The sequence below is a fragment of the Stenotrophomonas sp. 278 genome (genome assembly GCF_003935715.1).
Classification (GTDB): Bacteria; Pseudomonadota; Gammaproteobacteria; order Xanthomonadales; family Xanthomonadaceae; genus Stenotrophomonas; species Stenotrophomonas maltophilia_AH.
The window spans coordinates 1-57,671 of record NZ_RHPP01000002.1; the positions used below are offsets into that span (position 1 = coordinate 1).

General features: G+C 64.8%; 47 protein-coding genes and 1 pseudogene (1 of these 48 running past the window's edge). 28 read left to right on the forward strand and 20 right to left on the reverse strand.

Translation table 11 applies throughout. The features are described 5' to 3' along the window. The 3 genes and pseudogenes from EGJ34_RS00520 to EGJ34_RS00530 all read right to left on the reverse strand — a co-directional run. A pseudogene (locus EGJ34_RS00520) lies at nucleotides 1–184 on the reverse strand (cytochrome c); the annotation flags it as partial. A gap of 10 nt (nucleotides 185–194) precedes the next feature. After that, nucleotides 195–1,970 carry a GMC family oxidoreductase gene (locus tag EGJ34_RS00525; RefSeq protein WP_125358020.1) on the reverse strand — a complete coding sequence of 592 codons (1,776 nt, stop codon included), beginning with the start codon at nucleotides 1,968–1,970 and terminating at the stop codon, nucleotides 195–197. A 5-nt stretch (nucleotides 1,971–1,975) separates the two neighbouring features. Then, nucleotides 1,976–2,701, reverse strand: a complete 726-nt coding sequence (locus tag EGJ34_RS00530; RefSeq protein ID WP_125358022.1) for a gluconate 2-dehydrogenase subunit 3 family protein — start codon at nucleotides 2,699–2,701, stop codon at nucleotides 1,976–1,978. A gap of 189 nt (nucleotides 2,702–2,890) precedes the next feature. On the opposite strand from EGJ34_RS00530, the gene EGJ34_RS00535 reads away from it, so the two are divergent. The 3 genes from EGJ34_RS00535 to EGJ34_RS00545 all read left to right on the forward strand — a co-directional run bounded on the left by EGJ34_RS00535 (nucleotide 2,891) and on the right by EGJ34_RS00545 (nucleotide 5,636). Continuing rightward, entirely contained in the window at nucleotides 2,891–3,811 is a 921-nt protein-coding gene (locus tag EGJ34_RS00535; protein WP_125358024.1) for a LysR family transcriptional regulator, read from the forward strand. 9 nt (nucleotides 3,812–3,820) lie between these two features. Next, nucleotides 3,821–5,284 carry a S41 family peptidase gene (locus EGJ34_RS00540; RefSeq protein ID WP_125358026.1) on the forward strand — a complete coding sequence of 488 codons (1,464 nt, stop codon included), beginning with the start codon at nucleotides 3,821–3,823 and terminating at the stop codon, nucleotides 5,282–5,284. 70 nt (nucleotides 5,285–5,354) lie between these two features. Further along, complete coding sequence (locus EGJ34_RS00545) at nucleotides 5,355–5,636, forward strand: putative quinol monooxygenase (protein WP_343202941.1); 282 nt, start codon at nucleotides 5,355–5,357, stop codon at nucleotides 5,634–5,636. Nucleotides 5,637–5,664: 28 nt separating this feature from the next. Here the strand turns inward: EGJ34_RS00545 and EGJ34_RS00550 are convergent, their stop codons facing one another. Together EGJ34_RS00550 and EGJ34_RS00555 are read right to left on the reverse strand one after the other, a co-directional pair. Next, nucleotides 5,665–5,856, reverse strand: coding sequence for a hypothetical protein (locus EGJ34_RS00550; protein ID WP_125358030.1), 192 nt, complete (start codon nucleotides 5,854–5,856; stop codon nucleotides 5,665–5,667). Between the two features lie 82 nt (nucleotides 5,857–5,938). After that, entirely contained in the window at nucleotides 5,939–7,615 is a 1,677-nt protein-coding gene (locus EGJ34_RS00555) for a PAS domain-containing sensor histidine kinase (protein WP_125358032.1), read from the reverse strand. Between the two features lie 120 nt (nucleotides 7,616–7,735). Between EGJ34_RS00555 and EGJ34_RS00560 the strand changes: the two genes are divergently transcribed. Then, complete coding sequence (locus EGJ34_RS00560; RefSeq protein WP_125358034.1) at nucleotides 7,736–9,661, forward strand: CocE/NonD family hydrolase; 1,926 nt, start codon at nucleotides 7,736–7,738, stop codon at nucleotides 9,659–9,661. On the opposite strand, the gene EGJ34_RS00565 is transcribed toward EGJ34_RS00560, so the two are convergent. Continuing rightward, nucleotides 9,651–10,157, reverse strand: coding sequence for a MerC domain-containing protein (locus tag EGJ34_RS00565; protein ID WP_125358036.1), 507 nt, complete (start codon nucleotides 10,155–10,157; stop codon nucleotides 9,651–9,653). The genes EGJ34_RS00560 and EGJ34_RS00565 overlap by 11 nt on opposite strands. Before the next feature lie 34 nt (nucleotides 10,158–10,191). Here EGJ34_RS00565 and EGJ34_RS00570 point away from each other — a divergent pair, with 34 nt between their 5' ends. From EGJ34_RS00570 to EGJ34_RS00600, 7 genes are all read left to right on the forward strand, one after another. Further along, the gene (locus EGJ34_RS00570; RefSeq protein WP_125358038.1) at nucleotides 10,192–10,725 is read left to right on the forward strand and encodes a DUF2796 domain-containing protein; all 534 of its coding nucleotides are present in this window, start codon (nucleotides 10,192–10,194) and stop codon (nucleotides 10,723–10,725) included. Continuing rightward, nucleotides 10,722–11,417 carry an ATP-binding cassette domain-containing protein gene (locus EGJ34_RS00575; RefSeq protein WP_125358040.1) on the forward strand — a complete coding sequence of 232 codons (696 nt, stop codon included), beginning with the start codon at nucleotides 10,722–10,724 and terminating at the stop codon, nucleotides 11,415–11,417. Before EGJ34_RS00570 ends, EGJ34_RS00575 begins: the two co-directional genes overlap by 4 nt. Continuing rightward, nucleotides 11,410–12,663: an ABC transporter permease gene (locus tag EGJ34_RS00580; RefSeq protein WP_125358042.1), complete on the forward strand. Its 1,254-nt coding sequence runs from the start codon at nucleotides 11,410–11,412 to the stop codon at nucleotides 12,661–12,663. The genes EGJ34_RS00575 and EGJ34_RS00580 overlap by 8 nt, the downstream gene beginning before the upstream one ends. A gap of 2 nt (nucleotides 12,664–12,665) precedes the next feature. Continuing rightward, nucleotides 12,666–13,214 (forward strand): DUF3299 domain-containing protein, encoded by a 549-nt coding sequence (locus EGJ34_RS00585; protein WP_125358044.1) that lies wholly within the window; start codon nucleotides 12,666–12,668, stop codon nucleotides 13,212–13,214. Continuing rightward, nucleotides 13,204–13,848, forward strand: coding sequence for a DUF3299 domain-containing protein (locus tag EGJ34_RS00590; protein WP_125358046.1), 645 nt, complete (start codon nucleotides 13,204–13,206; stop codon nucleotides 13,846–13,848). Before EGJ34_RS00585 ends, EGJ34_RS00590 begins: the two co-directional genes overlap by 11 nt. 228 nt (nucleotides 13,849–14,076) lie before the next feature. Beyond that, on the forward strand, nucleotides 14,077–16,164 hold the full coding sequence (locus tag EGJ34_RS00595) for a S9 family peptidase (RefSeq protein WP_125358048.1): 2,088 nt from the start codon (nucleotides 14,077–14,079) through the stop codon (nucleotides 16,162–16,164). 70 nt (nucleotides 16,165–16,234) lie between these two features. Continuing rightward, entirely contained in the window at nucleotides 16,235–16,954 is a 720-nt protein-coding gene (locus EGJ34_RS00600) for a CPBP family intramembrane glutamic endopeptidase (protein ID WP_125358050.1), read from the forward strand. On the opposite strand, the gene EGJ34_RS00605 is transcribed toward EGJ34_RS00600, so the two are convergent. Then, on the reverse strand, nucleotides 16,955–17,722 hold the full coding sequence (locus tag EGJ34_RS00605) for a hypothetical protein (protein ID WP_125358052.1): 768 nt from the start codon (nucleotides 17,720–17,722) through the stop codon (nucleotides 16,955–16,957). It abuts the gene before it with no gap. Nucleotides 17,723–17,801: 79 nt separating this feature from the next. On the opposite strand from EGJ34_RS00605, the gene EGJ34_RS00610 reads away from it, so the two are divergent. The 6 genes from EGJ34_RS00610 to EGJ34_RS00635 all read left to right on the forward strand — a co-directional run bounded on the left by EGJ34_RS00610 (nucleotide 17,802) and on the right by EGJ34_RS00635 (nucleotide 23,750). Next, the gene (locus EGJ34_RS00610; protein WP_125358054.1) at nucleotides 17,802–18,209 is read left to right on the forward strand and encodes a DUF4124 domain-containing protein; all 408 of its coding nucleotides are present in this window, start codon (nucleotides 17,802–17,804) and stop codon (nucleotides 18,207–18,209) included. Between the two features lie 82 nt (nucleotides 18,210–18,291). Further along, complete coding sequence (locus EGJ34_RS00615; RefSeq protein ID WP_125358056.1) at nucleotides 18,292–18,582, forward strand: hypothetical protein; 291 nt, start codon at nucleotides 18,292–18,294, stop codon at nucleotides 18,580–18,582. Between the two features lie 7 nt (nucleotides 18,583–18,589). Next, entirely contained in the window at nucleotides 18,590–18,982 is a 393-nt protein-coding gene (locus EGJ34_RS00620) for a hypothetical protein (RefSeq protein ID WP_221740362.1), read from the forward strand. Nucleotides 18,983–19,210: 228 nt separating this feature from the next. Continuing rightward, entirely contained in the window at nucleotides 19,211–19,801 is a 591-nt protein-coding gene (locus EGJ34_RS00625) for a hypothetical protein (RefSeq protein ID WP_260476857.1), read from the forward strand. Between the two features lie 141 nt (nucleotides 19,802–19,942). Next, nucleotides 19,943–23,002 carry an autotransporter outer membrane beta-barrel domain-containing protein gene (locus EGJ34_RS00630; protein WP_125358060.1) on the forward strand — a complete coding sequence of 1,020 codons (3,060 nt, stop codon included), beginning with the start codon at nucleotides 19,943–19,945 and terminating at the stop codon, nucleotides 23,000–23,002. A 238-nt stretch (nucleotides 23,003–23,240) separates the two neighbouring features. Further along, nucleotides 23,241–23,750, forward strand: coding sequence for a hypothetical protein (locus EGJ34_RS00635; RefSeq protein ID WP_125358062.1), 510 nt, complete (start codon nucleotides 23,241–23,243; stop codon nucleotides 23,748–23,750). A gap of 64 nt (nucleotides 23,751–23,814) precedes the next feature. Here EGJ34_RS00635 and EGJ34_RS00640 read toward each other — a convergent pair whose 3' ends face one another. The 11 genes from EGJ34_RS00640 to EGJ34_RS00690 form a co-directional block, all read right to left on the reverse strand. Continuing rightward, the gene (locus EGJ34_RS00640) at nucleotides 23,815–24,867 is read right to left on the reverse strand and encodes a sialidase family protein (protein WP_185750019.1); all 1,053 of its coding nucleotides are present in this window, start codon (nucleotides 24,865–24,867) and stop codon (nucleotides 23,815–23,817) included. Between the two features lie 11 nt (nucleotides 24,868–24,878). Further along, the gene (locus tag EGJ34_RS00645) at nucleotides 24,879–26,438 is read right to left on the reverse strand and encodes a sodium/sugar symporter (protein WP_125358066.1); all 1,560 of its coding nucleotides are present in this window, start codon (nucleotides 26,436–26,438) and stop codon (nucleotides 24,879–24,881) included. Then, nucleotides 26,435–27,442, reverse strand: a complete 1,008-nt coding sequence (locus tag EGJ34_RS00650; protein WP_260476858.1) for an SMP-30/gluconolactonase/LRE family protein — start codon at nucleotides 27,440–27,442, stop codon at nucleotides 26,435–26,437. The genes EGJ34_RS00645 and EGJ34_RS00650 overlap by 4 nt, the downstream gene beginning before the upstream one ends. A gap of 14 nt (nucleotides 27,443–27,456) precedes the next feature. Further along, nucleotides 27,457–28,212, reverse strand: a complete 756-nt coding sequence (locus EGJ34_RS00655; protein ID WP_260476859.1) for an SDR family oxidoreductase — start codon at nucleotides 28,210–28,212, stop codon at nucleotides 27,457–27,459. A 14-nt stretch (nucleotides 28,213–28,226) separates the two neighbouring features. Then, entirely contained in the window at nucleotides 28,227–29,375 is a 1,149-nt protein-coding gene (gene dgoD / locus EGJ34_RS00660; protein WP_125358072.1) for a galactonate dehydratase, read from the reverse strand. Then, nucleotides 29,372–30,007 (reverse strand): 2-dehydro-3-deoxy-6-phosphogalactonate aldolase, encoded by a 636-nt coding sequence (locus EGJ34_RS00665; RefSeq protein ID WP_125358074.1) that lies wholly within the window; start codon nucleotides 30,005–30,007, stop codon nucleotides 29,372–29,374. Before EGJ34_RS00665 ends, dgoD begins: the two co-directional genes overlap by 4 nt. Nucleotides 30,008–30,017: 10 nt before the next feature. Next, nucleotides 30,018–30,734 carry a FadR/GntR family transcriptional regulator gene (locus EGJ34_RS00670; protein ID WP_125358076.1) on the reverse strand — a complete coding sequence of 239 codons (717 nt, stop codon included), beginning with the start codon at nucleotides 30,732–30,734 and terminating at the stop codon, nucleotides 30,018–30,020. A gap of 99 nt (nucleotides 30,735–30,833) precedes the next feature. Then, complete coding sequence (locus tag EGJ34_RS00675; protein WP_125358078.1) at nucleotides 30,834–33,575, reverse strand: TonB-dependent receptor; 2,742 nt, start codon at nucleotides 33,573–33,575, stop codon at nucleotides 30,834–30,836. 75 nt (nucleotides 33,576–33,650) lie between these two features. Beyond that, nucleotides 33,651–34,799, reverse strand: coding sequence for a cellulase family glycosylhydrolase (locus EGJ34_RS00680; RefSeq protein WP_125358080.1), 1,149 nt, complete (start codon nucleotides 34,797–34,799; stop codon nucleotides 33,651–33,653). A 114-nt stretch (nucleotides 34,800–34,913) separates the two neighbouring features. After that, on the reverse strand, nucleotides 34,914–35,972 hold the full coding sequence (locus EGJ34_RS00685) for an aldose epimerase family protein (RefSeq protein ID WP_260476860.1): 1,059 nt from the start codon (nucleotides 35,970–35,972) through the stop codon (nucleotides 34,914–34,916). Between the two features lie 181 nt (nucleotides 35,973–36,153). Then, on the reverse strand, nucleotides 36,154–37,107 hold the full coding sequence (locus EGJ34_RS00690) for a 2-dehydro-3-deoxygalactonokinase (RefSeq protein WP_125358084.1): 954 nt from the start codon (nucleotides 37,105–37,107) through the stop codon (nucleotides 36,154–36,156). A 105-nt stretch (nucleotides 37,108–37,212) separates the two neighbouring features. On the opposite strand from EGJ34_RS00690, the gene EGJ34_RS00695 reads away from it, so the two are divergent. Next, nucleotides 37,213–38,211 (forward strand): glycoside hydrolase family 43 protein, encoded by a 999-nt coding sequence (locus EGJ34_RS00695; RefSeq protein ID WP_125358086.1) that lies wholly within the window; start codon nucleotides 37,213–37,215, stop codon nucleotides 38,209–38,211. Nucleotides 38,212–38,302: 91 nt separating this feature from the next. On the opposite strand, the gene EGJ34_RS00700 is transcribed toward EGJ34_RS00695, so the two are convergent. After that, nucleotides 38,303–39,385 carry a LacI family DNA-binding transcriptional regulator gene (locus EGJ34_RS00700; protein ID WP_125358087.1) on the reverse strand — a complete coding sequence of 361 codons (1,083 nt, stop codon included), beginning with the start codon at nucleotides 39,383–39,385 and terminating at the stop codon, nucleotides 38,303–38,305. 296 nt (nucleotides 39,386–39,681) lie between these two features. Between EGJ34_RS00700 and EGJ34_RS00705 the strand changes: the two genes are divergently transcribed. The 7 genes from EGJ34_RS00705 to EGJ34_RS00735 all read left to right on the forward strand — a co-directional run bounded on the left by EGJ34_RS00705 (nucleotide 39,682) and on the right by EGJ34_RS00735 (nucleotide 51,731). Continuing rightward, entirely contained in the window at nucleotides 39,682–42,807 is a 3,126-nt protein-coding gene (locus EGJ34_RS00705; RefSeq protein WP_125358089.1) for a TonB-dependent receptor, read from the forward strand. An 81-nt stretch (nucleotides 42,808–42,888) separates the two neighbouring features. Then, nucleotides 42,889–43,644 (forward strand): SapC family protein, encoded by a 756-nt coding sequence (locus EGJ34_RS00710; RefSeq protein WP_125358151.1) that lies wholly within the window; start codon nucleotides 42,889–42,891, stop codon nucleotides 43,642–43,644. Nucleotides 43,645–43,647: 3 nt separating this feature from the next. Beyond that, on the forward strand, nucleotides 43,648–44,667 hold the full coding sequence (locus tag EGJ34_RS00715; RefSeq protein ID WP_125358091.1) for a cupin-like domain-containing protein: 1,020 nt from the start codon (nucleotides 43,648–43,650) through the stop codon (nucleotides 44,665–44,667). A 52-nt stretch (nucleotides 44,668–44,719) separates the two neighbouring features. After that, nucleotides 44,720–46,210, forward strand: coding sequence for a tryptophan halogenase family protein (locus EGJ34_RS00720; RefSeq protein WP_185750020.1), 1,491 nt, complete (start codon nucleotides 44,720–44,722; stop codon nucleotides 46,208–46,210). Between the two features lie 66 nt (nucleotides 46,211–46,276). Next, nucleotides 46,277–47,770: a xylulokinase gene (xylB, locus tag EGJ34_RS00725; RefSeq protein WP_125358094.1), complete on the forward strand. Its 1,494-nt coding sequence runs from the start codon at nucleotides 46,277–46,279 to the stop codon at nucleotides 47,768–47,770. Between the two features lie 44 nt (nucleotides 47,771–47,814). After that, on the forward strand, nucleotides 47,815–49,149 hold the full coding sequence (gene xylA, locus EGJ34_RS00730) for a xylose isomerase (RefSeq protein ID WP_125358096.1): 1,335 nt from the start codon (nucleotides 47,815–47,817) through the stop codon (nucleotides 49,147–49,149). Between the two features lie 23 nt (nucleotides 49,150–49,172). Continuing rightward, complete coding sequence (locus tag EGJ34_RS00735) at nucleotides 49,173–51,731, forward strand: exo 1,3/1,4-beta-D-glucan glucohydrolase (RefSeq protein WP_125358098.1); 2,559 nt, start codon at nucleotides 49,173–49,175, stop codon at nucleotides 51,729–51,731. Nucleotides 51,732–51,745: 14 nt separating this feature from the next. Here EGJ34_RS00735 and EGJ34_RS00740 read toward each other — a convergent pair whose 3' ends face one another. Continuing rightward, nucleotides 51,746–52,804, reverse strand: a complete 1,059-nt coding sequence (locus EGJ34_RS00740; protein ID WP_125358100.1) for a LacI family DNA-binding transcriptional regulator — start codon at nucleotides 52,802–52,804, stop codon at nucleotides 51,746–51,748. Between the two features lie 146 nt (nucleotides 52,805–52,950). Here EGJ34_RS00740 and EGJ34_RS00745 point away from each other — a divergent pair, with 146 nt between their 5' ends. The 3 genes in view from EGJ34_RS00745 to EGJ34_RS00755 are tightly spaced (each overlapping or abutting the next) and all read left to right on the forward strand, a layout consistent with a single transcriptional unit that may run on beyond the window. Next, nucleotides 52,951–55,113 carry an alpha-glucuronidase family glycosyl hydrolase gene (locus tag EGJ34_RS00745; protein ID WP_125358102.1) on the forward strand — a complete coding sequence of 721 codons (2,163 nt, stop codon included), beginning with the start codon at nucleotides 52,951–52,953 and terminating at the stop codon, nucleotides 55,111–55,113. After that, entirely contained in the window at nucleotides 55,110–57,095 is a 1,986-nt protein-coding gene (locus EGJ34_RS00750) for a sialate O-acetylesterase (protein WP_125358104.1), read from the forward strand. The genes EGJ34_RS00745 and EGJ34_RS00750 overlap by 4 nt, the downstream gene beginning before the upstream one ends. After that, nucleotides 57,095–57,671, forward strand: the 5' end (the start) of a protein-coding gene (locus EGJ34_RS00755) for a glycoside hydrolase family 43 protein (RefSeq protein WP_125358106.1). Its footprint extends 1,115 nt past the window's final position; only the first 577 of its 1,692 coding nucleotides appear in the window; the start codon lies at nucleotides 57,095–57,097; its stop codon lies beyond the right edge, outside the window. The genes EGJ34_RS00750 and EGJ34_RS00755 overlap by 1 nt, the downstream gene beginning before the upstream one ends.

Here is a 57,671-nt window from a genome sequence, read left to right on the forward strand (position 1 = left end):
GGCGGGTATGGCAGGCCGTGCAGTCGCCGGCGGCAGCCAGGTAACGGCCCCGCTCGATCAAGGCGGCATCGGGCGCAGGGCCGTCGGCCAGCACCCGGGTCTTGGTGGGAATGAAGGCATACGCCAGTGCCACCAGCAGCACCAGCACCGCAATCGCGACAATCCAGAGGAGCAGCTTTTTCATCGGCGTCTCCTCAGGCCTGGACCAGCGGGCCCGGATCGGGCAGGTACTTTTCACGGATGGCGGTCGCCGCCCAGTACGCAAGCCCGCCAACCAGCCCGGTCGGGTTGTAGCCGTTGTTCTGCGGGAACGCATTGGCCCCGATCACGAACACGTTGGAGACATCCCAGCTCTGCAGGTAGCGGTTGAGAGCGGACGTCTTCGGATCGGCACCCATGATCGCGCCTCCACAGGTGTGCGTGCTCTGGTACTTGGTGATGTTGTAGCGTTCACCATCCTTCTTGGCATCGCCGCTCATCGACAGCGGATTGAGCACCTTGCTCATCTCCAGGGCTTTGCCGACGAAGAACTGCGAGGCCTTGATCTCGTTGGGATGCCAGTCGAAGGTCATGCGCAGCAGCGGCCGCCCGAAGCTGTCCTTGTAGGTCGGGTCCAGGCTGAGGTAGTGCTGGCGGTAGGCCATGCACGCGCCCTGGACCTCGTAGTAAAAGTTATGGCGGAAGTTGTCAGCTGCTGCCTTCTTCCACTGCGCACCCCAGCTCGGCGTGCCGGAAGGCACGTTGATGCCGCGCACCGGGCCGGCACCGGGCTGTCGGGCCCAGACCAGGCCGCCACCGACGAAGCCGGCCTTGGCGTTGTCCAGCTGGTTGCCGTTGAGGTCGTCCATGGTAGTACCGGCACCGCCGATGCCGATGAAGCCGTTGGCCTGCACGTCCTTGTCGAAGAACAGCACCACGCGGTTGAGGTTCTGGTACGAGTAGTTGCGGCCGACGGTGCCGGTGTTGGATTCCGGGTCGTAGGGCTGGCCGATGTCGGACAGCAGCATCAGGTGCACGTTGTACAGCTGGAACGCGCATAGCAGCACCAGGTCGGCGGGTTGTTCCACCTCACGACCCTGGGCATCCAGGTAGGTCACGCCGGTGGCCTTCTTGCCGGTGCTGTCGAGATTGACCTTGAGCACCTGCGAATGGGTGCGCAGCTCGAACTTCGGGCGTTGGCGCAGTACCGGCAGGATGCACGCGTTCGGGCTGGCCTTGGAGTAGTTCAGGCAGCCGTAGTCGCTGCAGAAGCCACAGGCGTTGCACGGCCCCAGCTGGCAGCCGTAAGGATTGACGTACGGACCGGACGCATTGGAGGCTGGAATCGGGTAGGGGTGCCAGCCCATTTCCTTGGCCGCCTTGTAGAACTGCTCACCGCCCAGATAGTTCGGGTTGGGGCCGAGCGGGTATTCGGCCGAGCGCGAGCCCTCGAACGGATTGCCACCTTCCTGCACCACGCCGTTGATCACACCGGCCTTGCCGGAAGTGCCACACACCAGCTCGAACATGTGCAGATGCGGTTCCAGCTCGGCATAGGTGACCGGGAAATCCTGGATGGTCATGTCGGCCGGAATGAAGTTCTTGCCATAGCGCTGCTCGACATTGCTGCGCAGGATCATGTCCTCCGGCAACGGGCGGAAGTGTGCGCCGGACCAGTGACTGCCGGCTCCGCCAACGCCGGTACCGGGCTTGAACGAGCCCATCTGACGGTAAGGCACGGCAGTGTCGGACGGCTTGTGACGGATGGTCACGGTTTCCTGCGAAAGGCTCTGCAGGTATCGGCGGTGCACCGAGCCTTCCAGTTCGTCCACCACCTTGGGGTAGGCGAAGTCGGGTTGCGTGTCGCGGTCGCCGCCGCGTTCCAGCGCGACCACGTTCAAGCCAGCATCGGTGAGTTCCTTGGCCAGGATCGCCCCGGTCCAGCCCATGCCGACGATGACCGCGTCGACTTTCGGTTTCGTGATTGCCATTCGTTTCAGCCCCTGCGCCCTGCCAGATCCACCGGTCCCAACGGGTACGCCTTGTCGCGCACCCCGATCCAGTCCAGATAGTCGGCGCGCATGCCCGGGTAGCCGATCATCTTCCAGGCCCCCATGTTGCGATTGGCCCCGTACTTGGGATCAGCGAAGTAGCCGTTCTTCACCTCGCCGAGCAGGTTGGAGAAGAACAGCTTGCTGGAAATGCCTTCCAGTTCCAGCTTGCCGCCCTCGGCGGCCTTCAACAGGGTTTCCTGCTGGGCGTGGTCCAGCTCCGCAAAGGTCTTTCCATCGAAGGCCTTTCGACAGTGGGCGTCAAACGCGCCCAAGCCGATCTTGATGATCTCGCGCAGGGCCAGCTTGCCCTGGTAGCCGAACTCGCTCGGCGCTTCCAGGAACGGCCCCTGCATGTACCAGATCGCGCCGGCGGCGTACGGGGTCTGCATGTGGCGATCAAGGAACTCGGGTACGCCCGATTCCACGGCACCGGGGCCGGTTTCATCGGATGGAATCAGGCGGTCGCAGATCGCGGTGACGCAGGTCCATTCGGCGGCGCTGAAGTACTGCGGGGTGTAATCCGGGGCCGGGCCCGCCTGTGTGGGTTCTGCGGTGGTCGGGGTGGGGCCGCATCCGGGCAGGGCCGCGGCGACGGGAATCAGGGTCAGGCCCTGGAAAAAACGGCGGCGGCTGAGCGTGGGTCCGCTCTTGCCGGATGCATCGGTCATGGTCTGGCTACCTGTGGGGGGTGGCTGGGGCACAGCATGGCGCGAGTCCTGTCGCGACCGCGTGCGCATTCACGTCGGTACGGCCAACCGCTCCCCGGCAGGCATGAATGGACACATTGTGTGTATGCGAGGCAGTTTCCGGAATGGCAATATCGGAAAGGTACTCTTGCCTGAAAGGAAACATCGCGCGTGATCGACGACCTGGGGGAGCTGCGCACCTTCGACCGCATCGTGCGCGGCGGCAGTCTTTCCGCTGCCGCCCGCGAGCTGCGGGTGTCGCTGGCGGTGGTGAGCAAACGGCTTACGGCGCTGGAGCGGCGGCTGCAGGTGCGCCTGCTCAACCGCAGCACGCGGCGCGCCTCATTGACCGACGAAGGCGTGCTGTTCCACGAACATTGCTGCCGGGTGCTTGAGGCGGTCGACGCCGCTGAAGCGGCGCTGGAGCAACGCCAGGACGTCGTGGCCGGCGTGCTCAAGCTCACCGCACCGAATGGATTCGGCCGCCGCCATGTGGTGCCGGCGGTGCGCAGCTTCCAGAAGGCGCACCCCGGGGTGCGGGTGCACCTGTCGTTACGTGATGAGCTGATCGACCTGATCGGAGATGGCGTGGAGCTGGCCCTGCGCTACGGTGCCCTGGATGACTCGCGGCTGGTGGCCCGGGAGCTGGCTCCGAATCGCCGCATTCTGTGTGCGGCACCGGAGTACCTGCGCCGGCGAGGCGTTCCGCAGCGCATCGAGGACCTGCGTGATCACGATCTGATCGCCTCCGGCAGCCCGCCGGTTACCCAGTGGCTGTTCGCCGCGCCCGGCGGAACCGTGGCGTTTCCGCTGGAGGCCAGCACCCTGTGCGACGACGGCGACGCGGCCCAGGTACTGGCGGTGCAGGGCGCGGGTATTGCCCGAAAGTCGATCTGGGATGTTGCCGAGGACCTGCACAGCGGTCGGCTGGTGGAAGTGCTGCCGCACTTCGCGCTGGCTACGTCACCGCTCAGCGCCGTGCATGGGTCAGGCAAACAGCTGGCTCCTCGCGTGCGGGTGTTTCTGGAACACATGGTGCAGCAGCTGCGGGAATCCGTGGCGTGGCGCTACGCAAACGTACCGCTGCGGTAGCGCCGGCCGTTGGCCGACCTTTCCAGATTTGTGGCCCATATAATCAAATCGGCCATCACCAGTTTCTCTCCAAGGACGGATATGCCCCAGGTGCAAACTACATCAGTGCATCGCATCAAGCGTATGTTGGCGTGGCTCGTTGGCATCATCGCCGTGATCGCCATCCCGCTGCTCAGCCTGTTTGTCTATTTCGTTGACAAGCCGTGGCGTGAAGGTGTCCTGGATATTCCAGGCGAGTGTCCGCGCTCGTTCGCCGCCTCACCGGTTACCGCGCATGGCGCAAAGATTACCGTGGACGCCAACCCGGAGGCCTGCGGCTATGGCTTCGCGGTGCAGCGCGAGCCCGGTAACGTCGCCTATTACACGCTTGAGGTAGAGAAGGGCGTGCTTGAAGCCGGTGAGATGCGGGTTTCCGTGGTCGCTTTTGACGGCCTTCGCAAACTTGATCGAAACCAGCGAATCCTCCAGGCACCTGCCGACCTTTCGGGGCTGAGCCTGCCGCTGGATGTGCCGGCGTCGGCGCACTTGATCGAAATCCGTTTTGCGGGCCGCCGGGGTGCGCGGTTCTCCGTTGAGGGCGTGCGTCTCGTGCCGCATGCCCGTTCGGCGCGTGCGGGTGTCAGTGGCATCGCACTCTACGACGAAGCCATGCAGGTCATCGCCGACAATGCGTACTACGCGCGCCAACTGCCGGCGGACTTCCGTGAGCGCTGGCGACCGGCGGCGAATGCCACACCCGGCGAAGCGCGCAGCGCGATCAGGCAGGTACTCCGGGCGTTGGGCGATGGGCACAGTTTTCTGATGGATCCTGCACGCGTGGCGGACCAGCCGCGCATTGCGCAGGCAAGCTTCGTGGCCCCACATTGGATGGTGCTGGAGCCCGGCATCGGATACCTGGAAATACCGGGCACACGTGCGGGAGATCGTGTGCTGCGGGACCGTTACCGTGACGCTGTCTTGGAAGCGTTGCGCGCTGGTAGCGAGCAGGGCGTGCAGGGCTGGGTGGTGGATCTGCGCGACAACCGCGGTGGCATCATGTGGCCCATGCTGGCCGGGCTGGAGCCGCTGCTGCGCGGGCAGACGCCGGGCTACTTCCTGCGTGTCGACGGGAGCCGCGATGCGTGGCGGAATGATACGACGACAGCGTCGACGACTGTTCCTGATCTCGGGCAGGTACCGGTGGCAGTGCTGATCTCGGGTCGTACCAGCAGCTCGGGGGAAGCCATGGTGGTTGCCTTCCGGGGCCGGGCCAACACCCGCAGCTTTGGTGCGCCGACTTTCGGCGTGCCGACTGCCAACGCTGGTCATCGGCTCGCCGATGGCACGATGCTGCAGTTGACGGGGGCCTTGTTCGTGGACCGGAACGGGAAGGGCGATGGCAGGTCACTGGTGCCGGATGAGTCGGTGCGCGAGCTGGGTGTGGGTGACCGTACGCGGCAGGCGGCGGTGGACTGGTTGCGTCAACAACGCTAGTGGATTGATCGTCATCGGCCGGCGGCGCATCATCAGGGCTCGCACTTGAGGCAGGCATTCCAGGTACGGACTGATTGGCAAGATGAAAACCGCACCCGGACAACGTGACGCGGTGATTGCGATACTGCTGGAGGGGACCACTGGCATGCCCGGGTGTCGCAGCTATGTCGTGGCGCGTGATCCTGTTGACGCGGATGCGATATGGATTACCGAGGTGTGGGACAGTGCGGAGCTGCACCGGGCGTCGTTGGCGCTGCCCGGAGAGCAGGACGCGATTGCCCGGGCCAGGCCGCACATCACCGGGTTTGGTGAGCGGTTTGAGACGGAGCCGGTTGGGGGTTTCGGGTTGTAGCGTCAAAAGCAGCCGGGCAAGCCCGGCTCTAGGCTACTTTGTCGAGGATCATGGCGACTGAGCAGCAGCCGGCCATGAACAGCACCAGCGCCGCGCCCCAGCCGGCGGGCAGGCCGCCGCGTCGGCGCAGGCAGAGCTTCAGCAGGCCTACCACGCCGACAGGCAGGGCCAGCACGAAGCCCAAGGCAAGCCAGATCTGTGCGTCCAATCCCAGCAGCATGGCCGTTCCCCTTTCATTGCGACGCCTTGATGGTGGCGGGGCAGGGGGGAACGCACCTTGATCCGGATCAAACCGCCCGGCGTTATCGCGTGGCCTGCGCCAGTGCGCTGGCCAATTGCTTCAGCGAATAGGGTTTGCGCAGCAGGGTGAAGCCGTGGTTCGGGTCGCTGGCCAGGAGTTCGCTGTAGCCGCTGGTCAGAATGACCGGCAGACCCGGATGGGTGGCGCGGATGCGCCGGGCCAGCTCCAGGCCATTCACACCTGGCATCACCACATCCGAGAACACCACCTGGAATCTGCCGGCATCACGCGTCAGCTCGGCCAGTGCTTCGGTGGCATTGCGGGCGAGCACCACGTCGAAATCGAGCTCTGCCAGCGCGCTGGTGGCAAAAGCGGCGACATCCACGTTGTCCTCCACCACCAGCACGGTGAGTCCGGTGCCACTGGCCAGGCGGTGCGATGAAGGTGCGGCAGCGCTGGCGGCGGTGGCCAGGGTCATCGGCAGGTACAAGGTGAAGGTCGTGCCTTCGCCCAGCATGCTGCGCACGTCGACTTCGCCTTCCGATTGCTTGACGAAGCCGAACACCTGGCTCAATCCCAGTCCTGTACCGGCTCCCACGCCCTTCGTGGTGAAGAACGGTTCGAAGATACGGCTGAGCACGTCTGGTGCAATGCCCTGTCCGCTGTCGCTCACGCTGATGGCGGCATAGTCACCCAGCAGCGGGGCGGACTGTCGCACGGAAGGAATGGTGCTGACCTTGGAAACGGAAATCGTGACCGTTCCCTGGCCCACGATGGCATCGCGCGCGTTGACGGCGATGTTGATCAGCGACGTATCAAGCTGATTGCGATCAAGCAGTACATGCAGGGGGGCCTCCGGCAGAATCACGTCCACGCGGATGCGCGCTCCCAGTACCGTGCTTACGATGTCAGACAGGGCGCGAACGCTTTCACGGATGTCGAATACTTCGGGGGAGAGGCTCTGGCGCCGCGAAAAGGCCAGCAGGTGCGAGGTGAGCTTGCCGGCGCGGTCGGCGGCCGAGCCGATGGCGGTCACATAACGCTGCTGGGGGGCCTCGGCGGCCAGCGTGTGCTGCAGCATGTCAACCGAGCCACCAATCACCTGCAGCAGGTTGTTGAAGTCATGCGCCACGCCGCCGGTAAGCTGGCCCATGGTTTCCAGCTTCTGTGCCTGGCGCAGCTGCTCACGTGCGCGCACCAGTTCAAGATGAGCCTCACGCGCCTGTTCGGTGATGGCTTCCACCTGCCGGGTATGCAGATTCTTCTGCTGCACCTGTTCGGTCTGTTCGCTGACCACGCAGAAGATGCCCGCAACCTCGCCGGTCAACAGGCGCAGCGGCGAATAGGAAAACGTCCAATAGGTTTCCTTCATCAATCCGTCGCGATCCATCTGCAGCGGCAGATTGCGGAAACTCCGGTGAGTGCCCGCAAAGGCATGATCGATGGCATCGCTTACGTCTGCCCATACATCGCTCCAGACCTGCGGGAGCGCTGCTCCCATCGCTCCGTGCAGCTTGTTCCCCAGCAAGGGCAGGTAGGCGTCATTGAAGAAGAACGCCATCTGCTGTTTTCCCCAGGCGAGCCACATCGGCTCCGGCGAGTCGAACAGGGTGGTGAGCAGCACCCGCAGTTCGGAGGGTGCCTGTGCCAGTCCTCCGGCTTCGGCCCAGTCGCTGTCCAGCAGCAGACGGTAGGCCAGTTGATCGGGATTGGAGACGGGCAGGAGGGCGCGGGGCATGGGCGGGGCAGGTGCGTGAATGGCAGAAGGGTAGCGCGCCGGGTGACCAACGGCATATGGGAACCGCCTGACGCGCGGCGCATAGTTGTTAGAAAATAACACCCTGCAACGAGGTTCTGCATGACGTTGTCGCTGAGTTCGTCGCGCGCCGGTCGGTTGCGCGCTCCATTGGCCGCCGGTCTTGCGCTGGCGCTGCTGAGCCCGCTGGCTTGGGCACAGACCGCACCGGTCACGCCGATGACCCCGGACATGAACCCTGGCTACCAGACGGTGCGCCCGCAGGCAGACTACGTACGCCGGGTGGAAATGGTGCCGATGCGCGATGGGGTGAAGCTGTACACGGTGATCGTGTTCAAGAAGGGCACCCGTAACGGGCCGATCCTGCTCAGCCGCACGCCGTACAACGCGGCCAAGACCACCTCGCGCCTGCCCAGCCAGCATATCGACGACATCCTGCCGGTGATGGACACCGAGTTCGTCAACGACGGCTACATCCGCGTCTACCAGGACGTGCGTGGCCGCAACGGCAGTGAAGGCGTCTACATTGCCAACCGGCCGATCAGTGGCCCGCTCAACGACACCGGCATCGACCATGCCACCGACGCTTACGACACCATCGACTGGCTGGTGAAGAACGTGCCGGAAAGCAATGGCAAGGTCGGCATCACCGGCTCCAGCTACGTGGGTTTCACCGCACTGGTGGCCACCATCGACCCGCATCCGGCGCTGAAGGCCTCGGTTCCGCAGAGCCCGATGGTGGACGGCTGGCGCGGGGACGACTGGTTCCACAACGGCGCATTCCGGCAGATCGGCCTGGGCTATTTCACCGGGCAGATGACCAACGCCAATGACAACGGCCCGGTGCCCTCGGGCCCCGGCGATGATTACCTGAAGTTCCTGCGCGCCGGCTCCACCGGCGATTACGCGCGGGCCTACGGGGTGGATGGCTTCCCGTTCTACCAGAAGCTGTCGCAGAACCCGGCCTACACCACCTTCTGGTCCGAGCAGGCAGTGGACAAGTGGATGGCGGCACGTCCCTTGAAGGTGCCCACCATGCTGGTGGTGGGGCAGTGGGACCAGGAAGACAGCTACGGTGCGCCGGCCGTGTACGAAGCACTGAAAGACAAGCCCGGTGCCAAGGACAAGCTGCACCTGGTGATCGGCCCGTGGCGACACTCGCAGGTGAACTACCAGGGCGACAGCCTGGGCGCGCTGAAGTACCCGGGCGACACCGCGCTGGAGTTCCGCACCCGCTACATGAAGCCGTTCCTGGACCACTACCTGAAGGGTGCACCGGATCCACACATTCCGCAGGCACTGACCTACCGCACCGGTACCAATCAGTGGGATGCTTCGCCGCGCTGGCCGATGGGTGCACCCACGCCGTTGTACCTGGGCCAGAAGTTCTCGCTGGGCTTTACTGCGCCGGCCGCGGAAGGCAACGACAGCTACATCTCCGATCCGGCCAAGCCCGTACCGTTCGTGCCACGCCCCATCCACGCCAACGACGCTGACGTGTGGAAGCCGTGGCTGGTGCACGACCAGCGTTTCGTGAGCGACCGCACTGACGTACTGGTGTACCAGACGCCGCCGCTGGAGAAGGACGTGCACATCATGGGCGCGCCGCAGGTGGACCTGTTTGCGGCCACCAGCGGCACCGACAGCGATTGGGTGGTGAAGCTGGTGGATGTCTACCCGGACGGCGATACGTATACGCCGGACATGGCTGGCTATGAACTGCCGGTGGGCATCGAGATCTTCCGTGGCCGGTATGTGCACAGCCTGTCCCAGCCGCAGCCACTGCAGCCGGACAAGGTCGAGCGTTACCGGTTCGGGTTGCCGAACGTGAACCACACCTTCAAGGCCGGCCACCGGATCATGGTGCAGGTGCAGTCAACGCTGTTCCCGCTGTACGACCGCAACCCGCAGCACTATGTGCCGAACATCTTCGATGCCAAGGCCGGCGACTATGTAAAGGCGACCCAGCGCGTTTACTTCGGTGCGGATACGCCCAGCGCGATTGTGCTGCCGGTGGTCAAGGACTGACCCCGGCGACGAAATCCACGCCACGCGCTTTACCCAGTGCGTGGCGATTGACCAGGTGGGCGGCGGCCAGCAGGCTGCCGCCGAGAATGGTGCACACGCTGTGCCAGACGATGGATTCCTTCAGAGGCAGGTACAGCGCCGAGGCGGTCAACAACACCGCTCCGAGGATGGCCAGCAGCACCGGTAACCCGTGGCGGTGACGGTGCCAGCCGGCCGCGGTGCTGGAAAGCGCCAGCGTCGACGCCAGCACGGCGAACGCCCATTCCCAGCGCGACAAGGTCAAGAGGGCCGTCATCAGGCCATGCGCCGGGTGCTGGAAGGAGCGCAGCGCCATCATCGCCGCGGGCACAAAGGCCAACAGCAGCGGCAGGGCGATGCAGTGAACGGTGCAGGCGAGTGAGACCGTAGCCCCGAGCAGGTCGAAACGTGAATGCCAGCTGCGTGGGGAGGGGGACAGCGGCAAGGTCCTTGCCGTGGGGGGAGTGATCTGTTCCATAATGTTATAGTGTATCAGTATTGAGTGGTTCCCCATGAAAAACGCACTGTTGCTTTCCTTGATGCTTGTCGCGCCTGCCGCCATGGCCCACGACCATCGCCACCACGACGCCCATGTGCATGGCCAGGCCAATGTGGATCTGGCCGTGGACGGGCCGGTGCTGGAGCTGGCGCTCACTGCGCCGGGCATGGGTGTCCTGGATTTCGAACGTCCGCCCGCGAGCGAGGTTGAGGGCGCGGCGCTGGCCAAGGCCCTGCGCATCCTCAAGGCCGGCACCTGGGTTGCAACGCCGGCCGCTGCCGGCTGCCGGCGTGAGGAGGCGCAGGGTTCCGCGGAAGGCTTCAGCGCTGCTGCGCCGGCCTCGGCGGGCGGTGAACACCGCCATGCCGGGTTTACCGCTTCGGTGCGGCTGCGCTGCAGCCAACCCAGCGCGCTGCGCTGGGTGGACATCACCCTGCCGACGCAGTTTTCGGGACTGCATCAGGTAGTGGTGAACGCGCTTGGCCCGAACGGGCAGACACGCAGCGAGCTGACCGCCGCTCAGCAGCGGGTGGAGCTTTCCCGGTGACAGCCACAGCGGTGATCAATCTGCAGGATGTGGCCTTCAGCTATGGCGGAAAAATGGTGCTGCAGTTGCCGGAACTCACGGTAGCAGCGGGAAGCACCGTGCTGCTGCGCGGGGCCAGTGGTTCCGGCAAAAGCACGCTGCTGGGCCTGTTGTCCGGCGTCCTCCGCGCAGACAGCGGGGTTGTCGAGGTGGCCGGGCAGCGGTTGGATAGCCTGGGGGGTGCCGCGCGGGACCGTTTTCGCGCCGAGCATCTCGGCGTCATCTTCCAGCAGTTCAACCTGCTGCCGTTTCTGGATGTGGCCGACAACATCGTACTGGGACTGCGCTTCTCGCGTGCTCGTAGTGCACGGGTCGGACACGCGGTACTGGGGGAGGTGCGCCGTCTGATGGCGGCGCTGCAGCTGGATCCGAGCCTCATCCATCGACGTGCCGGCAGCTTGAGCGTGGGCCAGCAGCAGCGCGTGGCTGCCGCCCGCGCCCTGATCGGCCACCCCGAACTGCTGCTGGCCGACGAGCCCACTTCGGCGCTGGATCGCAGCGCTGCAACCGCATTTCTGCAGTTGATGTTCGAGCAATGTCGTGCGGCCGGCACCACCGCCGTGGTAGTCAGCCACGACGACACGCTGGACGCCCTGTTTGACCGCGTGGTCGTGCTGGAGCAGGTGAACCGCGCGGAGGCTGGCCATGTTTAAGTTGGCCTGGGCCAGCCTGCGCAGCCGCGCACTGAGCGTGAGCCTGACCGTGCTGGTGATCATGCTCAGCGTGGTGCTGCTGCTGGGTGTGGAGCGGGTGCGCACGCAGGCGCACGAAGGCTTCGCCAGCACCGTGTCGGGAACCGATCTGATCGTGGGGGCACGCTCGGGACCGGTGAATCTGCTGCTGTACTCGGTGTTCCACATTGGCGACCCGACCAACAATGTGTCGTGGCAGACCTATGAAGAGCTGACCGGATTGCCGCATGTGAAGTGGGCGGTGCCGCTGTCGCTGGGCGACTCCTACCGGGGTTACCGGGTGGTGGGGACCACGCCGGACTACTTCGCACATTATCGTTACGGCGCCGGGCATGCGCTGGCGTTCGCCGAAGGCCAGCCATTCGATGATCTCTACGATGCGGTGGTGGGTGCCGAGGTGGCGCAGGCGTTGAAGCTGAAGCCAGGCGACCCGATCGTTCTGGCCCATGGCACGGGTGCCATCACGCTGGCCAAGCATAGTGACAAACCCTTCCGTATCCGCGGCATCCTGCAGCGCACCGGCACCCCGGTGGATTCTTCGGTGCTGGTGTCGCTGGCGGCCATCGAAGCCATCCACGTGGATTGGCGCACGGGTGTGCAGTTGCCGGGCCAGCACGTCAGTGCCGAAGACGCGCGCCATCTGGACCTCACCCCGACCAGCATCACCGCGTTCATGCTGGGCCTCGACTCTCGCATTGCCACCTTCTCGGTGCAGCGACGCATCAATGAGTACCCGGACGAAGCGATGATGGCCATCCTGCCCGGCGTCACCCTGCAGCAGTTGTGGCAGTCGCTGGGCACGGCGGAAAAGGCGCTGCAGCTGATCAGTGGCATGGTGGTACTGCTTGGCATGGTGTCGCTGGTGGCGCTGCTGGTGTCCACCCTGCAGGAGCGCCGTCGTGAAATGGCCGTGCTGCGGGCCACCGGCGCGCAGCCGCGCTACATCGCCGGGCTGCTGGTGGTCGAGGCGGTGGCAACCAGTGCCATGGCCTGCGCGATGGGTCTGGGCGCGCTGGTGCTGGCCAGCCTGCTCGGTCGCAGCGGGGCGCTGGCGAACTTCGGACTTTCGATCACACATATCTGGCCGGATGCCCGCGAGCTGCTGTGGGTCGGTGCGATCCTGGTCATCAGTGCAGTGGCCGGTCTGGTGCCCGCAGCACTTGCGTACCGGCGCACATTGTCCGATGGCCTGGCACCGGGAGCATGAACATGCGATCACTTTTTGCGTTCGTGGCCGTATTGGCGTTATGCGCCTGCCAAGGCAAGGATGTGCCGGATGCCAGTGCGGTCGCCCAACCGGGCGCGGTGGCGCAAGCGGACGCGGCGGAGGTCGAGCGTGAGCTGGACTGGTTGGAGATGATGCCGAAGGCCGAACTGGACGCGATGGAGAAGGGCGAATCGCCTGAAGTGACGCATGACGGCGATCAGGCCATGGCGCAGTTCGGTACGTACAACACGGTGTCCAAGGTGTTGGGACATCCCATCCGCCTGCCGGGCTATGTGGTGCCGCTGACCACCGCGCAGGACGGGCGCCTGAGCGAGTTCCTGTTCGTACCGTATTACGGTGCCTGCATCCACGTCCCGCCACCCCCGCCGAACCAGATCGTGCATGTAACCTTGAGCGAACCCGTTGCGATGCCGGATATCTACGCGCCGTTCTTCCTGGCTGGCACACTGACCGCGCAGCGGCAGCAGAGTGACCTGGCCGGATCGGCGTACACCATGGGCGATGCAGTATTGAGGCCGTATGAACCGTAGTTCTGTTGTTCTTGCGGTCTGCAGCGTGTGGGCGCTGGCGGCCTGCACGCCAACGTCAACGCCGGAGGCGGCAGCGGTGGTGCATGCAGCACCGGATTCTGTACCGGCTGCGTCTTCCGCACCTGTCGATGCCGGGCCCATTACCCGCTGGTCGGTGCTGATGCCGGAGGACCGGAGCTTCCAGCGGCCACCGCCTCAGATCGGGTTTCCGCGGGGGAATGGCATGCAGGGGGTCGGTGGCTTGATCGATGACAGCGGTGCAGGCACCTTGCCGATCCAGCCCATCGATCACTCCAGCCCGCAACGGGCCAAGCAATTCGGCTCGTCAGAAGTGGTGGACGGCATGGACGGACGTACCGTTGATCTGGATGGCTTCATCGTGCCGCTGGGCACCGATGACGCCGGACAAGTCAACGAGGCGTTGTTCGTGCCGTTCTATGGCGCGTGCATCCACGTGCCGCCGCCGCCCCCGAACCGGATCATCCATGTATCGCTGCGTGCGCCACTGGCAATGGGGGATCTGTCGGACCCGTACCGGCTGCACGGCACCCTGCGGGTGAAGCGTTTTGACGCGGATATCGCCAGTGCATCCTATGACGCCGCCGATGCGACATTGACGCCGGTAAGCGGATGACCCGGTTCGCATGGATCGTGGCAGTGGCCGCCGCGCGGCGGAGCCGGAGGTGATCAAGGCCGTTGCGGCACTGCCGGAGGCCTGTCGCTGATTGATACGTGACTTCGTGCCTATTGTTGGTTGCGGTCATGGCGGTCACACTCGATAAAGCGCGTGCTTCGCTGCTGTGCATGTCGGGCCGCGCCCGTATCGGTTGAATCCCCAGCGTCGCATCCAAAGGAGCAGGTCATGCGCACTACGTTGTTGGTTTCTGCTGTTCATCTTGCCCTTGCCGGCTGCAAGCCGGCTCCTGAATCCACCCCCAGCGACGGCTCTGCCGCGACTCCCGCCGCCACCGCAGCACCCGCCGAACCGGAACTTATTCCGCGTGACGCGCTGTTCGGAAACCCGGAGCGCGTTTCGGTGCAGCTCAGCCCGGACGGCCAGTTCATCAGCTGGATCGCGCCGGTGAACGGTGTGCTGAATGTCTGGGTTGCCCCGGCCAACGACATCAACGCGGCCAAAGCGGTGACCAAGGACGCCTCGCGCGGCATCCGCAATCACTTCTGGAGCTATCGTCCCGGCACCCTGGTGTATCTGCGCGACACTGGCGGCGATGAGGACTTCCACGCATTCGCCGTGGACGTGAACAGCGGTGCGGAAAAGGATCTTTCGCCGTTTCCGAAGACCCGCGCCGAAGTGGTGGGGTTGAGCCATCTGAAGCCGGACGCCGTGCTGGTGTCGATGAACGACCGCGACCCGAAGTGGCACGACCTCTACAGCGTCGACCTGGGCACCGGCAAGCGCACGGAGGTGGTGAAGAACACCCATGACCTGTCCAGCTACGTGGCCGATGCCAATTACCAGGTGCGCTATGCGACGCGTTCGCGCGATGACGGTGGTAGCGACATCCTGAAGCCGGATGGCAAGGGCGGCTGGAGCAAGATTGACGAGATCCCGTTTGAAGACGGCCTGACCACCGGGCCGGCGGGGATGACCACCGACGGCAGCACGTTGTATCTGTTCGACTCACGCAATCGTGATACCTCGGCCCTGTTTGCCATGGATACCACCAGCGGCCAACGCACGCTGGTGGCCGAAGATGCCCGCGCCGACGTCAGCGAAAGCCTCTCAGACCCCAGCACCGGCAAGGTGCAGGCGGTGGCGGTGGATTACCTGCGTGAGGAGTGGAAGCCGCTGGATGATGGGATCGCGGCCGATCTGAAGAAGCTGAAGGAGATCGGGCCGGGCGACATCTCGGTCAACTCCCGGACGCTGGACGACAAGACCTGGATCGTGGCGTACTCGGCCGCCGAGCAGCCGGTGCTGTACTACCGCTATGACCGTGCGGACGGCGGCAAGCTGACCAAGCTGTTCGGCGCGCGCCCCGCGCTGGAGGGCAAGCCGCTGGTGAAACAGTGGCCGCAGGAGATCAAGGCGCGTGACGGCCTGAATCTGGTGAGCTATCTGACGCTGCCGAAGGTGGCCGACGCCAATGCCGACGGCAAGGCCGACAAGCCGGTGCCGCTGGTGTTGTTCGTGCACGGCGGCCCCTGGGCCCGCGACAGCTATGGATACAGCGGGTACAGCCAGTGGCTCGCCAACCGCGGCTACGCTGTGCTGCAGGTGAACTACCGTGGCTCGACCGGGTTCGGCAAGTCGTTTACCAACGCCGGCAATGGCGAATGGGCCGGCAAAATGCACGATGACCTGCTGGATGCCGTGCAGTGGGCGGTGGACAACAAGGTCACCACCAAGGACCAGGTGGCGATCTTCGGCGGCAGCTACGGCGGTTATGCCACGCTCGTGGGCCTGACCTTCACCCCGGACACCTTCAAGTGCGGTGTCGATCTTGTGGGGCCGTCCAACCTCAATACGCTGCTGTCGACGATTCCGCCTTACTGGGCGTCGTTCTACGAACAGTTCGCCAAACGCGTAGGTGACCCACGCACGCCGGAGGGCAAAAAGCTGCTGGATGAGCGCTCCCCGCTCAGCCATGTGGACAAGATCAACAAGCCGCTGCTGATCGGGCAGGGGGCCAACGACCCACGTGTGAAGCAGCCGGAGAGCGACCAGATCGTCAAGGCGATGCAGGAGAAGGGCATTCCGGTGACTTACGCGTTGTTCCCGGACGAAGGCCATGGCTTCGCCCGTCCAGAAAACAACAAGGCCTTCAATGCGGTCACCGAAGGGTTCCTGGCGCAGTGCCTGGGCGGCCGGGCCGAACCAATCGGCGGTGACTTCACCGGCTCCAGCATTTCCGTGCCGACCGGCGCGGAGGGCGTCCCTGGCCTGGCCGAGGCGCTGAAGGGCCATACCGCGAATGTGAAGAAGTAGGCAGTGCGTTCTGACGGGGCGCGACCGCAACGTCGCGCCCGGTTTCTTTTCACTTCTGGAGTGCACCCACATGGATGCCGTGATCTTCGCCGTCAGCTTCACACTCATCTGCACAGCGCTGTTCCTGCTGGTTCGCGTCTTCGATAAACGCATCAGGGTCAGCATGGCGCTGCTCGGCGCGCTGCTGCTGGGCCTGGACGACCTGGTCACCGGGCTGGCGTCCACGGTTCCTGCGCTGGCTGTGCTCGGTGGCGGCTGGAACTGGTTGGGCAAGGTCTACAGTCTCGTCCTCTCTGTGCTGGTCATTCTGGCGCTGAAGCTGGACCGCCACGCGGTCGGACTCACCTTCAAGCAGCGCACGCCGTGGCTGTCCGTGGCGGCGGTGCTGGGATTCATCGTGTGGGGCTCCGTGCTGGGGTGGGTGTTCCAGCCCGGCCCGGCGGATGCGGAAACGCTCGTGTTCCAGGTCACCATGCCCGGCCTGGCGGAAGAGCTGGTGTATCGCGGCGTCGTGCCGGCTGTGGTGTTGCGTGCGCTCTGGGGCAGGCCACTGCCTGGGCGTGGCTATTGGCCGGTGATCATCGGAACCGCCATCGCCTTTGGACTGTGGCACAGCCTCGGATACAGCAAGGGAACCTGGAACATCGATCCCATGAGCGGGCTATTTCCCTTCATCGGCAGCCTCGCCGGTGGCTGGCTGCGGTTCCGCACCGGCAGCCTGCTGGTGCCGGTACTGGGACATGGACTGGCCAATCTGGCCTTCCACCTTGTCGGTGGTTTCGCAGCCTGATCAGCGGACAAATACGGTGGTGCGGGCCACGCCCGCATTGCCGTTGGGTGCATCCCATGCCCGGACTTCGATTTCATGAATGCCCGGCTTGTCCGGTACGAACGCGTCGCTGTATCGCCCGGTCTTCGGATCGAACGACATGCGCTGAAGGCGCTGCACCTTCCCGTTCACGGTGATCTGGTAGTCGACGTCGGTGGTTCCGGCCTTCCAGGGCCCGGCCTCCGACAGCGCGCAGCCGCACATCATGGTGACTGAGACCTGCAGTGGCACCTTCGTGCCCCGGTTGACCGGCTGGAACGCAGCGGGCTCCACCAGGTCCACCACCAGGCCTGGCAGCTCCAGCACCCAGCCATCGCCTTGGGTAACGTGGCGACCGGGTAGCAGCCACTGGGTGCTGGTCACCGTGGTGGCCGCCTGCGGCTGGCTGAGCGGACCGGTTACCGTCGCGGTGACCCGGCGTGGCTGCGCAAGATCCAGTGTGGCGCGGAACACGGCCGCATCGGGCGTGGACAGGCGCTTGTCGCCATTCACGCCTCCGCCGAGAATGCGGCTGGTGTCGCCGGTTGTGCCCTGCGTCAAGCCGCGAGCCAGTACTTCACCCGTTTCAGCATCGCTCAACACCACGCGCGCCGAATCGCTGTAGCCGCCGATGAACTTCGCGCCACGGGCAAGCACCCGGACGTCAACCTGGGTCGATTCCGCCAGCGCGGGAAGCGTGCTGGATATCAGGGCGAGGGCCAGAAACGTTTGGCTGAGCCGGGTCTGCATCCGTGCCGCCTTCGAAGTTGGATTGACTGCACTATAGACTAGCCCGGGCGCATCGACGGGATGCGGGGGCAGGGGCAACATGGACGTGAGAGTGCTGGCACTGGTGGCAGTGTGTTGGACGGGGGGCGTTGCGGCCCAGCAGGTCCACAAGTGCGTTGACGGCGACAACACGGTATATCAGTCCGAGCCCTGCGCCACCGGGCAGGCGGCAAAGACGTGGGACGCCCCGCCGGATCGTGCCAACCCGGAGCGTCAGGCACGGCTGGCGGCGATCCAGGACGAACTGGCGGCGCGAAAACGGGCCAAGGCGCTGCAGAAGGCGGTCCCGCGCGGCAGCCAGGGAGCTGCCATCAGCCTGTACCGGGACCCGGAGCGATGCGAGGCCGCAAGGGTCCGTCGTGCGGCGGCATTCGAGGCTGCGGGCATGCGCAGGACCTACGAGCTCACCCGGCGCATGGACGACCTTGTCTTTGATGCCTGCAAGTAATGACCTGGATCAGCTGGCACCTCTTGCTTCAGGATGAAAACCGCTAGAATCATCCCTGCCGGTTTCAGCGGAGCCAGGTGCCATGACTGCCAGAGACGTCGAATCAGCGTTGCTCGCCCGATGCTCGGACGTTGCTCAAGGACGGCACCCGCTGGCACAGGATCAGCGCGAAGCCAATGTCTTCCGGTTGGCTGCGATGGTTGTGCAGTCTCGTTTCCCCAAGGAGTCGTCATTCCTGATGTCGGCCAGTGATGGTTACTTTGCGACTCATCCCCGTGAAAGACTGCACCCCGTGGAGGTGGTGAGGAATGGCTGGGTGATAAGCCTGCCACGCCTCCGCGATATGCTCAGCCATCTGCTCGACATGCGCTGAGAAGGTCATGGACAGTAATCAACAGTTCCACACTCGCACGGCTCTCGCAGAAGGTTTGCGGAGACTGTTCAAGCAGCTGGAAGAAAGGTTGTCTTTGAGCCGACCCATAAATGCCTACTTGGCCGGCGGAATGGCTGTCCATCTTTACACGGCGAATCGCGTAACGACTGATGTTGACGCCGAGTTTGGGGGGCGCGTGCTTCTTCCGAACGATCTGATGGTTGAGGTGACGCTTGAGGATGGAACGCCTCAAGTGGTGTATCTCGACACGAACTACAACTCCACCTTTGCGCTTCTACACGAAGACTACCTGGACGACGCTGTTCCTGTTGATCTGGGCGTGGAACAGATACGCGTTCATGTTCTTTCCCCGGTCGATCTTGAAGTTCAACCTCCGTGACGCTGTAGCGCTCGCCCGTTCGGTTGAGGCTGAATAGCGTCAAGTGTTCGCGTATTTCAGTACCGGTGTGCGGGCCTTAGCCAGCCAGTTCCGGTCCAGAGGTAAAGCCACGCGTCATTCAAAACAGGAGTCCGCATGTCCCGCAGTGCCGGTAGCGCCCTCGTTCTGACCTCCATGCTCGCTTTGAGCGCCCACGCCACTGAGTCCCAAGCGCCCAAGCGCCCCTCGGTGGAGCAGCTGCAGAAGCTGATCGTCAGCGAATCGCCGCAGACGCGCGTTGAAAAACCCGATCAGGAGCGGATAACAGCCCGGCGCATCGACATCGTCGACGAGAAAGGCGTGATCCGGATGACCCTGTCCGGGCAGACACCGGCTCCCATCATCGACGGACTGCAGTACAAGCGGGCGTTCAACGTCGCCGGCATGGTGCTCTACGACGATAAGGGCAGTGAGCGGGGCGGATTCGGCACCGCTGATGTCAACGGCGGCATGGCGGTCCTGGCCCTGGACCATCCGGCCATGGATGCCATCGGCTGGCGCGTGTCGCCCGATGGCGAGACACGCTTCTCGATCAACCAGGCACCACCACTGGTACGTGAGCCGAAGCTGGGCGACCGGCTGATTCCCGGCGTGCAGACACCGACCCGGATCCAGATGGTGGTGGGGGCCGACGGGACGCCGGCCATTGCATTGAATGACAAGGCCGACCGGCCACGGTTGCGTCTGACGGTGACGGAAGAAGGGTACGGTGCGATCGAGTTCCTGGATGCAGAAGGCAGGGTGGTCCAGTCTTTGGTGCCGGAGGCCGCCAAGCCGTAGGCGTGAGCCACTGTGAAGTTGGAACGCGACTGATGTAGTACGATGCGGCACTGATCGGGCAGCCACCGTGCTGCCACTGAGGGGATACCCTCCGGCTGGGGAGCCGAAGATCAGCCTGTATCAATCGCTCTTGGGGAAAACATGGCGTGTACGAAGCGCATTGCCTGGAACAGGGCAACGGGCCGGTTTGATGTTGTGCTCGACTACTCGGCGGTACCGGAAGAAGAGGTCGCCCGGCGCCTGCCGAAGGCCTGGCTGATCGGCGCAGCAACCCTGACCGGGCTCACCGGCACGGCCGCTGCCGCACCCGGCACGTCCACGTATCAGAAGGCCTCTGACGACCAGCTCAATGGCCTGAAAGGCGATGGCATCCGGCTTTTCCACTACGACACCGGCATCAATCCGCTGTCGCTGACGGACGCGGATGCTGCGACCGCACTGGGCGAACCGGACATGACCGGGTTCGCCGACAACGTACTCAAAGTGGACGGTGAATATGTCGGCCTGTTCTCGAAAACCGAGAACGGCCGCACCATTGAGAACCAGATGTCCTACCAGGCCCTGCACGGCGGCGGCCATGGCGCGTGGATGAGCTATTCGCTGCTGCATATCGTGCCGGAGGCAACGCTGCTGACCGGCAGTGGCAGCACGGTGGATGACTGGTGGAATGCCTTCGCTACCGCCAGCGACCCGGATGGCTTCGGTGCGCGCACCATGAGTGCGTCTTACTTCGTCTGGTATCCATCACAGATCACCGATGACCGGCTGAACAACGTTCCCACGTCCTGGCGCAACGCATGGCGCGAAATCAAGGACAACGACGCTTTGATCTTCCTGGCGGCAGGCAACAGTGGCAGCGGCAACGCCCAGGTGGTCCAGCCGTTCGTGTACGGCACTGTGCCGTTGGAAGACGCCCAGTACTACGGCAACTACGTGGTCGTGGTCGCCACGCCCGGAGGCAACACCACCGGGCAGTACAACTGGGACCGGCAGAACTGTGGTCACGCCATGTACTGGTGCCTGGCGGCCGTCGAGGGCACGCTGCAGCGCGATTCAGGCGGCGACATCATCCGGAAGGCCAATGGACACTGGTCGTACAGCCTGGCCGGCGGTACCTCATGGTCCGCGCCCAACGCCAACGCCATCACGGCGCGCGTCGCCGAGCGCTACCCCTGGATGTCCGCACGTAACCTGATGGAAGTAGTGCTGGGCACGGCCACGGACATGAGCACCACCGACCGCAGCGCCAATGCAAACCTGCTGGCCGGCATCAACGCGTACTCCGGTTGGGGTGAGATCAACCCCGATGCAGCCATTGGCGGCTACGGCCAGTTTGCCTGGGGTCAGAGCAAGCTGGATATCCCGGCCGGAACCACCGCGTACTTCGACAACAACATCGGCGACAACCGCGCAGATACGGTGACGACCGGCCTCTACAACAACGATGCCGCCAGTCTGGGCGGCGTGAGCCGCACGTTGGCCGGCGGATTCGACAAGACCGGTGCCGGCACCCTGGTGCTCAACGGCAACAATACCTATCGCGGAAGTGGCAACGTGCGCGCAGGTCGGGTGGTGGTCAATGGCACCAACGATCAAGCTGCATTTACGGTGGCACCCGGTGCGGTACTGCAGGCGGGTGACAATACGCAGGGCATGTCGGTCGGCTCGCTGGACAACGCCGGCACGCTCGCCTTGCCGCACCGTGGCACCGAGTTCGACGTGCTGGGGGAGTATGCCGGCCAGGACCTGAGCCGCCTGTGGGTGGACGCTTACCTGGCGGATGCGGCAACCACGGAATCTGCGCTCCTGCATATTGGCGGCGACAGCACGGGCAGCACGCAGGTAACCATCGACAACGCTGGTGGTCCCGGTGGCCTGATTGCACGTACCGAAGCGCAGTCCTGGGGTCACAAGGTCATCCAGGTCGATGGCACCTCGGGCGCGGAGTTCGTGCAGTCCGGTCGCGTGGTGGCCGGTGCATACGACTATCAGCTGCGTCGCGGCGGCAACGGCAGTGCCGATGCGGCCAACCGCAACTGGTACCTGAGCAGCAGCGCAGTGCCCGCACCTACGCCCGAACCAGAGCCGGTTCCCGTGCCTCCTGCGCCTGTTCCGGAACCCGTTCCGCAGCCCGAACCGGTCCCGGCTCCTGAACCCGTGCCTGAGCCAACCCCGATACCGTCGCCGGTCCCGGCCGAGCCGGTGCCGGTTCCCGCACCGGTGCAGCCGGAACCCATGCCGGGCGGCAGCGACGACGTGCAGATGCTGCGCCCCGAGGCGGCTGCGTACCTTGCCAGTACCATCGCCTCGCGCTCCATGTTCAACGATGACCGTCCCGGTCGCGTGACCGGGGACAGGTACAACCCGACCCGCTGGCGCGACAAGGGGCACCGGGACATCTGGGCCAGCGTGCGCGGCAACGAATACCGCTTCAATGCCTCCGGCGGTGCAGCCGTTGACGGCCGATGGCAGACCCTGCAGGTCGGCACCAGCCAGATGCTGAGCGACCAGTGGTCGGCCGGAGTCAAAGGCGGGCAGGGCCAGTACGACGTGGACTCCACTTCGCGCACCACCGGCTATCGCGCCAAGGGACGCTCCACCGGCGTGATGCTGGGGGCCTACGCGGACTACCGCCAGTCGCTTGACGACGCGACGGGATTGAGCCTGTCATTTGATTCGTCCGGCACCCGGATGCGTCACCGCGTTCAAGGCGATGGCCTGGCCCAGGAACGCTTCCGCAGCACCGACTGGAGCACCTCGGCAGAGGCCGGCTATGGCTTCGCGCTGAACGCCTCGCTGGACGGCAAGGTGGTACTGCGACCGCACGTGGGACTGGAATGGTCGCGTTCGGGTCCTTCGGCATTGACCGAGGCCAATGGCACCGAACTCAGGTTTGAGCGAAGCGCGCCGTTGCGGAGCCGGGTGGGTGTGGACGTCATGGGCGATTTCCACGCGGGCAAGGTCATGCGGTTCCAGCCCTATCTGGGCGCACAGTTGATCCAGCAGAGCTCGAAGACATCGCTGCAGATGGACGGCAACGAAGTCGAGGTCGATGGCTCGGATCAGGTCACCCAATTCCGCGCCGGTGTGCAGGCCCGCCTGTCGACCAACGTGCGGGCCGAGTTCGGCGTGCGCCGCGACAGCGGCAACGGTGGCTACCGCCAGACCACTGCCAAGGCGGAACTCTCCATGAGCTTCTAGGCGCAGTGACGCGCCATGCACGTCACCGCGCCCCACAATACCCAGCCCATGCCGAATCCTGGCGTTTCACGCCGTCTGCATGCGGCTGGCCGCGACGTTGGGTTTCCTGCGGGATCTATCCATCTGGAGCTGCCGACATGCGTATGCGTTTCGCACTTTTGATGTATGTGGGACTTTCTGCCCCGCTTCTGGCGAAGGAGACGCCGCCCGAGAACCAGAGCTCCGCCGGGATGACGGAGTGGAGCAAGTAAATAATGTCGGGACAAATCAAGGCTCCAAAATGAAAAATCGTGCTCTAATCGCTTCCGCAATACTGATCGCGGTAGCGGGACTTTTCTGGATGCTCTATCCGACTTCGTTTAAATCTGAGTTAAAGACTTTCTTGCCCATTCCTCAAGAGTCGTACGAAGAAGTTAGACGCAGTGCGATTGATTTTTCGAAGGAGGTCGACGCAAAAGGGGTTCGCCTTAGCGTGGGCTCTGATCCGGATGCGCCATTTCAGTTTTTCTGCGGCGACGTGCCGTTGCTGCTTGTGAATAATGGATCTATCGCATTGACGGTTAACATAATGGCGAACTCAGACGAGCGCGCTCCGGAACTTAGGAGGTTTCGAGAGGAGATGTTGCGGAAGTTCACCCCGGCTGGCGGCCCGTTGGAAACCGCCCGGAAGATTGAGCAACCTCGTGGATTAGAGGCTTTTATGCTCAAATATCGTGATGGAATTGATGTTTCCAAACACTGCAGATAGATACGGAGGATCAAAGCAGTGCACTACCCGACGCTGGGGATGCAGCAGCCGGAGTATAGGTCGGTCAGGGGCTTCGATAGGTGCCGAAACGGATCTTCACAGTTCCATCGACCACGTTGATGACCCCGATCTCCTGAGGGCCGAACTCCACCACCGCCGGCCAGGAGTGCTTGAACCCCAGCGGCCATGCTGGTGTATTCAGGGTGTGCCACGTCGCGCCCTTGTCCTGGCTCCAGCTGACTTCGTTGAAGCACGAGGTCATGAACATCGTTCCACTCTGGGTGGCCATGACATGCGGGCCGCAGCGCTGGTCGGCAACAGGAGTTCCGAGGCCGTCCGCCCAGGTACGGCCATCCGCTGAAGTCTTGTACGACACCGGGCACTGCGGGTCCTCACCGCAGGTCTCCAATACCATCAGGTAGCCGCCGCCGGGGCGATGCGTCATCACCGGCATACCGGGGCGGAGCAGTCCGCCACCGGGCTGGCGCGCGATGGTGGCAGGCTTGCCCCAGGTGCGACCGCCGTCCGTTGATATCTGCTGCGACACCACCTGGTTGTAGGACGGGGTTTCATCTGCGCGCGTTTCGTCGGCGTACACCACGGAGAGGCTGCCGTCGTCGAGCTGCGTGAATACCGGTTCCCACACTCCGCGGTCTTTGCGGCCGGCAGGCTTTTCGTTACGTGTCATGGTGCTCAGGAAGGTCCATGAGGCACCCTGGTCATCGCTGGCGTAAACGTTCAAGCGATAGGACACACCGTCGATCAGCGACCGCATGCCCAGCAGCACCCGCCCGTCCGGCAGCACGAACAGTTCACCATTGTCGAGCTTGCGTTTGGGCTCGCTCAGCTTTGAAAGCGGCTTCCATGTGCGGGCGTTGTCCGCGCTGGCCGACACCTGCAGCGTGGTAGTGTCGCCACCGGGGTAATGCGTGGTGACGGCCAGCCAACGACCATCCGGCAGTCGCGCCAGGCGACCCCAGCCGGCATTCTCTGCATCGACCGTAACCGTATCGGTCCAGGTTACCTCGATGGCCAACGCAGGCAGGGCACTGAGCAGCAGCGACGCGGCGATCAACGCACGTGACGCACCCTTCGTGAGCGGGTTCAGGTCGGTCATGCGCATGCTCCTCACCAGTAAGTTGCGTACAGGGCAACGAGGATCGCCAGCACCGCCAAGGAGGCGATGTTGAACGACGGCGCAGTGGCATAGCCGACATCGTCGGTACGGATACGGTCACGCGCACCGGTGGCCGGGGTCGCCAGTGCCACCCCCACGCCCAGCAACAGAGTGGCCAGGAACACCACGCCCATGCGGTCCAGGAACGGCAGCGACGGCCAGGCCAGCTTGAAGACCAGCGAGAGCACGAACGAGCCGACTGCCGCAGCCAAGGCGCCTGCTTCGTTGGCGCGCTTCCAGAACAGGCCCAGCAGGAAGATCACCACGATGCCCGGAGTGAAGAAACCGGTGAACTCCTGGATGTATTGGAAGCCCTGGTCGAACCCGCCCAGCAGCGGGCGTGCGGTCAGTACGGCCACCACAATCGACAGGGATGCAGCGATGCGTCCCACCCGCACCAGCTTGGCCTGCGACGCCTCCGGTGCACGCTTGGCATAGAAATCCAGGGTGAAGATGGTGGCCACCGAATTGATCTTGGATGCCAGCGAGGCAACGATGGCCGCCACCAGTGCCGCGAACACCAGACCCAGGATGCCGCTGGGCAGCAGGCCGAGCATGGTCGGGTAGGCGGCGTCCGGGCGTTGCAGGTTCGGGGCCAGCATCACTGCGGCGATGCCGGGCACCACCACAATCGCCGGAATCAGCAGCTTCAGGAATGCAGCGAACACCACGCCCTTCTGCGCTTCCTGCAGGCTCTTGGCGGCCAGGGCGCGCTGGATGATGTACTGGTTGAAGCCCCAGTAGCTGAGGTTGGCGATCCACATGCCGCCCAGCAGAACCGACAGGCCCGGCAGGTCCTTGTAGAACGGGTTGTCCTTGCTGAGGATCATCTCGAAGCGTTCGGGATGCTGCTGCCACAGCTGCATGAAGCCGTCGGCAACATTGCCGTCGCCGATCTTGCCGAGGGTGATGAAGGTCACCAGCAGGCCACCCAGTACCAGCAGGCAGACCTGCACGATGTCGGTGAGTGCCACCGCCTTTAGCCCACCATACAACTGGTAGGCCAGTGCGAAGGCACCCAGCAATACCAGCGCCACATCCTGGTTCAAGCCTGCAACCCCGGCAATGGCGATGGAGCCCAGCCACAGGATCGAAGTGAGGTTGACAAAGACATACAAGCCCAGCCAGAACACCGCCATGACCGTGCGGATGCGGTTGCCGTAGCGTTCCTCCAGGAACTGCGGCATGGTGGTGATGCCGTTGCGCAGGAAGATCGGCAGGAACCATTTGCCGACGATGAGCAGGGTAAGGGCGGCCATCCATTCGTACGAGGCAATGGCCAGCCCGATCGCGTAGCCCGAGCCGGACATGCCGATGATCTGTTCGGCAGAAATGTTGGCGGCAATCAGCGAGGCACCAATCGCCCACCAAGGCAGGCTGCGGCTGGCCAGGAAGTAGTCCTGGGCGGACTTCTGCTGGCCGGCTTTCTCGCGCGAGACCCACTGCGCCAGGATGAAGATGCCTGCCAGGTAGGCCAGCACGATGGTGATATCAAGCGTGGAAAGGCTCATGCAATCTCCGCGGTGGATCCGCGCTGTGGGCGGGGCGGCAAGGTGTCGGGGTTGCCGGCGAAGCGGGGCTCCGGGAGCCCGGCAATGCCGGAGTCGAAGGCAAGCAGGTGGCCTGCCAGTGGGTCGCGTGCACGCGCGAGGTCATCCAGACCGTCGTGGGCGCTGGTGATGTAGAGGGTTTGGCGCGCGTTGCCGCCAAACACCGGCCGGGTGGGTTGGCTGACCGGCATGCGAAGCGAGCGGTCCTCGGTGCCGTCCCGGCGGTAACGGACCACGCGTGCATCGCCCCAGCGGGCATTCCAGAGGAAGCCCTCGGCGTCGATGGCGCTGCCGTCGGGCTCACCCGGTTCGTGTCGCAGGTCGGTGAACAGCCGCGCGGAAGCGGGTGTGTCCCCGTAGTCGCACTGCAGGATCTGCTTCTGTAGCGAATCGCAGAAGTACATCGTGTCGCCGGTGGGACTGAAGGCGATGCTGTTGGAGATGGCGACCGTGGGAAGCGGCAGGACCTCCAGGCTCAGGTCCGCGTTGAGGCGGAGGAAAGGGGCGACCGGCTGTTTCGGGCCTTCGGTGGGCTCGTGGAGCATGCCGAAGACAAAGCGGCCGCGGCGGTCACAGGCACCATCGTTGGCACGGCAATCTGGTTGGACTTTCACCGGTAGCGCCGGCCGTTGGCCGGCATCGCGCGGAGCCCGGTTCGCCGAGGGCCGGCCAACGGCCGGCGCTACCGGGTCACGCAGGTCATGCAGATCATGGATGTACCGGAATTCACCACGCTCCACATGAAAGAAAGCCAGGCGCGAAGCGAGCGCAAGCAACAACCAGCCGTCGGCCTCGCACAAGGCGAGGGCAGCAAGGCGCTCGGGCATGGGCCAGCGGGCAACGTTGCCGTCCGCCGGTCGGTAGCGCCACAACTGCGACTGCGCGATGTCGGTCCAGTACACGACCTCTTCGCGGTCGCACCACAGGACACCTTCGCCCAGCGTGTTGCCAGCGGGGACGGCCACTGTCACCGGGTCGCTCACACCCACCCCCCGTCCACGATGAAGTCCTGACCAGTACACATGCGGCTGTCGTCGGCGGCTAGGAACAGCGCTGCCCGCGCGAGGTCGTCCGCACGCAGATAGCCCGGAAGGCACTGCGAGCGGCGCAGCTGGGCTTCGCCTTCCGCATCCAGCCACAGCCGCTGCTGCTTCTCGGTGATGACCCAGCCGGGCACCAGCGCGTTGATGCGGATGGCGTCCTGACCCAACTCGCGGGCAAGACCGTTCACCAGGCCATGCACAGCTGATTTGGCCATCGCATACATGGGGTAGCCGCTGTTCTTGATCATCCAGCCAGTGGAGCCCAGGCAGATGATGGAGCCGCCGCCGAGTGCCTTCATGTCCGGCACCAGGGCCTGGATGGCGAAGTACTGGTGGCGGAGATTGACCGCCACGCTGCGTTCGAAATCGGCGGTGGTTGTATCGGCCAGCGCGTGGCGTACGTCATTGGCGGCATTGTTGACCAGTACCGAGAACGGCCCCGTCAACCGGCGACCTTCCTCGATTGCGGCCTGCAGGGCACCAATATCGGTGACGTCGCAGTGCAGGTAATGGAGTGGGGTGGCGACGTCTTTCAGATGCTCCTGCAGGGCAGCCGCGCCCGCATCGTCGATATCGAGGAACACCACCTTCGCACCCTGCCGGGCGAAGTGTTCAACAAATGCCGCGCCAATGCCGGTGGCACCACCGGTCACCAGCACCGTGCGGTTGTGCAAGCTGGGGTATATGGTCATGGCCATTGCTGCGCTCACCACTCGGCCACGCTGCCATCGGCATGTCGCCAGATGGGATTGCGCCAGCGGTGGCCTTCAGCGGCACGCTCGTCCACGTAGGCCTGGTTGATCTCGATACCCAGGCCCGGGCCGCCGGGAATCGTGACGAAGCCATCCTGGTAGTCGAACGGAGAGCGGTCCACCAGATAATCCAGCAGGTCGTTGCTGGCGTTGTAATGGATGCCCAGGCTCTGTTCCTGGATGAAGGCGTTGTAGCAGACCGCATCCAGCTGCAGATTGGCGGCCAATGCGATAGGACCCAGCGGGCAGTGCAGGGCCAGGGCGACGTCGTGGGCTTCGGCCATCGCCGCAATCTTGCGGGTTTCGGTGATGCCGCCAGCATGCGATGGATCCGGCTGGATGATGTCCACGCCGCCGGTCTGCAGTACGCGCTTGAAATCGAACCGCGAATAAAGGCGCTCACCCAAGGCAATCGGGGCGGGGGAGAGGGCCGCCAGTTCCGGAATGCATTCCAGGTGTTCAGACAGGACGGGTTCTTCAATGAACATCAAACCGAACGGGCTGAGCTCGCGCATCAGCACCTTCGCCATCGGCTTGTGCACACGTCCATGGAAGTCCACTGCCAGGCCCACGCCGGGGCCGACCGCATCACGTACCGCCTGTACGTTTTCCAGTACTTTCGTGACCTTGTCGTGGGTATCGACGAACTGCACTTCCTCGGTGGCGTTCATCTTCACTCCGGTGAAGCCGCGTGACACCGCCTCCTTGGCCGCGCGGGCGGTGTCGGCGGGCCGGTCGCCGCCGATCCACGAGTACACGCGGATGCGCTCGCGCACCGGTCCGCCGAGCAGGCTGTGCACGGGCACGCCCAGTGCCTTGCCATGGATGTCCCACAGCGCCTGGTCCAGGCCCGCAAGCGCGCTCATCAGGATCGGGCCGCCGCGATAGAAGCCGCCGCGGTACAGCACGTTCCAGTGATCCTCGATGTGTCGCGGATCCTTGCCGATCAGGTAATCGGACAGTTCCTCGACGGCGGCCGCCACGGTGTGCGCGCGGCCTTCAACAATGGGTTCACCCCAGCCGCTGATGCCGGCATCGGTGTCAATACGGACGAAGAGCCAACGTGGGGACACCTTGTAGGTGGTGATGGCAGTGATTTTCATGCGGGGGAATCCGTGAGGGGAGCGTTCCAGGCGTCGATGAAGGCGCGCGCGCGGCGTGCCACTTCATCAGCAGGCGTCTTGGGGGCATACAGCGCGGAACCGATGCCGAAACCGGCGGCACCGGCGTGGCGGTAGACCGCCATGCGTTCCGGGGTGATGCCGCCCACCGGCAGCAGTGGCGTGCCCTTGGGCAGCACGCTGGACCAGGCTTTCAGTACCGGGGGCGGCAGTTGTTCGGCCGGAAACATCTTCAGTGCGTCGGCTCCGGCGCGCAGCGCGGCGAAGGCTTCGGTGGGGGTGGCCACGCCCGGTGTGCAGCGCAGCTCTTTTGCGTGCGCGTGGGCAATCACGTCCACGTCCGCATGCGGCATCACGATGATGCGGCCACCAGCGCTGGCCACGTCGTCCACCTGTGCGGTGGTAAGCACGGTGCCGGCACCGATCAGGCAGCGGTCACCGAGCTGTCTGGCCAGCAGCTCAATACTTTCCAGCGGCTGTGGCGAGTTCAGCGGCACTTCCAGAATGTGGAAGCCGGCGTCGGCCAGTGCGGCACCGATGGCCGGTGCCTCCTGCGGGGTGAGCCCGCGCAGGATGGCAACCAATGGGAGGGGTTGCATCCAGGCGGCGCTCATGGGGTTTCCTCTAGCGTTGGGACTTCTTGGAAGCGCGTGTACCCTTCAGGTTGGCGCGGGAGTCGGCAATCATGTCCAGCATGGCGGCACGCGCCGCCTCCGGCTGCTTCAGCCGGATGGCGTCGTACACGTCGAAGTGACGCGGCAGCGAGTACTTGAAGTCCTTCGCGGTCTGCGCCGAGAGCAGGAAGAACGTGCCCAGCGCGGCGTCGATCACCGAGAACAGCGACGCCAGCAGTTCGTTGTTGGTGGCCTCCAGCACGCTCTCGTGAAAGGCCAGGTCGGCCTTGGCCCAGGCATCCTGGTCGGGCGCATCGGCCATGGCCTGATAGGCCGCCTTGATTTTCGCCAGCTGCGCGGGCGAACGACGCTCCGCTGCCGAAGCGGCCGCGGCCGGCTCGATCACCTCGCGCATCTCCACCAGCTTCTCCACGAAGTCCTGGGTCGGCATCAATGCACAGCGCCATGCCAGGATGTCGCTGTCCAGCTGTTTCCAGTGACGCGGCTCGCGCACCCGCGAACCGGTCTTCTGCTTCGTTTCGATCAGCCCCTTGGAGCCGAGCACCTTCAGCCCCTCGCGCAGTGCCGACCGGCTGACCGACAGGGTCTGCGCCAGTGTTTCTTCCTTGGGCAGGAATTCGCCCGGCTGAAGCGCGCCACTGATGATCCGCTGCCCGATCTCCTGGGCGACCTGGTCGTACAGATTGCGTACCTCGATCCGTTTCACTGGTGCCCCTTTGGCGTGGCGCTCCGCAAAGCGCGGTCACTCCTATTATCCGACAAAAGGGCGAGGGTAGGGGCGCGACGATGTTCAGGTGGTTTGTCATTACAGTTTGAACCGGAAGCCCAGGCCGAAGGTCTTGTCCTGGTAACGGATGTCGCGCGGGCGCGAGTCGCCGCTACCCCAGAACTGATGCAGGTTGTTGCCCAGCAGGTTGGTGGCGGAAAGCACCACGGTCGTGCGCGGGGTCATGTCGTAGCTGACCGAGAAGTCCAGCGAGCTGGCCGGCTCGACCTGATCTTCGGTCCCGGCCACGGTGGGCTGGGTGAAGAAGTCGATGTAGCGGCTGCGGTAGCCGTAGGCCAGACGGGCGGACAGCCCGAAGTTCTCGTAGAACAGCACCGCGTTGTAGTTGTTCTTGGAGACGTTCTGCAGCGGTCGCGAGATGACCGGGCCGCCGATGAACTCCGGCGACTTGGTGTCGCCCTCGATGTAGGTGTAGTTGAACTGCGCACCCAGGCCGCTCCAGGCACCGGGCAGGAAATCGAAGGTCTGCTGGTAGGCGAACTCGACACCCTGCAGGTGGCCACTGCCGGCACTCTGCGGAGACGACAGTTCGTAGTCTTCGCCGGCAATGACCACATTGGTGATGTAGTTCTGGATGTAGCCGTCAATATCGCGGTAGAAGATCCCGGCGCTCATGTAGCCCACTGGCGAGAAATACCACTCCAGCGACATGTCGTAGTTGGTCGACTCGATCGGGCTCAGGTCCGGATTGCCGCTGCTGGCTGCGCCGGCGCGGTTGACCGTGCCCGGGTTCAGCGAGATTGACGGATTGAGCGCGCCGAAGTCGGGGTAGCTGAGGGTCTTGGCGGCCAGCACGCGCAGCTGCCATTCCTCGTTGAAATGCAGGTTCAGGCTGGCGTTGGGCAGCGTGTTGGTGTCTTTGGTTTCGCGGGTGATGGCGCTGTAGATGCCGGTGCTGGCATCGAACGAATAGGCATTCAATTCGCGTTTGATCTGTTCCGCGCGCACGCCGACCAGGCCATCCACGCGCAGGCCGAACAGATCGAAGTCATACCTGGTCTGCAGGTAACCGGCGGACTTGCGTTCCTGGATGTCGAAGAAGCGGCCGGGATTCTCCTGGGCCAGCCCCGCCGGCAGGCCGTAGTAGGCACGCAGTTCGTCGGCGTTGCCGATCAGATAGTCGTAGCAGGGAGTGAGGAACGACTGGCTGAGCGCCGAGTTGCCCTGCTTGGTGCAGAAGAAGCTGTTGGCCGGGAACAGGCCGACTACCTGGTTGGCCGGATTGGGCGTGGCCGTGATGTTGCCGGTGCCTGCGCCGCCCGGGGGCGGCGTGTTGATTTCCACGCTGCCCTTGGCGCTGGCATTGCGGTCTGCGTAGCGCAGGCCGAACTGGATGTTGGCGATCGGGCCATCCAGGAACTCGAACACGCCGTCGCCGCGCCAGCTGTTCTCCTCGCCGCGCGACTCGCCCCAGGTCTGGAACAGGCCGTTGAGGTAGAAGCGCGACGGATCCATGGCGGGCTCGCCGGCCAGGTACCAGTTCTGGTGTTTGCCCGAGGTCCCGTCCCACACAGTGGTGATCGGGCCGCTCAGGAATGTGTCGATGATGAAGTTCTCGTCCCGGTAGTAGCCCGACGTGCGCGCCACTTCCGTGGACAGCCGCAGCTGGTCTCCGCGCCATTTGAAGCCCAGCGCGTTCTGGATGTCCTGGCCGCGCTGTTTGTGTGCCTGGGTGCTGCTGGCAGCGTAGGTGTCACCGGTCCAGGAACCGCTGGTGGCGTCGCAGATGGTCTGGCCTTCGAGGGGACCTGCCAGCTGGTTGGCGTAGCAGTTGCTGCCGACCTGCAGGCTGCTCGGCGGCACCACCCCGACCGGGAAGCTGAACAGGAAAGCCTGGTCGTAGTTGTCACGCACATAGTCGTACAGACCTTCGACGTAGACCTCGGTGCTTTCGGTCGGCTTCCACTGCAGGGCGTAGTTGAACGAGCTGCGGTCACGGTCGCCGTGGTTGTAGTTGGTGCCCCAGCCATTCGGTGCGGCGATCAGGTTGCCCGCATCAGTACGCATGGGCGTGCCATCCGGGTTCTCCAGTACCTTCGGGAAGTCGCCCCAGACGGCATCGTATTCGTAGCGTTTGCCGATGTAACCGAAGTTGACCATCGCGCCGATCTCACCGGCGTCGGTGTCCCAGCGGTTGCTCAGCATCAGGCTCGCGGACGGGTCGACATCGCCGCTGTATTTGCTGTGGGTGCCGGTGGCGGTGCCGGCAATCTCCAGCCCGTCGAAGTCGAGGGGACGGCGCAGCTGGATGTCCACCAGCCCGGCGATGCCGCCGAGCGGCAGGCTGGCCTCGCTGCTCTTGTAGACGTTCAGGCTCTTGATCGCGGTCGCCGGCAGGTTCTGGAACGCATAGCCACGGCCGGAGCTGCTGAAGATTTCGCGGCCGTTGAGCGTGCTGATCACATTGGGCAGGCCACGAATCACCACGCCGGTGGTTTCGCCCTGGTTGCCCTGGGCAATCTGCACGCCGGTGACACGCTGCAGCGCGTCGGCCACGCTGTTGTCCGGCAGCTTGCCGATGTCCTCGGCAACGATGGAATCGACCACCATGGCCGCCTCCTGCTTGATTGTCTGGGCAGTCTCCAGACTCTGGCGCAACGCGGTCACCGTGACCGTGTCCAGGTCGACGGCGGTCTGCTGCCCGGAAGGCTGCGGTTGTGCAGTGGCCGCACCCGTTTCCTGTGCCTGCGCGAAGGCGGGCAGGGCAAGTGCGGACACAATGGCCAGGGAAAGCAGGGTGCGGGATGAACTACGGGTCATGTCGGTCTCTCCGGATTCCGGAAAACGAGCGCGGTTGGGTGCTCCGCCCTCGAGCGAGGGCGGAGGGGGCAGGTATCAGAAAGCAGGCACGTTCTTGCGCGGGGTCTTGGCGAGGTTGCGGAACAGCTCCGCCTCGCGGGCCCGGTAGGGCGTGCCGTCGGTGTGCAGCAGGTCGTGGAACCACACGGTCGGCGGCTCCATGGTGTAAGGGCGCTGCCAGCTGTCCCACGGGAAGCGGGTCTGGATGGCACCGTCGACGAAGCCCCAGTTGATCATGCCGATGTTCTCGCGACGGGCGATCGGCAGGATGGTGTCCACATTGGAACCATTGCCACGTGCCAGCCATTCGGTGCAGATCAGCGGACGGCCATACTTGCGCAGCTGGGCAATACGGGAAACAAAGGCTTCCGGTTGTTCGTAGTTGTGGAAGGTGATCACATCGGACTGCTCCAGCTGGGTGCGCTGGATGGACGTGAGCGAGGCCGCGCCCGGCGACCAGTCGTCACCGATCCACACACCGCTGGTCAGCGGCTGCGCCGGTTTCTTCGCACGCGCCCAGTCAAAGATCTTCGGCAGCAGTTCGGCAATGCGTTCCTGCTCACCCTTCAGCTGCTTGTCCATGTAGTTGCCGCCGCCAGGGTTGTCCGGCTCGTTCCACAGGTCCCACGCAAGCACGCGCTTGTCGTTGGCGAAGTGACCGATCACACCTTCCACATAGGCCTGGAAGTGCGCATCGTTGGCGCGATCCACCAGCATGTGCCGGCTGGGGCTCTGCACCCAACCGGAGTTGTGCACGCCGGGAATCGGTCGGCGCTGTGCGCCCAGTACCGGGTCCGGGTCCCAGCAGCTGTCGAACAGCACCAGCATCGGCTTGATGCCGTGCTTCTCGGCGATGCTGAGGAAGGTATCGACCCGCTTCAGCAGGCCCTGCGGATCCTGCTGCCAGAGCAGGTCATGCAGGTACACGCGCATCGTGTTCATGCCGAACTGCTGCTTGGCCCAACCCAGTTCGCGGTCGATCGCGGCCGGGTCGAAGGTCTCAGCCTGGAACATTTCCAGCTGGTTGATGGCATTGGAGGTGGTGTAGTTCGCACCGACCAGCCACTCCTGCTTCGCATACCAGGCATCGGCTTCGGCCGGGGTCCAGCGCGCTGCATCGTTTGCCTGTGCCAGGGGGGCCACGGCGAGCATCGTCGCCAGCAAGGGGGTAAGCCACTTACGCATGAGGTGCATCTCCTTCAGTCATGAGCTGCCCGTCCCGGTGGCTACCGGGAGTCGGGCATTGCGTGTCAGGTCATGGGGCCGGTGCGCGGACCGGCGATCATTGCGTGCGCGCGATCAGCGACGCTTCGGGGTCTGTCGATCCGTCGAGAAGTCGTAGACGATGCGATTCAGATACGTCTCGCCCGGTGCCAGTCGTCCTGATCCAAACGCCGGCTGATTGGGCGTGTCCGGGAACAGCTGCGGTTCCAGCGCGATGGCATCACCCTGGCGGTACACGCGGCCGCTCTTGCCGACGGTGCTGCCGTCCAGGAAGTTGCCGGAATAGAACTGCAGGCCGGGCTGGGTGGAACTCAACACCATCACCCGGCCCGAGCGTGGGTCGTGCACGCGGGCCACTTCGCGCAGTTCGCGCGAAGGGGTCTTGCTGATCACGAAGTTGTGGTCATAGCCTTGGCCGATCAGCAACTGCGGCTCGTCGCCCCGGCGCAGGTCGCGACCGATCGGCTTGGCGGTGCGGAAGTCGAACACTGTGCCGTCCACCGGCTGCAGAACACCGGTAGGAATCAGGGTGGCATCCACCGGGGTGTAGGCACCGGCGGGAATGGTCAGCTCATGTTCCATTGCAGAACCAGAACCTTCGCCGGACAGATTCCAGTACGCGTGGTTGCTGAGGTTGACGATGGTCGGGGCGTCGGTGGTGGCGCTGTAGTCGATCTCCAGCCGGCCATTACCCTTCAACGCATAAGTGGCGGTGACGGTGAGCGTGCCCGGGAAGCCCTGGTCTCCATCCGGGCTGACATGCTGCAGCGTGGCGTGGTCGGCGGTGGCTTCGACCACTTTCCAGACCACTTTGTCGAATCCGCGCTTGCCGCCATGCAGTGCATTTACGCCGTTGTTGACCGGCACCTGGTAGGTCTTGCCGTCCAGAGTAAAGCGGCCCTTGGCAATGCGGTTGGCGAACCGGCCCACGATGGTGCCGAAGTACTGCGGATTGTCCAGCGTCGCCTGCAGGTTGCGGTCGCCAAGCAGCACATCGGCGTACTTGCCATCACGATCCGGCACTTCGAGCGAGTGCAGGGCGGCACCGAGGGTGATCACCCGTGCCTGCATGCCGCTGCCGTCGCGCAGCAGGATCGATTCCACCTGCGTGCCATCCGCTGTTTTCCCGATCACGGTGCGCTCCTGTGCGCCTGCCGTCCCCACCGCAGAAAGCGCCAACATGCCAATCAACCCTGCAGCCTTTCCCTTCCCAGAAAGCATGGCGCCAGACCCCTCTCGATGTCGTGGAGCGTACAAAAACATATAATCAGACAATACGCACGTTGCGACGCAGCAAGCGCTGTGGGCCAATCGCTCAGCGCACAGGGCAGGCCATCGCATGGATCGCTGAAAAGCCTCGTACCACAGCGTCCGCAGAGGCCACTGCCTGTGATGCAACCCCCAGTTCGTCAAGCGCGGCCTGATACATCAGTGTCACGGGCCCCGACCCAACCACCGGTAGCGCCGGCCGTTGGCCGGCCCACGCACCACCTTCCCCAAGCGCGGGAAACAGCGCCATCGCATCCTTGATTTCCGCGCCCACCAACACCCCACGCAGATACGAGCTGGAGTCAACGCGCGGCAACATCCCCCGAATCACCCGCGCCCGCACCCCGAACAGCAACGCCCCCAAGCCCAGCGCCCCCGCGGCTCCAATCCGCACCCCCTCCATGAATGCCGTCCCGACAACGCCAGGCCCCTCCAGCACGGACGCCAGCAATCCACCGCCCGCCAGCCGATCAAACAGTTCCCCTGACATCGCGGTCATGAAACTTTCCACTCGCCCCGCACGCAGCTGTATCCACTTGGTGTGGGTACCGGGCAGGGCGACGATGGCGTCGGGACCAATGGCACCGCCGCTGAGCAGTCCCAGTAGTTCCGTCTCTTCACCGCGCATCACATCGGGCGCGCCATCGACAGCCCGCACACAGGCCATGCCCGGCACGATGCGCAACTCCAGGCTGCCGACCCGGGTGGCCACCAGTCGCTGCGCAACGGTTTCCGCACCTGCAGGACATTCCACATAGCCTGCGTCCACCCAGCCCACGTTCGAGCCGATCATGCCCGCCGCATAGGCACGCGCGGCCTTCGGCCAGCGCGCCCGGATGCTGTCCGCAGCGATGATCATGCCGTCGCGCGACAACGTGGCCACGCCTGCGGGTTCTTCGTGTGTGTCGAGCAACCGGCCATCCGCGGCGATCAGATACGCCCGCAGGTTCGAGCTGCCCCAGTTGATGCCTATGATGTTGTCAGTACGGTGATGCGGCATGACCCCTCCTCAGACGAACGGCAGCTGTTGCCTATTGTCTGATTATATGTTTTGGTGGCGAGCGCCTGGCAAGCCTGCCGGTGCGGGAACCCTTGGGAGGGGAACATGGTGAACGGCACGCTTCGTGCGTTGGTGGTGGCTACACTCCTGCAGGCGTCGGCAGGCACTTCGGCACTGGATCTGGCGCAGGCCAACCCGCTGCTCGACTCCGGCCCGGACCCGTGGATCGTCCGCGACGGGCAGGTGTTCTATTACATGGGCACGCACGGTGATCGTCTGGCGATCCGCGCCACTACCGACCTGGCCAGGTTGAACGAAGCGCCGGAGATCACTGTTTGGCGGCCACCGGCAACCGGCGCTAACGCGAAGTCAATCTGGGCACCGGAACTGCATCGCATCGACGGCAAGTGGTACATCTACTACACAGCCGCCGCCAGCGATGCGCCCGAAGGAAAAGAAGACGCGCATCGCGGTGTGTTCGTGCTGGAGAACAGCGGAGTGGACCCGACCAAAGGCACCTGGACTGATCGCGGCCGCCTGACCACCGCGCAGCCCGGTATCGACGGCACCACGTTCACCGCCAATGGCAAACGCTATTTCGTGTACTCGCCGTACGTGGGCCCGGACAGCGTGCTGGCCATCGTGGAAATGGCCAATCCGTGGACGCTGAAAGGGAAGGAGGCCATCATCGCACGACCGGACCAGGCCTGGGAAAGGCAGGGCGGACGGCAGATTCTGGAAGGGCCAGAGTTCCTGCAGGGTCCGAAGGGTGACCTGTTCCTGACCTTCTCGGCCAGTGCCTGCTGGTCCGATGGTTACGCCATTGGACTGCTGCGGGCCAAGGAGGGGGCCAACCTCCTGGATGCCAATGCGTGGACCAAGGCCGCGCGGCCCATCCTTGAGAAGAACCCCGCCGGGAATGTGTACGCGCCCGGGCACAACGGTTTCTTCCAGATGGACGACGGCACCTCCTGGATCGTCTACCACGCCAACCCCGGCCCGGAAATGGGCTGCACCGGAAAGCGCTCACCGCGCATCCAGCCGGTGCGTTGGGACGCGCAGGGCAGGCCGGTGCTGGCTCGACCTGTCGGCCGAGGACCGTAGAGCCACGCCCTGCGTGGCTGCGCTCGGTGTCAGACACGGTCGAAGCCACGCGGGGCGTGGCTCTACGGCTTGGCCGACGAACATAGAATCGTCAGCCAGGCGGCCTGGACACCGATCCGCGCATGATCAACCGGTGTGGCAACACCCGGTTGACAATGCCGCGCCCGGGACCGGGTGCATGTCGAATTTCCCGCAGCAGAATCTCCATGGCCGTATCCGCCATCTCCGCCACCGGCTGATGCAGGGTGGTCAGCTCCGGCCACACCATCGTCGCAGCTGAAGTGTCATCGAACCCGACCACCGAAAGGTCACCAGGCACGTCCAGTCCCCGCCGGTGCGCGACCGAAACGACCGCCGAGGCCATGTCGTCGTTGCTGGCAAAGATCGCCGTGGGCCGATTGCGCAGCGACAACAACCGCTCCGCGGCCTGCAAGCCTGAGCGATAGGTGAAATGACCGGGCTGGACAACGCTGTCATCGAACTGAATACCCGCCGCTGAGAGGGCATCCAGATAGCCCAGCCAGCGATGCGCGCTGGCGGTCTGATTTGGGTCGCCCTTGATGTAACCGATCCGCCGGTGCCCCTGTGCAATCAGATGCGACACCATGTCGTAACTTGCGCGATGGTCGTCAATGCGCACGCAGGACACCTTGTCGCTCAGGTGGCCCGAGGCGATCGCCACCACCGGAATGCCGGCCTGAACAAACTCCATCACGATCGCGCGGGATTCGCATAATGGCGGCGGCAGAATGACGCCCGCTACATTGTCGGCAAGCTGCCGTGCGGCCTCGCGGCGTGCCTTGGAGTCCAGTCCGTCCCAGGTGGCGATCATCAGCTGCGCCGCTGCACGGGTAGAGCCGCGCAGGGCACCCACCAGCAGCTCGCGCAGATAGCTTGAACTGGGGTTGGTGTAGATCAGTGCGATGGAGACATGCTGCGCCGCCGCCAACGCACTCGCGGCGGGGTTGGGGCGATAGTCCAGTTCACGCACGCTGCGCAGCACCCGGTCGCGGTTGCTTTCGCGCACGCTGGCATGCCCATTCATTACACGCGAAACCGTCATTGCAGAGACGCCTGCATGCGCGGCCACTTCGTCGATGGTGATTGCACTCGCTTTCCGTCGGACCGCCTTGCTGCTGTTTTTCACGCAATGGGTTCCTTTGCTGCGCTGCATGATGACAACCGTGTGACCGGGTGATTAGTCTGCGCCCTGACGAGATGGTAGCGCTACCACTGAGCCAGGGTAAGACTCAGAACTGTGCCCCCCAATGCCATGCGGTCGATCTGGCAGTCCTGAAAGCGAGTTGAGTCGCAGTTCGTGCAAAGCGCACTGCGATGTTCGGTGTGGAAGACGGGCATGACCCGTAGGTGGCCCCCGGAAGGGGCGATACATCCATTCGATCGTATGTCAGAGGGGAGCGTCATGAGTGCTTGTACGTTTCGCCGTACCGCGCAGCCGGGGGCCCGTTCATGAGCCGCAAGCTGAGCAAGATCACATCCCGGGCGATGTTCACCTTCGTGGGTGGCGTCCTGGTCATCAATCCCGCGTTCGCGCAGGACGCAGCAACCCCGGCCGCCGCACCGCAGCAGCAGGCCAGCCCGACCCAGCTTGATACCGTGCAGGTCACCGGCATCCGTAACAGCCTCAGCCAAGCCATGGACATCAAGCGCGACTCGGCTGGCGTGGTGGATGCGATCAGTGCCGAGGACATCGGCAAGTTCCCCGATACCAACCTGGCCGAATCGCTGCAGCGCATCACCGGCATCTCGATCGAACGTCGTGACGGTGAAGGCGCGCAGGTGACCGCGCGTGGTTTTGGCCCGCAGTTCAACATGGTGACCCTCAACGGCCGCCAGATGCCCGGTGCCGATGCCTTTGGTGCGGCCGGGCAGGTGGCCATCGGTGGCATTGACGGCGGTACCCGCGCATTCAACTTCGCCCAGCTGGCGGCAGAGGCCATCAACGGCATCGAGGTCTACAAGACCAGCCAGGCCAATGTTCCCAGCGGCGGCATCGGTGCCACCATCAACATCCTGACCGCGCGTCCGTTCGACCATAACGGCCTGGTCGCCAGTGCCGGGGCCAAGGCGGTCTACGACGACAGCCAGCCGTTCGACAGCGATCTGACGCCGGAACTGTCCGGTATCTTCAGTTACAGCAACCCGGACAAGACCTGGGGCGTCGGGGTCAGCGCCAGCTACCAGAAGCGCAAGGGTGGCTCGGTGCAGGCCACCAACAACTACTGGAACATCCAGCCGTGGACCGGCACGTTGCCGGGCAATCCGAACGTGGTCAACGCACCGGCAGTGGGCGCGCTGTACGCGCGCCCGAATGATCTTCGCTATGCGTTCGCCGAGTTCGAGCGCGAGCGCATCAATGGCCAGGCGGTGCTGCAGTTCGCCCCCACCGACGCGGTGACGCTGACCCTCGACTACACCTATTCGACCAACGAAATCGAGGAGAATCGTGGCGAGCAGGGCATGTGGCTGCAGAACAGCAACTACACCGACGTCACCTTCGATACCAGTGGTGCGATTGCCACGCCGGTCTACATCCGTGAAATCGCCGGCACGAAGGACTTCGGGCTTGAACAGCAGCGAAGCATGCAGAAGTACAAGCTGGGCTCGCTGGGTTTCAATGCCAAGTGGGACGTCACCGACCGGTTCAAGCTGAGCTTCGACGCGCACAATTCGAAGAATGAGAGCCTGCCGAACGACCCGCTGACCGGCGGCGGCTCCATCTTCTCCAGCATTGCCGGCACCAACAACTGCACCACCGGGCCGCACTGCGGTGGGTCCTATGTGCAGGAGATGGTGTTCAACAATGGGCTGCCGGTAGGCACCAAGGTCTGGTATCCCACCACCGCCGACGCGATTGCCGGCACCAATGGGGTGGTCAATCCCGCCTTCGAATCAGGTGAAATCGGTTCGCAGGTGCTGCGCATCAACTCGCAGACCCAGATCAGCGAAATCAAGCAGGGCCGGATCGACGGTGAATGGAACTTCGACTCCGGTCGTTTCCAGTTTGGCGTCGACTCCAGCAAGCAGACGACGCACCGCATCCAGGCGGCGGAGAACTACAACACGCTGGGCGACTGGGGCGTGGCCAACGTGGATGGCGATGTCGCCAACGGACTGATGGACCTGCTGCAGCCGGTCAACATCGTCGGCCTGTTCGACGACTACAGCGCCAACAGCTTCACCGCCTGGCGCGGCGACGCTGGCCGGCTCGCGCAGTGGGCGGGTGCCAACTACGCTGCGAACCTGGGCGTCAGCCCGCAGAACGCAGCCGACAACCGGGTGGAGGAGAAGACCAAATCGGCCTATTTCCAGGTCGAGCTGGACGGCGAACTGGGCGGCATGCGCACCAATACGCGCCTGGGCGTGCGCTATGAAACCACCGACGTGGTGTCGACGTCGATCATCGCCATTCCCGAGGCGATTGAATGGCAGTCGAACAACGACTTCCGGGTGGTGTTGTCCGACGAGCAGCAGCCGTTCACCGAAAAGAACAAGTACAGCTACATCCTGCCTAATCTCGACTTCAGCATCGACCTCATGGACGACCTGAAGGGGCGCGTCTCGTTCGGCAAGAGCATTGCGCGTGCGCCGATCGGCAACCTGTATGCAGGCCCGACCGCACAGCAGCCGTTCGGCTCTGTGCTGATCGATCCGTCCGTGCGCGCCAGCGGCACGGCGCAGAATCCACAGCTGAAGCCGTTGGAGTCGGACAACCTGGATCTGGCCCTGGAGTGGTACTTCGCGGACGCCAGCTATGTATCCGTGACCTACTGGAACAAGCAGGTGGCCAATTTCATCGGCAACACCATCGTGCAGGAAAACCTGTACGGCCTGCGCGATCCTACTTCCGGTCCGGACGCACAGGCAGCCCTGGCGTTCCTTACCAGCGGCGCGTGCGTCAGCCAGGTGGGCGCGGCCAATGCGGCGGCCTGCAATGCCAATGACACCGCACTGTTCACCGCGCTGGCCCTGCTGCGCAACAACCCGGCCGGGTTGGGGGCCTACGACGGTACGGACGCGCAGGTCCTGGCCACCGAAGCCGCCTACGACCTGTACGGGACGGCAGCCGACCCGCTGTACCAGTTCAACGTCAACCGCCCCATCAACCAGAACGAGTCCAAGCTGCACGGCTGGGAACTGGGCGGGCAGTACTTCTTCGGCGAAACCGGGTTCGGCGTGCTCGCCAACTACACCATCGTCAACGGTGACGTGGGCTACAACGATGCGGGTGATCCGAACATCGACCAGTTCTCGCTCACCGGCCTGAGCGATACCGCCAACGTGATGCTGATGTACGAAAAGTATGGCTGGTCGGTCCGCCTGGCCTGGAACTGGCGCGACGAATACCTGATCCTGGCCAACCAGGGAGCCAGCCGGAACCCGTACTATGTGGAAGAGTATGACCAGTGGGATCTCAGCGTGAACTACACCCTGAATGACAACTGGTCGTTCGGCCTGGAAGCGATCAACCTGACCGGGGAAGACGTCCGTTGGCGTTCGCGCACCTCGCAGATGATCGTGAAACTGGCCGACCAGAGTCCGCGTTACATGCTGGGCGTCCGCTACCGGTTCTGATCCGGGCAGTAGACGGCAACACGGTGCCGCTGCCTCGGCGGCGGCACCTTCGCAATGTTTCTGCTCGAATCGGACGACACCATGCCGCGTTACGAAATGCTCAACAACATCGCTCACCGCGACCTGCGCGTGGCCACCGGCTTCGGGCCCGAGTTGGGTGACGCGGTGGGCATGGTGCCGGCGTATCCGAGTGAGTTCGCCGAGCTGCAGCGCGAGTACCCGATCTTCCTGCGCAGGGAGGCGGGGGCTGGAGAATGGCAGTCGGTGGCCCTGCTCGGTTTCGAACAGCATGAGAATCTGTACCTGCAGGACGGCCGCTGGAATGCCTCCTACCTGCCCGGTGCAGCGGCCAAGGGGCCGTTCCTGATCGGGTTCCAGGAGCAGCGCATCGATGGCGAACTCACCCAGGAAGCGGTGCTGCACGTGGATATCGAGCATCCGCGGGTGACCGCCCGGCAGGGCGAGCCGGTGTTCCTGCCGCAGGGCGGTAACACCCCGTATCTGGACCACATTGCCGGCGTACTGCGCGGCATCCACGACGGACACGCCTTTGGCGCGCAGATGTTCGCGGCGCTCGACGCCAAAGGCTTGATCCAGCCGGTTGCGCTGGACGTAACGATCGACCCGCAGCACCGGGTGAACGTCAATGGGCTGCATGCCATCGACCGCGATCGACTGGCCGGACTGGACGGTTCAGCGCTGGCCGAGCTCAACCGGGCCGGCTATCTGGAGGGCGTGTACCTGATGCTGGCGTCGCTGCACAACATGCGCCGCCTGATCGCCGAGAAGCAGCGGCGGCTGCGGTTGCAGGACGCTGCCATGTCCGGCAGGAACTGAGCCATGCTGCACGGCGTTGCCATGCGGACGTTGGACGGGCTGGATCCTGCCGCGCTGCCGATGGAAGCACTGGTAACTGCCGGTGAGCCGGTGGTGTTGCGCGGCATCGCACGCGACTGGGCACTCGTCCAGGCGGGGCGGCGCTCGACGGCGGACGCGCTGGATTACCTGCGGCGTTTCGACGCCGGCGTGCCGGTGCAGTACTCATTCGGTGCTCCTGGGATCGACGGCCGCCCGTTCTACAACGCCGATTTCACCCAGTTGAACTTCGAGGTCCGGCGCGGGGTGCTGAGCGCGGTACTCGACGAGATTGCCAGCACCTTCGACGTGCCGCGCCCACCCACCTATTACGTGGCATCGCTGCTGATCGAGCGGGCCTTGCCCGGCTTCGCGCGGGACAACGACGCCGGCCTGGCAGCGCTGGGCATCAGCGCTTCAGCCAGCATCTGGATCGGCAACCGGGTCACCGCATCCTGCCATTTCGACACACCGGACAACCTGGCCTGCTGCGCGGTCGGGCGGCGCCGCTTCACCCTGTTCCCGCCGGAGCAGATCGACAACCTCTATCCGGGGCCGTTGGAACCGACGCCAGGCGGGCAGGTGGTCAGCGTGGTGGATTTCGAACAGCCGGATTTTGATCGGCACCCGCGTTTCCGTGAGGCCCTGGCGAGCGCGCAGAGCGCCGTGCTGGAGCCCGGTGACGCCATTTTCATCCCCAGCATGTGGTGGCACCACGTGCGCAGCCTCGAGCCGTTCAACGTGCTGGTGAACTACTGGTGGCGCAGTTCGCCCGCCTTCCTGACTTCGCCGCTGCCTGCGCTGCAGCACGCCATGTGGGCGCTGCGCGATCTTCCGGAACGGGAAAAACAGGCATGGGCGAAGATATTCGAGTACTACGTTTTCGGTCCCGCAGCGCGCGCCGGGCAACACCTGCCCGAGGCCGCGCGCGGGGAACTGGCACCGTTCGACGAGACGCAGGCCCGCCGCGTGCGCGCCCAGCTGCTGGGTCGACTCAACCGTTGAGGGGAGCATCGCATTGAACGCGGCTGATACAACCGATGTACGGATCCGCAGGGTGGTCATCGCCGGTGGCGGCACGGCCGGCTGGTTGGCAGGCTGCGCGCTGGCACACCAGTTCCGTGACCAGCTGGACATCACCCTGGTGGAATCAGAGCAGATCGGCACCGTGGGGGTAGGCGAGTCGACCGTGCCGCCCATCCGCACCTTCCACCGCTTCCTGCAGATCGACGAACAGGAGTTCCTGCGCGAGGTCGCGGGTACCTTCAAGCTCTCGATCTCGTTCGAGAACTGGCGTCGGCCCGGTGAACGCTTTTTCCATCCATTCGGCACCATCGGGCAGAACACCTGGGCCACGCCCTTCCATCACTTCTGGCTGGACAGCCTGCGCCGCGGCATGCCCTCGGACCTGGGCGACTTCTGCCTGGAAAGCCTTGCTTCGCGCGGTGATCAGTTTTCGCTGGATACCCAGCCGCAGGTGAGCTACGCCTACCACTTCGACGCGGGGCTGTACGCAAAGTTCCTGCGTCGCAAGGCCGAAGCGCAGGGGCTGAAGCGCGTGGAAGGCAAGATCCGTGAAGTCCGGCAACATCCCCATGACGGCTCGGTGCAGGCACTGGTGCTGGAGGACGGGCAGGTCATTGAAGGCGATCTTTTCATCGACTGCTCCGGGTTCCGCGGCCTGCTCATCGAGCAGACCCTGAAGACCGGCTACGAGGACTGGCACGAATGGTTGCCCAGCGACCGCGCCGTCGCGGTGCAGACCGAGGCGGTGGCACCGCCGGTGCCGTATACGCGTGCCATTGCACATGAAGCAGGGTGGCGTTGGCATATCGCGTTGCAGCACCGCGTCGGCTGCGGGCTGGTGTTCTCCAGCCGCCACATGTCCGACGATGAGGCGCATGCCAAGCTGCTGCGTGATGTGGAGGGCGAGCCGCTGCGAGACCCGTGGCTGGTCCCGTTCCGCAGCGGACGCCGGCTGAAGGCCTGGAACCGGAACGTGGTCTCGCTTGGCCTGGCCAGCGGTTTCATCGAGCCGCTGGAGTCCACCAGCATCCACCTGACCATCAGCGCCGTGGTCCGGCTGATCCAGCTGTTCCCGTTCGACGGCATCAGCCCGTCGCTGGTGCGGTTGTTCAACGAGGTCAGCCAACAGGAAATGGAGCACGTGCGTGACTTCATCATCCTGCATTACCACGCCACCCAGCGCGACGAACCGATGTGGAAAGCATGTCGCGAGATGGCACTGCCGGAGTCGTTGGACATCCGCCTGCGTGCGTGGCGCGAGCGCGCGCACGCCTGGCAGGACCCCGGCGAACTGTTCCGCGTGGATTCGTGGACCAGCGTGCTCCTGGGGCAGGGGATCCAACCCGGTGCCCCGCATCCGCTGGCGCGCGCCCTGGGCGACGCCGATCTGCGCACCTTGTTGGCACGGATCCAGCAGCCGCTGCACCAGGCCGTTGCCAGGATGCCGACCCAGGATGCGTTCATCGAGCGGTACTGCAGGGCCGCACCGGAAGTGTGGCCGTCCCGGGTGGCCCTGGCATAGCTGCCGCGCGGCCTTCTGTCGACCGTTCGAGGTAGCGCTAACTTTCAACGTTCAAAGGGTGTTTTGATGGATCTGGTTGCGGGAATCGATGCGGGTACACAGAGCCTGAAGGTGGTGGTCTACAACCCCGCAGGGCGGGCCATCGTGGCTGCTGCGAGCGCGCCGCTCGAACTGAGCAGCAGTGCCGATGGCAGCCGTGAGCAACGGCCCGCCGACTGGGTGACCGCGCTGCATGCGTGTTTCGCTGCGCTGGACCCCAGCGTCCGCGCGAACATCGCCGCATTGGCGGTATCCGGCCAGCAGCATGGGTTCGTGCCTGTGGATGCGGCCGGGGAGGTGCTGGCACCGGCCAAACTCTGGTGCGACACCAGCACGTCGGCCGAGTGCGCGCAGATCATGGACGCGGTGGGTGGTCCCGCCCGTACCATAGAACTGGCAGGCAACCCGGTGCTGACCGGCTACACCGCGTCGAAGCTGCCGTGGACCAAGGCGCATCGCCCCGAAGCCTACGCGCGCCTGGCGACCATCCTGTTGCCCCACGACTACCTCAATTTCGTGCTGACCGAGCAGCGTTTCTGCGAGTACGGGGACGCCTCCGGTACCGGCTGGCTGGACGTGCGAACCCGCACCTGGTCCAGCGAGCTGCTGCGCGCCACCGATCCGGCGCGGGACCTTGCGGAATGCCTGCCGCCCATCGCCGAGCCTGATGCCTTGTTCGACATGGATCCTGCCATCGCGGCCGCACTGGGCATCCCGGCAACCGCGAAGGTGGCGGTGGGTGGGGGCGACAACATGATGGCCGCCATTGGGACCGGCTGCGTGGTCCCCGGGCGGTTGGCGATGAGCCTGGGCACCTCGGGAACGCTGTTTGCGTACTCCGACACGCCGGTGGTGGACCCGGAGGGCGCGTGGGCTGCGTTCTGTTCCTCCACCGGCGGCTGGCTGCCCTTGATCTGCACCATGAACTGCACCGTGGTGACCGAGCAGGTCGCCAAGGCGTTCGGGTTCAGCACCCGCGATGGCGACGCGCACCTGCGCGTTACCGCGCCAGGGGCCGGGGGGCTGGTGATGCTGCCGTTCCTCAACGGCGAGCGCACCCCCGATCTGCCGCACGGCAAAGGCGTACTTGCAGGGCTGGACACCACCAACATGACCCCGGCGCACCTCTACCGCGCGGCGATGGAAGGGGCCACGTACAGCCTGAAGTATGGCTACGACGCCTTCGTGCGTGCCGGCATGCAGTTCGATCGCATTGTGCTGACCGGCGGCGGCAGCAACAGCGCCGAATGGCGGCAGCTGGTGGCCGATGTGTTCGGCTTGCCGGTGGAGGTGCCGGTGCAGGCTGAAGGTGCGGCCTTCGGTGCCGCACTGCAGGCGCTGTGGGCGCTGGGCCGTTCACGCGGCGATGCGGCCTCCATTCACGACATCACCCATCGGCATGTCGCGATGGATACAGCGCTTTCGGCACGCCCGGATCCGGCGCGGACCCAGGCCTACGCCAACGCATACGCCCGCTATCTCCAACACCTCGACGCCATCACGCCGCTGCAGCGCGGCTGATCTCACTTTTCGCGATACCTCGCATAACCAAAGGAACATGCAGCATGAGCACGCAGCCCTACATCGGCGCCAAGGAGTACTTCCCCGGCATCGGCCGCATCCCGTTCGAAGGTCGCGGCTCGGACAATCCGCTGGCGTTCAAGGTCTATGACGCGAACAAGGTCATCGGTGGCAAGACCATGCAGGAGCACCTGCGGTTCGCTGTGTGCTACTGGCATACCTTCTGCAACGCCGGGCATGATCCGTTCGGCCCGGGCACCCGCCACTTCCCGTGGGAGTCCAGCTTGCCGATGGCGAGTGCTGAAGCCAAGGTGGATGCGGCGTTCGAGTTCTTCACCAAGCTCGGCGTGCCGTACTGGTGCTTCCACGACATCGACCTGGCCCCGGACGCCGACGACCCGGCCCAGTACGAGAAGAACCTGAAGCACATGGTCGGGCTGGCCAAGGAGCGCCAGGACGCTACTGGCATGAAGCTGCTGTGGGGCACGGCCAACCTGTTCTCGCACCCGCGCTACATGAACGGTGCCTCGACCAATCCGGACTTCGCCGTGGTTGCGCGCGCCGCCGTGCAGGTCAAGGCTGCACTGGAAGCCACCGTGGAGTTGGGTGGGGAGCACTATGTGTTCTGGGGTGGCCGCGAAGGCTATGCCTCGCTGGTGAATACCCAGATGAAGCGGGAGGTCGAGCATTTCGCCCGCTTCCTCACCATGGCGCGCGACTACGGTCGCAGCATCGGCCTGAAGGGCAATTTCCTGATCGAGCCCAAGCCGATGGAGCCGATGAAGCACCAGTACGACTTCGACAGTGCCACCGTGGCCGGCTTCCTGAAGGAGCATGGGTTGGAGAAGGACTTCAAGCTCAATATCGAAGCCAATCACGCGACGTTGTCCGGCCACACCTTTGAACACGACCTCCAGGTCGCATCCGATCATGGTCTGCTCGGCAGCATCGACGCCAATCGCGGCAACGCACAGAACGGCTGGGATACCGACCAGTTCCCGACCGACCTGTACGACACGGTCGGTGCCATGCTGGTGGTGCTGCGCCAGGGTGGGCTGGAAGGCGGCTTGAACTTCGACGCCAAGGTGCGCCGTGAATCGACCGATCTGGACGATCTGTTCATTGCCCACATCGGCGGCATGGATGCGTTTGCACGCGGGCTGGAAGTGGCCCATGGGCTGTTGAATGACTCGCCGTGGGAGCAGTGGCGGAAGGAGCGTTACGCCAGCTTCGACAGCGGTGCCGGCCAGCAGTTCGAACGGGGAGCCCTCAGTCTTGCCGACTTGGCGGAGTTGGGTGCGAAGGGTGGCGAGCCGAAGCAGATCAGTGGCAGGCAGGAACGTTACGAGAACCTGATCAACCAATACCTGTTGCGCTGAACGCGCCCACAAGGATGACCACCATGACCCACACAGACTCGACACGCCGTAGCGGGGTTTTGATTGTCGCCCTGCTGCTGGCGCTGGCCGCCTGCAAGGGCGAAGACAAGGCCGCCGTGCCGGCAGCGACGCAGGCCGATGCCAACCCCTGGCCGCAGGTGACCTGGCCGCTGGCCGAAGATGCCGCGATGGAAAAGCGCATTACCGACCTGATGGCGACCATGACCGTCGAGGAGAAGGTGGGTCAGCTGGTCCAGGGCGACATCGCCAGCATCACCCCGGACGATCTGCGCAGGTACCGGTTGGGCTCCATCCTGGCCGGCGGCAACTCCGACCCGGGTGGGCGGTACGATGCGTCGCCGGCCGAATGGCTGGCCCTGGCCGATGCCTTCTACGCCGCCTCGATGGATACCTCGCAGGGTGGCAAGGCCATTCCGGTGCTGTTCGGCATCGACGCCGTGCATGGGCAGAGCAACATCGTCGGGGCCACCCTGTTCCCGCACAACATCGGCTTGGGCGCGGCGCGCAATCCAGAGCTGCTGCACCGGATCGGTGAGATCACCGCGCTGGAAACCCGTGCCACCGGCATGGAGTGGACCTTCGCCCCGACCGTGGCGGTTCCGCAGGACGATCGCTGGGGCCGCACGTATGAAGGCTATTCCGAGTCCCCGGACATCGTGGCCAGCTATTCCGGCCGGATGGTCGAAGGCCTGCAGGGCAAGGTCGGTTCGCCCGAGTTCCTGGATGGCCGGCATGTGATTGCCTCGGTCAAGCATTTCCTCGGTGACGGCGGTACCACCGACGGCAAGGACCAGGGCGACACGAAGATCAGCGAAGCCGAGCTGGTGCGCATCCATAACGCCGGCTATCCGCCGGCGATTGAAGCCGGTGCACAGACCGCGATGGCCTCGTTCAACAGCGTCAATGGCGAGAAGATGCACGGGCACAAGCCATATCTCATCGACGCACTGAAGGGGCGGATGAACTTCGGCGGCTTCGTGGTCGGCGACTGGAACGGCCACGGCCAGGTGAAAGGCTGCACCACCACCGACTGCCCGGCCACGATCAACGCCGGCCTGGACATGGCAATGGCGTCGGACAGCTGGAAGGGGTTCTACGAAACCACATTGGCGGCCGTGAAAGACGGCACCATCAGCCAGGAACGGCTGGACGAAGCGGTGCGGAGGATCCTGCGGGTGAAGATGCGCCTGGGCTTGTTCGAAGCCGGCAAGCCTTCCACGCGTGCGGTTGGCGGTCAATTCGCGCTGATCGGTGCGCCGGAGCATCGCGCCGTGGCGCGGCAGGCGGTGCGTGAGTCGCTGGTGCTGCTGAAGAACCAGGGCGGGGTGCTGCCGCTGGCACCGAAGCAACGCATCCTGGTGGCCGGCGATGGGGCCAATGATGTGGGCAAGCAGGCAGGCGGCTGGACCCTGAACTGGCAGGGCACCGGTACGACCCGCAAGGACTTCCCGAACGCCGACACGATCTACGAAGGCATCGCGCAACAGGTCAAAGCCGCAGGCGGTGAGGCGGTGCTGGCGGTTGACGGCAAATACACGACCAAGCCGAATGTGGCGGTGGTGGTGTTCGGCGAGAACCCGTATGCCGAGTTCCAGGGCGACCTGCCAACCCTGGCCTACAAGCAGGGCGATGATTCGGATCTGGAACTGCTCAAGCGCTTGAAGGCGGACGGCATTCCGGTGGTGGCGGTGTTCCTGAGTGGCCGCCCGCTGTGGGTGAACCGCGAGATCAACGCGGCTGATGCCTTCGTTGCGGCCTGGCTGCCGGGCTCGGAAGGGGCGGGCATTGCCGATGTGTTGTTGCGCAAGCCGGATGGCAGCGTGCAGCACGATTTCAAGGGCAAGCTGAGCTTCAGCTGGCCGCGCACCGCGACGCAGTACGCCAACAATGTCGGGCAGAAAGACTACAACCCGCAGTTCGCGTTCGGCTACGGCCTGACCTACGCGGACAAGGGTGACCTGGCGGCACTGCCGGAGGAATCGGGCGTGACCGGCAATGAAGGTGCGGTGGGCGTGTATTTTGCGCGGGGCGACGCCGGTTCCGGCATCGCACTTCGACTGGAGAACCAGGCCGGGCAGGGCGTCACCGTCACCAAGGTGCCGGAATCCCTCGACGGCGATCTGTTGAAGGTCACGGGCGTCGACCACCTCGCACAGGAGGACGGACGCCGCCTGGCATGGTCGGGCAAGGGCGAGGCCACCGTTGCACTGCAATCGCACACGGCGCTGGACGTGCAGCGCGAAAGCAACGGCGACCTGATGCTGCTGACCACGCTGCGTGTTGACGCCGCCCCCAAGGACAAGGCGTGGCTGGCGGTCGGCTGCGGCACCGGCTGCTCGGCCCGTGTTGACATCGGGCCGACGCTGGCGGAGCTGCCGGTGGGTCAATGGAAGCAGGTCGGCGTTCCGCTGAAATGCCTCACCACTGCCGGTGCCGATGTCAGCAAGCTGGACCGGCCCTGGTCACTGGGAACTTCCGGAGCAATGACGGTTTCCGTGTCGCGCGTGGCCCTGGGTGCCTTGAACGAAGCGGAAGTCACGGTCGCATGCCCGGGCAAGTGACCATGCCCGCGGCGCTATCGACGCTTCGGCGGCTTCGCAACCGAGTCCCGCACCACCAGACGGTGCGGGACCAGGTGGTCGGTCAAGGCGAGGGGCGCTTCGCCCTTGTGGCGGATGCTGCGCAGCAGGAGCTCGAGCGCGGCATCGGCCATCGCGCCAATCGGCTGCTGCACGGTGGTCAGCTCCGGCCACACCGTGGTGGCGGCCGAGCTGTCATCGAAACCCACCACGGAGAGGTCACGCGGGACATCGAGACCGCGGCGGTGCGCGACCGAAATGACGGCCGCGGCCATGTCGTCATTGCTGGCGAACACGGCCGTGGGTGGGCTTGGGTGGGAAAGCAGCTTTTCTGCCGCGTCGAGGCCGGAACGGTAGGTGTAGTCGCCGTGTTGCACCAGCCCGGATTCGACCTCCAGCCCGGCCTCATGCAACGCCGTCACAAACCCTTCGTAGCGCCGTGCGCTCGCGCTGAGATCGTGGCGCCCGCAGATGAACCCGATGCGGGTATGGCCGTGCTGGATGAGGTGTTCGGCCATTTCCCTGCCGGCGTGGAAATCGTCGATGCGGACGCAGGAGATACCGTCGCCCAGCCGGCCCGAGGCAATCGCGATGACTGGAATGCCCGCCTTGACCAGCTCGCTCACCGCCGCCCGGGATTCGCACAGCGGCGGGGGCAGAATCACCCCGTCCACGCGGCCGGACAACGCGCGCGCGGCCTTGCGTTCCGCCGCCGGCTCCAGCGTGTCCCAGTAGTCGATGACCAGCTGGATGGCGGCATTGGAGGCAACCCGCAGCAGGCCGACCAGCAGCTCGCGCAGGTAGGCACCGCTGGGATTGGTGTAGATCAGTGCAACGCGGATGTGCTGGGCAGCGGCCAGGGTACTGGCGGCCAGATTCGGTGTGTAGCCCAGCTCCCGCACCGCATCCATCACCCGTTCGCGCGTGGTGTCGCGTACCTTGCCCTGGTTGATCACCCGCGACACGGTCATCGGCGACACGCCGGCCCGTGCTGCCACCTCGTCGATCGTCACGCCGCTGGTTTTGCGGCGGACCGATTTCTTCGGCTTGTCCAATACGCGTACCCTTCGATCTCTGTGACGCCGCCGCGCTGCAGCGAGGGCGGATGATGGCGCACCCTGCGCACGACCCCAGCTTACCCCGTTTGTCAGCCACGCGGCCTGCACGCGACCTTGTCACGCGGTGTCATCTGTTTCTGGTGATGTTCGCTGCATGGCTGGCATGTGCGGGCAGCGTGCGCGCGGAGGACGGTCATGCGTTGTGGATGCGGTACGTTCCGCTGGCACCCGCACTGGCCGCAGATCGCGGCACGCAGCTGCGGGAGATGGTTGCACCCGGTCACACACCCACGCAGCGCGTCGCGCGCGAGGAACTGGTGCGGGGCCTCACCGGCCTGCTGGGGCATGCCCCCACGCTGCGGGACACGGTCGCCGGTGACCAGACGCTGGTCATCGGCACGCCGGAATCGTCGCCGCTGATCGCCCCGTTGCGCGACGAGCTGGCTTCGCTGGGTACCGAGGGCTACCTGATCAGGCGCGCGCAACAGGGTGGGCATCAGGTGACCCTGGTCGCCGCGCAGAAGGACATCGGCGTACTGTATGGCGTGTTCCATCTGCTGCGTCTGCTGCAGACGGGTGCGGCGCTGGAACACCTGGAACTGCGCGAATCGCCCCGGGTGGCGCTGCGGGTACTCGATCACTGGGACAATCTGGATGGCCATGTCGAACGCGGCTACGCCGGGCGTTCGCTGTGGGACTGGCAGAGCCTGCCGGAGTGGCGCGACCCGCGCTACACCGACTATGCGCGGGCCAACGCCTCGATAGGCATCAACGGTGCCGTGCTGAACAACGTCAACGCCAGCGCCTGGAGCCTGGCACCGGACTATCTGCTCAAGGCGGCCGCGATCGCGGACACGCTGCGGCCCTACGGCATCCGCGTGTACCTGAGCGCGCGCTTCAGCGCCCCGATCGAGCTGGGTGGGCTTCCTACCGCCGACCCGCTTGATCCCGAAGTGCAGCGCTGGTGGCGCAGCAAGGTGGACGAGATCTATTCGCGCATACCGGATTTCGGCGGATTTCTGGTCAAGGCGAACTCCGAAGGGCAACCGGGACCGCAGGACTACGGTCGGTCCCATGCAGAAGGGGCGAACCTGCTGGCGGACGCGCTGGCAGCGCATGGTGGCGTGGTGATGTGGCGTGCGTTCGTCTACGCGCATGACGTTCCTGCGGACCGTACCACCCAGGCCTACACCGAGTTCAAAGGTCTCGACGGAAAGTTCCGCTCCAACGTGATCGTGCAGGTGAAGAATGGACCGCTGGATTTCCAGCCCCGGGAGCCGTTCCATCCGCTGTTCGGTGCAATGCCGCGAACGCCATTGATGATGGAGTTCCAGATCACCAAGGAGTATCTCGGTTTCGCCACGCACCTGGTGTATCTGGGGCCCTTGTACGAGGAGGTACTGCGCTCGGACACCCACGCGCGCGGTGAGGGCTCCACCGTGGCACGGGTGATCGACGGCACGCTGGAGGGTCATGCGCTGACCGGCATGGCCGGCGTGGCCAATATCGGCAACGACAGAACGTGGACCGGCTCGCATTTCGACCAGGCCAACTGGTATGTGTTCGGTCGCCTGGCGTGGAATCCGCATCAATCCGCCCGCGATATCGCCGTGGATTGGGCTGCGATGACCTTCTCGCCCGACCCGGCAGTGGTGCGGCCCATCGTCGACATGATGATGAACTCGCGCGAGGCAGCGGTGAACTACATGACCCCGCTGGGCCTGCATCACCTGATGGCACGCGGGCACCATTACGGCCCCGGCCCGTGGGTGGATGGCGGCCCGCGCGCGGACTGGACTTCGGTGTACTACCACCGCGCCGATCGTGACGGCATCGGCTTCGACCGTACCCGGGGCGGCAGCAATGCAGTGGCGCAGTATGCGCCGACGGTGGCAGCGCGCTTTGGGGACATTGCCCAGGTACCGGAATCGCTGCTGCTGTGGTTCCACCACGTGCCGTGGGACCACCGCATGGCCTCTGGCCGCCCGCTATGGGATGAACTCGTCTCGCGCTACTCGCTGGGGGTGCGCCAAGTGCAGGCCATGCAGAAAACCTGGGCCACCCTCAACCCCGTAGAGCCGGGTCTTACCCGGCTGCCTTTCGCGATAGACCCCGAACGCCACGCCAACATCGCCGCCTTCCTGGATATCCAGCTCCGCGAAGCCCAATGGTGGCGCGACGCGAGCGTGTCGTACTTCCAATCCATCAGCGGCAGACCACTCCCGGCGGGCGAAGCCGCACCCCCTTACCCCCTTTCGTACTACCAGTCGCTCCAGTTCCCCTCCGCACCAGGAGACGGACGATGAACCGCCACGCCGCGTGGTTCACGCGAACGATCGTCGTCATCGCGGCCTGCTGGGCGTCACCCGGCAGCGCACAGGACTCCGTGACGCCTCTGCTGCACCCGCTGTTCCAGGATCACGCCGTCCTGCAACGCGACCAACCGATCACGGTATGGGGGCATGCCGCACCCGGTACGCCTGTAACGGTGACATTCGCCGCGCAGAACGTCACCACGCAGCCAGACGCCGACGGCCGTTGGCGCGCGACGCTGCGCCCGCTGGCTGCGGGTGGACCGTATCAGATGACCGTGCGGGCAGGGCGGCGTACCCAGACCCTGCAGGACCTGCAGATGGGCGATGTGTGGCTGTGCTCCGGGCAGTCCAACATGGAACTGCCGGTGTGGCGCGCGCTCAACGCAGACGGTGAGATCGCCGCTGCAGCACATCCGTCTATTCGTATGTTCATGGTCCCGAAGCATGCGGCCACCTCACCGCAGGAGCACTTCCACGACGCGGCTGCCTGGGCACCGGTGACGCCAGAGACGGTGCGTGAATTCTCTGCGGCCTGCTACTACTTCGGACGCGAGCTGCAGAAGGCGGTCAGCGTGCCGATGGGGTTGATCCAGGCGGCCTGGGGCGGCTCACGCATCGAAGCCTGGACCAGCGCCCAGGCCCTGCGTGCACAAGGCGGCCTGGGCCAGGCGCTGGACATGCTCGCATTGCATGGCCGCGATCCGGCAGCAGCAAACCGTCGCTGGGGTGAGCACTGGCAGCAGTGGTGGACCGCGCGTCCAGACACCGCGGCCGGCGACACGCCTTGGCAGCCCAATCCAGGCGATGCCACGTGGCTCCCGGTGCCGGCCACGCTCGGTGCATGGGAGCGCTGGGGCGTGCCTGCGCTGGCGGACTACAACGGCATGGTCTGGTACCGCAGCCAGGTCACGCTGACCGCCGCGCAGGCAGCGCAGGGTGCCACGCTTGAGCTCGGTCCGGTTGATGAAACCGACATGACCTGGGTGAACGGGGTCGGCGTGGGCAGCCAGTACGCGCCCGGCCAGGCACGTTCGTATCCACTGCCGCCCGGTTTGCTGAAAGCCGGCACCAATCACGTCGTGATCAACGTGCTGGACACCTGGGCCGACGGTGGACTGGCCGGCCCGGCGTCCGCGTACGCGATGCGTTTCGGCGATGGCACCCGCGTCGCGCTGGACGCAAGGTGGCAGTATCGTGCCGCGCCCGGCCCGGATGCGCCTCCGTTGGCACCCTGGCATGCCGCCACCGGTCTGTCGACGCTTTACAACGGCATGATCTCCCCCCTCGGTCACATCGGACTGCGCGGTGTGGCGTGGTACCAGGGGGAATCCAACACCGGCGATGGCCGGGGTTATGCACCGCGATTACGCACCCTGCGTGACGACTGGCGCAGGCAGTTCGGCGCGCACACGCCGCTGCTGATCGTGCAGCTGGCCGGTTACGGCCAGCCGACGGTGGCTCCGGTGGAAAGCGGCTGGGCCGAGGTGCGCGACGCACAGCGTCGCGTGGCTGCGGAAGACCCGCAGAGCGGGCTTGCCGTTGCCATCGACATCGGCGACGCCTACGACATTCACCCGCCGAACAAGCAGGAGCTTGGCCGGCGCCTGGCGCGGCTGGCCCGGCACGTGGCGCACGGGGAAGCCGGATTGTCTCCGTCCGGCCCGACCGCACGCGGTGCGACACGTACTTCGTCCGGAGTGAGCGTGCACTTTGACGATGTCAGTGGCGCACTGGTCACGACTGGCGCGCGGCGACCCATCGGATTCGAGCTTTGCACCGCCGATGGCTCGCCGTGCACCTACGCCGAAGCCGAGCTCCACGGACACGATGTTGTTCTTCGTGGCCCGGCCGCACAGACCTCGACCCGCGTGCGCTACTGCTGGGCAGACGGCCCGGTCTGCACGCTGCGCGACCGCAGCGGTGCGCCGGCGGGGCCGTTCGAGCTGGTCATCGTCGAGGGCGCCATACGGTGATGAAGCTACGCATCATGGTGCTCGTTCTGATCCTGGCCGCCATGGGGCTCGCGCGTGCGCCGCAACCGGTACTGCCGGTCTATTTCGACTGGTTTGAATACAGCGGCCACGATGTAGCCTTCGACGATGCTCTACCGGCCGGGCATTACCGCAACCCGGTGCTCGCCGGATTTCACGCCGACCCGAGCGTTGTCGCCGCCAACGGCCGCTTCTATCTGGTCAACTCCAGCTTTGCGTACTTTCCCGGCATTCCGGTGTTTGAAAGCACCGACCTGGTGCACTGGAACCAGATCGGCAATGTCATTGATCGCCCGGGCATGGTGGATTTTGACGGCCTGGGCGTGTCCCGTGGCATCTTCGCGCCGGCCATTTCGCATCACGACGGCCTGTTCTACGTGATCACCACCGCCGTCGACAGCGGCGGCAACTTCATCGTCACCGCGCGCGATCCGGCCGGTCCATGGTCGGAGCCACATTGGCTGCCCAGCATCGGCGGCATTGATCCGTCGCTGTACTTCGATGAGGACGGCCGTGCCTACCTTGTGAACAATGACGCGCCAGACGGGAAGCCGCGTT

Excerpts from the sequence above, each read along its gene's own strand:
- EGJ34_RS00525 (WP_125358020.1), bottom strand. The coding sequence starts at position 1,970 with ATGGCAATCACGAAACCGAAAGTCGACGCGGTCATCGTCGGCATGGGC.
- EGJ34_RS00530 (WP_125358022.1), bottom strand. The coding sequence starts at position 2,701 with ATGACCGATGCATCCGGCAAGAGCGGACCCACGCTCAGCCGCCGCCGT.
- EGJ34_RS00550 (WP_125358030.1), bottom strand. The coding sequence starts at position 5,856 with ATGCTGCTGGGATTGGACGCACAGATCTGGCTTGCCTTGGGCTTCGTG.
- EGJ34_RS00555 (WP_125358032.1), bottom strand. The coding sequence starts at position 7,615 with ATGCCCCGCGCCCTCCTGCCCGTCTCCAATCCCGATCAACTGGCCTAC.
- EGJ34_RS00560 (WP_125358034.1), top strand. The coding sequence starts at position 7,736 with ATGACGTTGTCGCTGAGTTCGTCGCGCGCCGGTCGGTTGCGCGCTCCA.
- EGJ34_RS00565 (WP_125358036.1), bottom strand. The coding sequence starts at position 10,157 with ATGGAACAGATCACTCCCCCCACGGCAAGGACCTTGCCGCTGTCCCCC.
- EGJ34_RS00570 (WP_125358038.1), top strand. The coding sequence starts at position 10,192 with ATGAAAAACGCACTGTTGCTTTCCTTGATGCTTGTCGCGCCTGCCGCC.
- EGJ34_RS00580 (WP_125358042.1), top strand. The coding sequence starts at position 11,410 with ATGTTTAAGTTGGCCTGGGCCAGCCTGCGCAGCCGCGCACTGAGCGTG.
- EGJ34_RS00585 (WP_125358044.1), top strand. The coding sequence starts at position 12,666 with ATGCGATCACTTTTTGCGTTCGTGGCCGTATTGGCGTTATGCGCCTGC.
- EGJ34_RS00590 (WP_125358046.1), top strand. The coding sequence starts at position 13,204 with ATGAACCGTAGTTCTGTTGTTCTTGCGGTCTGCAGCGTGTGGGCGCTG.
- EGJ34_RS00595 (WP_125358048.1), top strand. The coding sequence starts at position 14,077 with ATGCGCACTACGTTGTTGGTTTCTGCTGTTCATCTTGCCCTTGCCGGC.
- EGJ34_RS00600 (WP_125358050.1), top strand. The coding sequence starts at position 16,235 with ATGGATGCCGTGATCTTCGCCGTCAGCTTCACACTCATCTGCACAGCG.
- EGJ34_RS00605 (WP_125358052.1), bottom strand. The coding sequence starts at position 17,722 with ATGCAGACCCGGCTCAGCCAAACGTTTCTGGCCCTCGCCCTGATATCC.
- EGJ34_RS00610 (WP_125358054.1), top strand. The coding sequence starts at position 17,802 with ATGGACGTGAGAGTGCTGGCACTGGTGGCAGTGTGTTGGACGGGGGGC.
- EGJ34_RS00615 (WP_125358056.1), top strand. The coding sequence starts at position 18,292 with ATGACTGCCAGAGACGTCGAATCAGCGTTGCTCGCCCGATGCTCGGAC.
- EGJ34_RS00620 (WP_221740362.1), top strand. The coding sequence starts at position 18,590 with ATGGACAGTAATCAACAGTTCCACACTCGCACGGCTCTCGCAGAAGGT.
- EGJ34_RS00630 (WP_125358060.1), top strand. The coding sequence starts at position 19,943 with ATGGCGTGTACGAAGCGCATTGCCTGGAACAGGGCAACGGGCCGGTTT.
- EGJ34_RS00640 (WP_185750019.1), bottom strand. The coding sequence starts at position 24,867 with ATGACCGACCTGAACCCGCTCACGAAGGGTGCGTCACGTGCGTTGATC.
- EGJ34_RS00645 (WP_125358066.1), bottom strand. The coding sequence starts at position 26,438 with ATGAGCCTTTCCACGCTTGATATCACCATCGTGCTGGCCTACCTGGCA.
- EGJ34_RS00655 (WP_260476859.1), bottom strand. The coding sequence starts at position 28,212 with ATGACCATATACCCCAGCTTGCACAACCGCACGGTGCTGGTGACCGGT.
- dgoD (WP_125358072.1), bottom strand. The coding sequence starts at position 29,375 with ATGAAAATCACTGCCATCACCACCTACAAGGTGTCCCCACGTTGGCTC.
- EGJ34_RS00665 (WP_125358074.1), bottom strand. The coding sequence starts at position 30,007 with ATGAGCGCCGCCTGGATGCAACCCCTCCCATTGGTTGCCATCCTGCGC.
- EGJ34_RS00675 (WP_125358078.1), bottom strand. The coding sequence starts at position 33,575 with ATGACCCGTAGTTCATCCCGCACCCTGCTTTCCCTGGCCATTGTGTCC.
- EGJ34_RS00680 (WP_125358080.1), bottom strand. The coding sequence starts at position 34,799 with ATGCGTAAGTGGCTTACCCCCTTGCTGGCGACGATGCTCGCCGTGGCC.
- EGJ34_RS00690 (WP_125358084.1), bottom strand. The coding sequence starts at position 37,107 with ATGCCGCATCACCGTACTGACAACATCATAGGCATCAACTGGGGCAGC.
- EGJ34_RS00695 (WP_125358086.1), top strand. The coding sequence starts at position 37,213 with ATGGTGAACGGCACGCTTCGTGCGTTGGTGGTGGCTACACTCCTGCAG.
- EGJ34_RS00700 (WP_125358087.1), bottom strand. The coding sequence starts at position 39,385 with ATGCAGCGCAGCAAAGGAACCCATTGCGTGAAAAACAGCAGCAAGGCG.
- EGJ34_RS00705 (WP_125358089.1), top strand. The coding sequence starts at position 39,682 with ATGAGCCGCAAGCTGAGCAAGATCACATCCCGGGCGATGTTCACCTTC.
- EGJ34_RS00710 (WP_125358151.1), top strand. The coding sequence starts at position 42,889 with ATGCCGCGTTACGAAATGCTCAACAACATCGCTCACCGCGACCTGCGC.
- EGJ34_RS00715 (WP_125358091.1), top strand. The coding sequence starts at position 43,648 with ATGCTGCACGGCGTTGCCATGCGGACGTTGGACGGGCTGGATCCTGCC.
- xylB (WP_125358094.1), top strand. The coding sequence starts at position 46,277 with ATGGATCTGGTTGCGGGAATCGATGCGGGTACACAGAGCCTGAAGGTG.
- xylA (WP_125358096.1), top strand. The coding sequence starts at position 47,815 with ATGAGCACGCAGCCCTACATCGGCGCCAAGGAGTACTTCCCCGGCATC.
- EGJ34_RS00735 (WP_125358098.1), top strand. The coding sequence starts at position 49,173 with ATGACCCACACAGACTCGACACGCCGTAGCGGGGTTTTGATTGTCGCC.
- EGJ34_RS00745 (WP_125358102.1), top strand. The coding sequence starts at position 52,951 with ATGTTCGCTGCATGGCTGGCATGTGCGGGCAGCGTGCGCGCGGAGGAC.
- EGJ34_RS00750 (WP_125358104.1), top strand. The coding sequence starts at position 55,110 with ATGAACCGCCACGCCGCGTGGTTCACGCGAACGATCGTCGTCATCGCG.